The organism is Kitasatospora sp. NPDC058115 (assembly GCF_042884635.1).
Lineage (GTDB): Bacteria > Actinomycetota > Actinomycetes > Streptomycetales > Streptomycetaceae > Kitasatospora.
This window is the reverse complement of the sequence record NZ_JBHVTL010000004.1, coordinates 200,419-255,616: the sequence shown is the minus strand read 5'-3', so window position 1 is coordinate 255,616 and position 55,198 is coordinate 200,419. Positions and strand designations below refer to the sequence as shown.

The following is a 55,198-nucleotide window of genomic DNA, read 5'->3' as shown; positions in this document are numbered from 1 at the left end:
CCGGACGTTGAGCGTGCGGGACTCGCCGTCGCCCAGCCGGACCGGGGAGGCGTCCCGGTCCGGTGCGCGCAGCGCCAGGGTGAGCGCCCCGGGGGCGCTGCGGCCGTCGTCGGGGGCGGCCGCGAGCCACTGGCCGTCCGGGGTCTGGAAGTCCAGCGAGGCCGCCCCGGCGGTCAGACCCGCGCCCCGGAGGGTGAGTTCGGGCCGGAAGGCGACGTCCTTGCCGCTGCGGTTGGTGAGTGTCAGCCGGAACGGCCTGGCCTCGCCGCCGGCGGTGAAGGAGCCGGGCACCGCGTCCAGGCCGAGGTAGGGCACGCCGGGCGCGGGGGCGGTCGTCGGCGCGCCGGTGGGCCCGGCCGCGACGGTGGTGAACTCCTGGTGCGGGGTGTTCGCCTCGGAGATCCGGCTCTCCGGCGGCAGGGTCGGGTCGGAGACCACCGCCCGGAACCCGGCGGTGGCCCGGCCGGCGGGCGCGTCGGCGGTGACGGCGAGCCGCAGCCGGTACGTCGCGGAGGCGCCGGCGGGCAGGCTCAGCCGGGTGGCGAAGGTGTCGAGCTCCCAGGTGGCGCCGACGGTGGCGCCCGGGCTGAGCGCGGCGGGCTTCCACGGGCCGCCGCCGGGGGCCTGGTACTCCAGCTTGAGCTGGGTCTCGCGGACGCCGGAGTCGACGTTGGCAACGGTGAAGCCGGTGGTGACGTCGACGGCGTGGTCGGCGGAGTTGCGCAGGGTGGCGGTGAACTCGGCGGCCGGGCCGCCGGCGGTGAAGGCGGCGGGGAAGCCGGTGAGGGTGGCCGTCACCGGGCCGCGCTGGTTCTGGGGGCCGAGCGCCGGGCCCGGGGTGCCCTGGCCCTGCCGCACCGTCCCGGTGGCGCCGCCGGAACGCGGCAGCGCGGACGCGCCCGGGGCGGCCGCGGTCAGGGCCACGCCCGAGACCAGGGTGGCGGCGGCGGCGAGGGCGAGGGATCTGCGGTGCTGAGTACGCAAGGGGGACCTCACGGAAGAAAGGCGGGCGAACCCGACGAACCCGGCAGCAGGCGGTTCGCCGAGGTGGGGGGCCGCTCCGGGACTCTCACCCGGGTCGCTGCTTCGCCCCCCAACCACCAGCGACGGGCGCATCATATCCGAACGCGCGGACGCTTCCTGAGCGGTTTTCAAGGGGTGGGAGGGAGGTTCGCCGGACGGATTCGGCGATGACACCGTGACGAAATCGTGAGGACGGATGTCAGCGGGCTCCAGTACTGTGCGCACTCGTCCCCGGCGGTCCGCCCCGCGCGTCCGCCCGTCCCACGGAACAACAGGAACACTTCGTGAATCTCGACTTCGACGCCGAACCGCTCTTCTCCTGGTACGTCGTGCTGCTCGCCGTCAGCGGCATCGCGCTGCTGGTCATCGGCGCCGTCAACCTCGGCGGGCTGAAGATCGGCTGGCGCATCCTCAACGTGCTCGCCGGCCTGGGCTTCACCGGCTACGCGTACTACCTGGCCTTCGTCTTCGAGGGCGGCACGTACACGCTGTTCTTCAAGGCGTTCATCCTGCCGGTGGCGCTGATAGCCAACGCGGTGAAGGCGCTGGTCTCGCGCTCCGAGACGCCGGCCGCCCCGCCGGCCCCGGCGGCCTCGCCGTACCAGCCCGACGCCCAGTACCCGCAGCAGGGCGGCCAGTACCCCCCGGCACCCCAGGCCCAGGCCCCGGCCCCGCAGGCTCCCCCGCAGCACGGCTGAGCCCTCCGCGCCACGGCCTGATCACGATGGCCGACGCCCGGCGCCGGCAGCCGGTGGAGCAGGAAGTCGGCGGACCCGACTTGTGGCCGGGCACGGACGGTTGTCCGTGCCCGGCCGCGGCGCGTGGTCAGGCGGTCCGGCGGAGGCTGCGGACGGCGAGGAAGAAGGCGGCGGCGGTGAGGGTGGTGGAGAGGAGGAAGAGGAGCGCGACGCCGAGGTGGAGGAGGGCGTGCGGCTCACGGAGGATGCGGGCGAGCACGAGGTAGCCGGCGGAGGCGGTGAGGACGGCGCCGAGGGCGGGGGCGGCCCAGCGGTGGAAGGCGAGCCGCTTGGGGAGGGCGGAGAGCAGGGAGCCGGTGGGTATGGAGACGAAGGTGCCGAAGAGCAGGCCCACCATGGCCCCGAGGGGTACCGAGGTGTAGCGGAAGGCGACGAGCGCGACCAGGGCGCCCCAGAGCGCCCCGCCGATGACGCCGACCTGGGTGGTGCGAACGATGAGCCGGATACGCCAGGCGTTGGCGTTCATCGGTGGAAATCCTCCGGAACTGGGCTGCTGATCAGGAGAAATGGTCGAACTCGCCGGCCTTGACGGCCAGCAGGAGGGAATCGAGCTTCGCTACCTCGATGACCAGAACGCTCTGCGGGTCATCGGACTCCCGCAGATGACGAAGGCCCGCCGCGCCCGTGGCAAGTTCAACACAGCTACCGCCCGCGTTTGATCCGCTGAACGATGACTTCTGCCAACGCAGTTCTGGCATCAGGCGCCCTTCACGCTTGGAGCAGGTAGAGAAGATGTCGGATGAGCCCCCACGAGTCGCGCGCCGAGAGGGACGACTGGCCGGTGTCGACCGGAGGCAGCGCAAGATCGCTCAGCTTGTTGAACGTTCTGCGGTACGTCTCGATCGAGTGCCGGTCGCCAAGATACTCGGTGTGGCTTGGGTGATCCACAACAATGGTGGAGAGGTCCGCCGACCCCGGGTCCAACAGCAGGAATTGGCCTGTGTGCGGCGGCTTCTTCAGTGCCGTGAACGGTAGAACCTGGATGGTCACGTTGGGCAGCTCGGACACCTCAAGCAGGTGCGCCAGCTGCGCTCTCATCACGGCGTCTCCGGGGAAACGCAGGCGCAGAGCCGTTTCGTGAATCACGAAACGGAACTCCCGGCGCGGAAGGTCGGTCAGGATCCGCTGCCGGTTGATCCGGAAGTCGATCTCGGCTTCCACGTCCAACTTGCGGTCGCGATGAGCGTCTTCGTAGATCGCTTCGGCATATGCGGACACCTGTAGGAGACCGGGCACGTAGAACGTCTCGTAGTTGTCGATCCGAGCCGCGCTGTCCTCGGTCTCGGCCAGATCGAGCGCAAGATCCGGCACCCGGTCGGCGAACTCCGACCACCATCCCTTGCCCGTCCGCCGCCCCATGTCCGCGAGCTTGGCCCGGTAGACCGGGTCCTCACAGCCGTAGGCATCGAGCCAGATCCCCAACCGTTCCTGGTTGAGGCCTGTTCGACCCGCCTCCGTATGGCTGACGGCCGGACTCTTCATCCCCACGAGTGCTCCGGCTTCCGGTGCAGACAAGCCCGCCGCCAGCCGCAGGCGCTGCAACTCCTCGCCGAAGCGGCGTTGCCGCTGGCTGATCTCTCCCCTGAGCCCCACAGCGCTCCTTCCCTCTCCCCGAGTGTTCCGCATCGGCTCGACCCGATGCCACCGGCCAAGCATCACCCACAAGGGTCAACCTTGGCGCACTAGTTGCAACGTTTTAACTCTGCACCCTACTCTCAGTGGTGCACCGATCACGCGACGGATCGTCAATCACTGTTCGGCCCTCCGTCGGTGAGTCACTCCTCCCCACCTCACGGAGGTCCCCATGCGTGCCCCCACCCCGCCCGACTGGTTCGTCGTCCGCCACGAGCTGCGAGCCCTCCTCACCACGGCCGGCTGGCGCGCGGACGCCATCCACGACGCCGAACTCGCCCTTCATGAGCTGTTTGTGAATGCCTGGAAGCACACGGGGACCCAGGCGCCCCACGTCATCGCCGCCCTCTGCCCGCGCACGCTGCGGGTCTCGGTCTGCGACGACAGCCCGGACCTGCCCGAACTGCGCACCTGCACCGACCCCTACGCGGTCTCGGGCCGCGGCCTCCACCTCGTCCAGGCCCTCACCGACCGCTTCGGCGCCGAGCCCGCGAAGCACGGCAAGGTGGTCTGGTTCGAGCTGGAGGCCACCGCGTGAACGCCCCTCTCGAACCCCACGACAAGATCCTGCGCACCTACAGCGAGCCCGAGGTGACCGCCCTGCTCCGCGAACTCCACGAGCGCGGAAAGCCGTTCGGCATCCAGTGGGGCTCCGCGGCCGTCAGCGGCAGCACCATCGACGGGCGACTCCTCGTCGACTTCGGCGACACCTCCGTGGCCACCCTGCTCAACCTGCTCGCCCTCCTCCGCGAGGGGCTCAGGACCTCGTGAACTTCCTCATCGGCGCAGCCTTCGCCGTCCTCCTCGCCCTCGCCCTCGCCACCGTCGTCACCGGCGTCATCACCGCACTCAAGGTCCACGACACCGAGGAGAACGAGCACAACTGCTGAACGAAACGGGAGCAGTGTTGCTACTCCTGTCCGGCCGCCCCCGACCGGGGAACCCCGGGGCCCCGGGGTGCGAGGGGGCGGCTCAGGACCAGATGGGTCGTGGTGCTCCCCAACTGCGCCAGCTCGTCGACGATCTCCTCAAGATGCCCCATCGACGTGGTCGCGATCTTCAGCGCATAGCAGTCGTCCCCCGTGGTCCGCAGACACTCCAGGATCTCCGACCGCTCCTCCAGCAACCGCCGCAGCGGCTCGTGCCGCACCGCCGGCCCCGGGTACTTCAACCGCACGACCGCCGTCACCGGGAACCCCGTGCGCTCCAGGTCCACCTCGGCCCGGTACCCCGTGATCACTCCCGCCGCTTCCAGCCGCCGCACCCGCTCCGTCGTCGCCGACGCGCTCAGGTTCACCCGCCGCGCCAGCTCCGTGAAAGCGATCCGCCCGTCCTCCTGGAGCTCGGCCAGGATCGCCCAGTCCGTCGCGTCAAGAATCTCGGTCATGCGCCCAGGTTGCCGGTGATTCCACGGCGGAACAACCCCCCGACCGGTAGATGTCACACCAGTCAATCCAGCCGACATCCTCGCTTGCCCCTGCCCCAGGGACAAGGCGCAGAGTAGCCCCCGTGCACGAGGACCTGATCACCATCGGCGAGCTCGCCGCCCTCACCCGGCTCAGCCCCAAGGCCCTGCGCCTCTACGGGGAACGCGGCCTACTGCCCCCCGCCGACGTCGACCCGCACACCGGGGTCCGCCGCTACGGCCTCGCCCAGGTCGAACGGGCCCGCCGGATCGCGCTGTTGCGCGCCGTCGGCATGCCACTGGCCCGGATCGCGGCCGTGCTCGACGCGGACGGCGACGAGTCCGCGCTCCTGCTCGACGCCCACTGGCGCGAGCAGGAACGCACGCACAGGGCCCGCCGGTACGCGGTGGGCTACGCCCGCACCGTACTCACCGGAAGGACTTCGACCATGTACCGGATCGCCGAACGCGACGTTCCCGAACAGCAGGTGCTCTGCATCCAGCGGCACGTCACGGGAGCCACCCTCGTCCCCTTCCTGAACGAGGCCGGCGAGCAGCTCGTCGCCCACCTCGGGTCGACCGGCGCACGTCTCTCCGGGCCGATCTTCAGCATCTTCCACGGCCACGTCGGCGAGGACTCGGACGGCCTGGTGGAGGTGTGCGCCCCGACGCTGAACGCCGTCGGGCCGACCGGCGCGATCTCCGTGCGGATCCACCCCGCCCACCGCGAGGCGTACACCGAACTCACCAAGGAACACCGGGACTTCGCCACGGTGGCCGCCGTCCACTACGCCGTCGCCGCCTGGGTCGAGGAGCAGGGCTACGAGCGCCACGGTGGCAACCGGGAGGTGTACTACCCGAACTTCGAGACCGCCGCTCCGCACGAGCACACCTCGGACGTCACCGTCCCCTTCCGCCCCCGCCCGACGACGGCGTAGCACCTACGCCTCCACCTGGCGCAACCTCTCCAGCAGGGCCATCAACTGCCGCTGCTCGTCCGGGTTGAGCGGCGCCAGCAGCTCCGCGTTGGCCGCCTCCGCCAGCTCCGCGCAGCGGGCGAGCACGGCCACGCCCTCCTCGGTGACGGTGACGGCGTTCTTGCGCCGGTCGACCGGGTCCGGCGCGCGCAGCACGTAGCCGGACCGCTGGAGGTGGTTGAGCGCGCCGACCATGTCCTTGGGGTCGACGGCCAGGCGGCGCCCCAACTCCGCCTGCGCCACCGGACCGTACTCGGCGACACCGGCGAGCACGGCGTGCTGGAGGAGCTTCAGCCCCTCCACCGCGATCGCGTCGGCGACCAGGCCCCGGCCACGCGCCGCGACCCGGCCGGTGAGCCAGCTCGGCAGGGTCTGGATGTGCTGGAGGGGCGTGGTCACGGCCCCAGCCTACTCCGATTTCCATTGGACATCCCAACGGTTCTCGCCATACCGTTGGGGCACCCAATGAATTCGCCGGATCGGGGAGGTCCTGTGCTGCGCGTCCGCCATGAGGTCGACGGCTCTTCCGCGCTGCTGCACGCCGAGGAGGCGCCGGTACCCGAGGCCCGCACCGGGGAGCTGCTGGTCCGGGTGCAGGCGATCGGCGTCACCCTGCCCACCGTCCGCAGGCTCCGTGACAGCCGCGAGCCCCTCCCCCTCGGCGGCGAGATCGCCGGCCGCGTCGTCGCCACCGGTCCCGGCGCCGGCGGCTTCGCGGCCGGCGACCGCGTCACCGGGCTCTGCTTCACCGACGCCTACGCCGAGTACGCCGTCCTGCCCGTCGCGATGGCTTCCCGCATCCCGGACGACGCCACCGCCGTCGAGGCCGTCGCCCTGGTCCGCAGCGGCCTCGTCGCACGCGGCGCCCACGAGGCGGCACGCGCCGAACCAGGTGGGTCCGTCCTGGTCACGGCCGCCGCGAGCGGGGTCGGCACGCTCGCCCTCCAGTACGCCGGGGCCGGCGGCGCGGGCCGCGTCGTCGCCGCCGTCGGCAGCGCCGCCAAGGCCGACTTCGTCCGCTCCCTCGGCGCCGACGAGGTCGTGCTCTACCGGGACCTCGACCGGAGCGGCCCGTACGACGCGATCCTCGACGGCGTCGGCGGTGACCTCCTCCCGAGCGCCGTCCGCGCCCTCGCCACCGGCGGCCGGCTGGTCGCCTACAGCTCCGGCGGCGGCACCGTCGAGGCGTACGAGCTCCTCCTGCGCGGCGCCTCGGTGACCGGCTTCCAGATCCGCGCGATCGCCACCGGCCGCCCCGATCTCTACGCCCGCTGGCGCGACGACCTCTGGCACCACCGTGCCGCCGGCACCTTGCGCACCGCCGTGCACGCCGAGCTCCCCCTCACCGACGCGGCCCGCGCCCACACCCTCATCGAGCAGCGCCGCAACCTCGGCAAGGTGGTCCTGGTCCCCTGACCACCCCGGAACAGGAAGTCGGACCGGCCGACTTCCCACGCCACCACCTCGGCAAGGAGACCCCAGCCCCCAAGCCACACGGGGCATACGGACCACCGAACGACCCCGGAACAGGAAGTCGGACCGGCCGACTTCCCACGCCACCACCTCGGCAAGGAGACCCCAGCCCCCAGGCCACACGGGGCGTACGGACCACCGAACGACCGCGGAACAGGAAGTCGGACCGGCCGACTTCCCACGCCACCACCTCGGCAAGGAGACCCCAGCCCCCAGGCCACACGAGGCGTACGGACCACCGAACGACCGCGGAACAGGAAGTCGGACCGGCCGACTTCCCACGCCACCACCCCCGCAATCTCCGGGCCGACCCTGAGCGGAACCCTGAGAGCGGTCATGCCTGCTCAGGAGCAGGGTCGGGGGCGGGATCGGCTTGCGGGCTGAGGCTTTCGGCGCCGCGACGGCGCAGCATGGAAGTACGCCAGCCGGAGGGACCGGCCAACGGCATCACCACAGCAACGGAGTTCGCCATGAGCCGCCTCGCCCGCCCCCGCCACAACCGCGTCATCGCCGGCGTCTGCGCCGGGCTCGCCGAGCGCTTCGGGCTCACGCCGTGGACGATGCGCGTGATCTTCCTCGCCTCCTGCCTGCTGCCCGGCCCGCAGTTCCTCATCTACCTGGCGCTCTGGCTGCTGCTGCCCCAGGAGCCGTGACACCGGAAGGCGACGGAAGGCACCGGGAAGAGCCGGGAAGCGCCGGGAAGCGCCGGGAAGCGCCGGGAAGCGCCGAGGGGCCGCCCCTCCCCCTGCGGGAGCGGGCGGCCCCTCCGGCCGTGCTGCGGACCTGCCGCGGGCGGCGGGCCGGTCAGCCGGTGAGGCCCGGCAGCGGGAGGGTCTGGGTCAGCCCGCCGAGCGGGGTCTTGTCCAGGCCCGGCACGTTCGGCAGGGCGGCCCGGTTGCTGGTGACACCGGCGAGCGGGGCGGCCGGCTGGCCCGCGGTGGGGGCGAGGCTGCCGAGGGTGGAGCTGACCTTGTCGGCGACCGGCAGCTTGCCCGCGGCGTCGGTGAGGGCGCTGGTGGCGGCCGGGTTGGTCAGCAGGCCGGTCGGAAGCCCGAGACCGCCGGCGGCGGCGGCCGGAGCGGCGGACGCGCCTCCGGCGCCGACCGCGGCGATCGCGATGCCGAGCGCGGCGGTGCCGGCGGCCTTGAGAGTGGCCTGCTTCATGTGGTTCCCCTTGGGTCCTCGTCCGGTGGCCGACACGCGCGGCCGACGCGACGGGCCCGCCGCCACGGCCTGTCAGCAGTGACGCGCACACCGTAGTGAGGGGACCGGTCGGGGTTCAACGCGATTCACCCGCCCGAGCGAGAAGTCGGATGAACGCCAACTCCCTTGGCGGCACGTGGCGTTCATCCGACCGGAGCGGACGCGCTCAGCTGCCGGCGCTGAACAGCCACTCGGCCTTGAGCTCGGCGTAGCCCGGCTTGATCACGTCGTTGATCATCGCGAGCCGCTCGTCGAACGGCAGGAAGGCCGACTTCATCGCGTTCACGGTGAACCACTCCAGGTCCCCCAGCGTGTAGCCGAAGGCCTCGACCAGGTGCGCGAACTCGCGGCTCATGCTGGTGCCGCTCATCAGCCGGTTGTCGGTGTTCACGGTGACCCGGAACTTCAGCCGGCTGAGCAGCCCGATCGGGTGCTCGGCGTACGAAGTGGCCGCACCGGTCTGCAGGTTGGAGGTCGGGCACATCTCCAGCGGGATGCGCTTGTCGCGCACGTACGCGGCCAGGCGGCCCAGCTTGACGGTGCCGTCGTCCTCGACCGTGATGTCGTCGACGATCCGCACGCCGTGGCCGAGGCGGTCGGCGCCGCAGCACTGCAGGGCCTCCCAGATCGACGGCAGGCCGAAGGCCTCGCCCGCGTGGATGGTGAAGTGGTTGTTCTCGCCCTTGAGGTAGTCGAAGGCGGCCTGGTGGCGGGTGGGCGGGAAGCCCGCCTCGGCACCGGCGATGTCGAAGCCGACGACGCCGGCGTCCCGGTGACGGTTGGCCAGCTCGGCGATCTCGGAGGAGCGCGCGGCGTGCCGCATCGCGGTGATCAGGGTGCCGATCCGGATCCGGCGGCCGGCGGCGCGGGCGTTGGCCTCGCCGAGCCGGAAGCCCTCCTGGACGGCCTCGACGACCTCGTCCAGGGTCAGGCCGCGCTCCAGGTGCTGCTCGGGGGCGTAGCGGACCTCGGCGTAGACGACGCCGTCGGCGGCGAGGTCCTCGGCGCAGTCGGCGGCGACCTTGATCAGGGCCTCGCGGGTCTGCATGACGGCGCAGGTGTGGGCGAAGGTCTCCAGGTAGCGGACCAGCGAGCCGGAGTCGGCGGCCTCGCGGAACCAGGCGCCGAGCTCCTCGGGGTCGGTGGTGGGGAGGCCCTCGTAGCCGACGGCCGCGGCCAGCTCGACCACGGTCTCGGGGCGCAGGCCGCCGTCGAGGTGGTCGTGCAGGAGCACCTTCGGCGCGCGGGCGATCTGGTCGGGGGTGGGGATCCGGGGGCCGGTGCCCGCGGTGGTGACGGGGATCTGCTTCTCCATTGCGGGAGTGTAGCTCCTACGCGCGTAGACAGGCCACCGTCCACGGGGCGAATCGTCCAATGTCCACCGGGAATTCCACCAAAGGGATGATCCGGGCAACCTCCCCGCCCCACGCCCCGGGCCGGACCGGGCCCGCGCGCCGACGCTCTTCGGCCGCTCCCCCGCCCGCGACCGTCAGTCGTGCGCCAGCAGCCGCCCCCGCCGCGACAGCACGAAGTCCCGGAACGCCGCCGCCGGAGGGGTCAGCGGCCGCCCCGCCGCCCATGCCAGCCCGATCGCCCGCCGGGTGCGCGGCGCCGTCACCTCCAGCTCGACCACCCCCGGCCGCGGCACCAGCGCCGGAGGCAGCAGCGCCACCCCCAGCCCCGCCGCCACCAGCCCGCGCAGCGTCTCCGTCTCCTCCCCCTCGAACGCGATCCGCGGCACGAACCCGGCCTCCGCACAGAAGCCGTCCGTGATCGCCCGCATCCCGTAGCCGGGCTCCAGCCCGACGAACGGCTCCTCCGCCACCTCCGCCAGCCGGATCCGGCGCCGCCCGGCCAGCCGGTGGTCCGCCGGGACCACCAGGTGCAGCCGCTGCTCGTCCAGCCGCCGGGCGGCCAGCGCCGGGTCGTCGTCCGGGACCGGCGCGACCAGGCACAGGTCCAGCTCCCCCGCGCGCAGCCGGTCCAGCATCGCGCCCACGTAGTCCTGCACCAGCTGGAACCGCACCAGCGGGTACGCCGCCCGGAAGTCCCGCAGCAGGGCCGGCACCGCGTCCGTCCCCATGGTGTGCAGGAAGCCGAACGCCACCCGGCCCGCCTCCGGATCGGCCTCCGCGCGCGCCGCCTCGGCGCCGCGCTCGACCTCGGCCAGCGCCCGTTCCACCGAAGCCAGCAGCAGCCGGCCGGCCCGGGTCAGCCGGACCGTCCGGCCCTGACGGGCCAGCAGGTCGACACCCAGCTCCGCCTCCAGCCGGGCCACCGCCCGGGACAGCGTCGGCTGCGGCATCGCCAGCAGCGCCGCCGCCTGCGTCACGTGCTCCAGCCGAGCCACCGCGGCGAACTGCGCCAGCAGCGGCGCGAGTTGCACGGCGGGAAGCTCCGGCCCCAGCTCCGCGAGCCGGACCGGCTCCGCACCCGCGTCCATCCTGCCCTCCTGTCATCGCCACACGCTCGGCTCATACGCCCGTGCATGGATTATGGACGGTTGATGCATTGGACGCATCAGCCCGGCCGTCCTAACGTCGACGTCATGCAGCCCTCCAGTACCAGGGCGTCCGCGCCCACGCCGGACGCCCTCACCCCGCCGATGCCGCACCGCGACGACCGCCACCGCCCCGGGCAGCGCTCCTTCCGCCGCGCCAACCTCGCCCTGTTCGCGGCCGGCATCGCGACCTTCGTCCTCCTCTACTCCACCCAGGGCCTGCTGCCGGTCCTCTCCGACGACCTCGGCCTCACCCCCGGCCAGGCCAGCTGGACGGCCTCCGCCGCCACCCTCGGCCTCGCCCTCGCCCTGCTCCCCGCCAGCGCGCTCTCCGACCGGTACGGCCGCACCGCCGTGATGACGGCCTCCACGCTCGGCGCCTCCGCCCTCGCGCTCGCCCTGCCGTTCGCACCGGACCTCACCACCCTGGTCGTGCTCAGGGTCCTCCAGGGCGCCGTGCTCGCCGGGCTCCCCGCCACCGCGATGGCCTACCTCGCCGAGGAGGTCCACCCCTCCGCGCTCGCCTCCGCGATGGGCCTGTACGTGGCGGGCAACAGCATCGGCGGCATGGGCGGACGGCTGCTCTCCGGCTGGGTCGCGGCCGGCCTCGGCTGGCGCTGGGGGCTCGCCGCCTCCGCCGCCCTCGCCCTGCTCGCCACCCTCGCGTTCCGGCTGCTGATCCCCGCCGCCCGGCACTTCACCCCCGCCCCGGTGGACGCCCGCGCCCTCGCCCGCACCGTCGGCCGGCACCTGCGCAACCCGCTGCTGCTGCGGCTGTACGCGCTGGGGCTGCTGTTCATGGCCGTGTTCGGCGCGGTCTACAACACCGTCGGCTACCGGCTGATCGCCGCGCCCTTCCACCTGCCGGAGTCGGTCGCCGCCTCGATCTTCGTGGTCTACCTGGTCGGCACCGGCACCTCCGCCGCCGCGGGCCGGCTGGCCGGCCGGCTCGGCCGCCGGGGCGCCCTGTACGTCGCGATCGGCACCACCGCCCTCGGGCTGCTGCTCTCCCTCGCCGACTCCCTGGTCCTCGCCCTGCTCGGGCTGGTGCTGATCACCGCCGGCTTCTTCGCCGGCCACGCCACCGCCTCCTCGGCCGTCGGCCGCACCGCCACCGAGGGCCGCGCCCAGGCCTCCGCGCTCTACCTGATCGCCTACTACCTGGGCAACAGCCTCGGCGGCACCATCGGCGCCGACGCCTACCACGCCACCGGCTGGCCCGGCGCGGCCACCATCGGCCTCACCGCCATGGCCCTCGCCGCCGCCGTCACCCTCTACGCCACCCGCCGGGCCCACACCGCCACCCGCCGGGCCGCTCTCCCCACGACCCGCTGACCCGGGGGTCCGCCGACCCGCCAATCCGGGGGTCCGCCAATCCGGGGGTCCGCCGACCCGGGGGTCCGGTGGTCCGGGGCTCCGGCGGATACCTGACGTTCGCTGTCAGGTATCCGCCGTAGCTTCCCCCCGTCCCACCAGTACGGCGAACGGAGGAACGCACCATGGCCACCTTCATCCTCATCCCCGGCGCGCTGCACGGCGGCTGGTGGTACCGGCCGCTCACCGAGGGGCTGCGGGCCGCCGGGCACGAGGCGCACCCGCTGACCCTGACCGGGGTGAGCGAGCGGGGGCACGTCGGGGCGGTGGGCGGGGTCAACCTGGACGTCCACGTCCAGGACGTGCTGGCGCTGCTGGAGGCGGAGCGGGTCACCGACGCCGTGCTGGTCGCGCACAGCTACGGGGGGATGGTCGCCTCCGCGGTGGCCGACCGCGCGCCGGAGCGGATCGCCGGGCTGGTCCACGCGGACGCCTTCGTGCCGCGCGACGGCGAGTCCGCGTACGCGATCGCCAACGACGTGTGGAAGCAGCGCTACCTGGCCGGCGCCGCAGCGGGCGGCGGCCACACCCTGGTCGGCCGGAACCCCGCCCTCGACCCGCCCGCCACCGTCCACCCGCTGGCCAGCCTGCTCCAGCCGGTCACCCTCACCGGCGCCGCCGACGCCCTGGACGTCCCCCGCGTCTACCTGCACGCACAGAACTTCGCGGACTCCCCGTTCCTGGAGACGTACGCCCGCCTGCGCACCGACCCCGCCTGGACCGTCCACGCCCTCCCCACCGGCCACGACCTCGTCCGCGAGGCCCCCGAGGAGTTCCTGAGGCTCACCCTCACCGCAGCCGGCCGAGGAACGCCCGGCCGGCGGCTGCCGTCGCTGGACTCCGGAATATGAGCACCGATCCTGCTGCGTACGACCGGTTGCGCGAGATCGCCGATCAGCTGCCGCAGATCCCCGGGACAGGGAAGATCGAGATCGCCGATGGCGAGATCGTCATGCTGATGCCGCCGGTCAGGAGGCACGAACTCGCCGTGATCCGCATCGCTCGGCAGCTCAACGCCCACACCGTCGCCGTCGGCCCCTGGACGATCGACACCGGCGGGCTGCTCACGTACGCCTGATCCGGCGTACGTGAGCAGGCCCCCGAAGACCGTCAGGCGATGCGGTCCAGGACGATCGGGGCCGGGGTGAACGCCGTGCCGGCCGGGGCGACCTCGATGCCGCCGGCGAGCGCCTCGATCGCGTAGTCGAAGCGCTCGGGGGTGTCGGTGTGCAGGGTCAGCAGGGGCTGGCCGGCGATCACGGTGTCGCCCGGCTTGGCGTGCATCTCGACCCCCGCGCCGGCCTGCACCGGGTCCTCCTTGCGGGCGCGGCCGGCGCCGAGGCGCCAGGCGCAGACGCCCACCGCGTAGGCGTCGAGGGTGGTGAGGACACCGGAGGCGGGGGCCGCAACGACGTGCTGCTCGCGGGCGACCGGCAGCGGGGCGTCGACGTCGCCGCCCTGGGCGGCGATCATGCGGCGCCAGTGGTCCATCGCGGAGCCGTCGCGCAGCGCGTCGGCCGGGTCCTTGCCGTGCACGCCCGCGGCGGCCAGCATCTCGCGGGCCAGCGCGAGGGTGAGCTCGACGACGTCGGCCGGGCCGCCCCCGGCCAGCACCTCGACCGACTCGCGGACCTCCAGCGCGTTGCCGGCGGTGAGGCCGAGCGGGGTGGACATGCCGGTGAGCAGGGCGACGGTGTTGACGCCCGCCGAGGTGCCGAGGCCGACCATGGTGCGGGCCAGTTCGCGGGCGTCCTCGATGTTCTTCATGAAGGCGCCGGAGCCGACCTTCACGTCGAGGACGAGCGCGCCGGTGCCCTCGGCGATCTTCTTGGACATGATCGAGGAGGCGATCAGCGGGATCGCCTCGACGGTGCCGGTGACGTCGCGCAGCGCGTAGAGCTTCTTGTCGGCCGGGGCGAGGCCGTCGCCGGCCGCGCAGATGACCGCACCGGTGTCCCGGAGCACCTGCAGCATCTCCTCGTTGGAGAGCAGGGCGCGCCAGCCGGGGATGGACTCCAGCTTGTCGAGGGTGCCGCCGGTGTGGCCGAGGCCGCGGCCGGACAGCTGCGGGACGGCCGCGCCGCAGGCGGCGACCAGCGGGGCGAGCGGCAGGGTGATCTTGTCGCCGACGCCGCCGGTGGAGTGCTTGTCGCTGGTGGGCTGCGCCAGCGAGGAGAAGTCCATCCGGACGCCGGAGCGGATCATGGCGTCCGTCCAGCGGCTGATCTCGTGCGGGTTCATGCCGTTCAGCAGGATCGCCATGGCCAGGGCGGACATCTGCTCGTCGGCGACCTCGCCGCGGGTGTAGGCGTCGATGACCCAGTCGATCTGAGCGTCGCTCAGCTCTCCGCGGTCGCGCTTGGTCCTGATGACGGAGATGGCGTCCATGGTTGCTCCATTGCTCCCGGATGGGTTTCGGAAAAAGCGAAGAGTGTCGCGAGGCAGGGGCGGAAAGCCCCGCTCGCGACACTCTACGCGCGTAACAAACGCGAGTGCTAGAGCCGCTCGGGCCCGAACGCGTCGGGCAGCACGTCACTCATCGGACGCACACCGGACGGCAGCTCGATCAGCAGATCGGGCCCGCCGTGCTCGTACAGCAGCTGGCGGCAGCGGCCGCACGGCATCAGCAGCGCCCCGGCACCGTCCACGCAGGTGAACGCGGTCAGCCGGCCGCCGCCGCTCGCGTGCAGCGCGGAGACCAGGCCGCACTCGGCGCACAGCCCGAGCCCGTACGAGGCGTTCTCCACATTGCACCCGGTGACCACCCGGCCGTCGTCCACCAGCGCGGCGGCACCGACCGGGAACCTGCTGTACGGCGCGTACGCGTGGCTCATCGCCTCGCGCGCCGCCGTCCGCAGCGCGGCCCAGTCCACCGCCTCGGCGGGGGCCGTCACTTGCCCTGCCCCTTGCGGTAGATCTGGCCGTCGGCCTTCGGCGGCCGCAGCCGCTGCGAGGCCAGCGAGAGCACCACCAGGGTGATCACGTACGGCGTGGCGACGATCAGCGGACGCTGCACCTCGTCGGTGGTGAAGTACCAGACGAACAGGCCGCCGGAGACCACCAGGGAGATCAGCGCCGGCGTCGGCTTGCGGCGGTACGCCTGCCACGCCGCCAGCAGCACCATCGCGATGGCGACCACCAGGATCAGCACGTGGACCGACTCCGGGTCGCGCAGCTGGAGGCTGTCGGTGAAGCCGAACAGGCCCGCGCCGACGGCGAGGCCGCCCGGCATCCAGTTGCCGAAGATCATCGCGGCGAGGCCGATGAAGCCCCGGCCCAGGGTCTGGCCGTCCTTGTAGAAGTGCGCGGCGACCAGCGAGAGGTACGCGCCGCCGAGGCCCGCGAAGGCGCCCGAGGCGATGACCGCCAGGTACTTGTACTTGTAGACGTTGACGCCCAGCGACTCGGCGGCCGTCGGGTTCTCGCCGCAGGAGCGCAGCCGCAGGCCGAAGACGGTCCGCCAGAGCGCGAAGTAGCTGGCGACGATCAGCACGCCGGCCAGGATGACGACGACCGACAGGTTGGTGACCAGACCGCCGAGCACGCCGGCGACGTCGGAGACCAGGAACCAGTGGTGGGACTCGATGTCCTTCAGCCAGGAGGACAGGCCGGGCACGGTCAGGTACGGCAGCGGATCGGCCGGCGGGGACTGGTTCGCACCGGCGCCGAACGCGATGTAGTCCTTGTAGTAGATCCGGTTGACGTACGCGCAGATGCCGGGGATCAGCAGGTTGATGCCGACGCCGGAGACGATGTGGTCGACGCCGAAGGTCACCGTGATGACCGCATGCAGCAGACCGCCGAGCGCACCGCCGAGCATGCCGGCCACCAGGCCGAACCAGGGGTTGACCAGGTAGCCGCCCCAGGCCCCGGCGAAGGTGCCGGCGACCATCATGCCTTCGAGACCGATGTTGACGACGCCGGCCCGCTCGGACCAGAGACCGCCGAGACCGGCCATGCCGATCGGGACCGCCGCGCCCAGCGCCGCGGTGATCTGGCCGGAGGAGGTCAGCGCGTGGTTGTCGGTGATCATGCCGACGGCGGAGAACAGGACGAGGGCGCCCGCGACCAGCAGCAGCACCACCGGCCAGGACATCTTGCGCTTCTTGGCGGGCGCGCCGCCGGGCGTCTTCGCGCGAACAGCGGTGGCCGTACTCACGCCGACACCTCCTTCTTCTGGGCGGCCGCGGCGGCAGCCTGGGCGGCGAGCTCGGCGCCGACCTTCTGCTGCTGGCGCTTCAGGCCGTAGCGGCGGACCAGCTCGTAGGCGACGACGACGCAGATGACGATGGTGCCCTTCATGACGTCGACGATCTCGAACGGGAACTCACCGTTCTGCGGCAGCGGGAGCTGCGAGCCGGTGGCGTCGAGGAAGGCGAAGAGCAGGGCGGCGAAGACCATGCCGATCGGGCTGTTGCGACCGAGCAGGGCGACCGAGATGCCCAGGAAGCCGAGGCCGGCCTGGAAGCTCTGGCCGAAGTTGTAGGAGTTCTGCATCAGCTCCGGCAGGCCGATGAGGCCGGCCAGCGCGCCGGAGACCACCATCGAGGTGACCACCATGCGCTTGACGTTGACGCCGGACGCGGTGGCCGCGCTCTCCGAGCGGCCGGTGGCGCGCAGGTCGAAGCCGAAGCGGGTGCGGTTCAGGGTGAACTGGAAGGCCACGCCGACCAGGACCGCGATGACGACGAAGCCCCAGAGCGGGCCGCCGTCGGTGTCGATCGAGAAGAACCGACTGGACTCCGAGATCGGGTCGGTCTGGATCGAGTTGCTGGTGGTGCCCTTCTCCGGCGCGAAGATGCCGGGGACGAGCAGCAGACCGACCACCGCGGTGGCGATCGAGTTCAGCATGATGGTCGAGATGACCTCGCTGACGCCGCGGTAGACCTTCAGCAGGCCGGCCACGGCCGCCCACATGCCACCGACCAGCATCGCGGTCAGCAGCAGCAGCGGGATCTGGATGACCGCCGGGAGGTCGACCTGGCTGCCGACGAACGCGGCGAACAGCGCGGCGAGCTTGTACTGGCCCTCGACACCGATGTTGAAGAGGTTCATGCGGAAGCCGAAGGCGGCGGCCGCGGCGGCGAGGTAGTACGTGGTGGACCGGTTGATGATGGCCACCTGGCCGTCCGACTTGGTGCCGTACGTGATCATCACGTTCCAGGCGTCGAACGGGTTCTTGCCGGAGGTCGCCAGCAGCAGCGAGCAGATGACGACGGACAGCACGACGGCGAGCACCGGCGCCGCGAGGGCGAGCACGATCTTCTCGCCGCTGAACCGCTGTGCCAGGCCGCCCTTGGCGGCGGCCGCGGGCGCGGCGGGAGCGGGCTTGGGACTGGTCATGTGGCTACTCCCCCGCCTGCTGGTCGTCGGCGGTGTCGGTGGGGGTGTCGGACGGCGCGGCCGCGGTGCCCTCGGCCGCGAGGGCCTGCGCCTGGGCGACCGCCTCCGGCTCGGACTCGATGTGGCCGCTGGCGGCACCGGTCATCGCGGTGCCGAGGTCCTCGGCGGTCACGGTCTCCGGATCGGCGTCGGCGACCAGCCGGCCGCGGTAGATCACCCGGATGGTGTCGGAGAGGCCGATCAGCTCGTCCAGGTCGGCGGAGATCAGCAGCACGGCGAGGCCGGCCCGCTGGGCGTTCTTGATGTGCTCCCAGATCTGCGCCTGGGCGCCGACGTCCACACCGCGGGTGGGGTGGGCGGCGATCAGCAGCTTGGGGTCGTGGCTCATCTCGCGGCCGATGATCAGCTTCTGCTGGTTGCCGCCGGAGAGGGAGGCCGCGGTGACCTCGATGCCGGGGGTGCGGACGTCGTACTCCTCGACGATCCGCTGGGTGTCCCTGCGGGCGGCGGCCGGGTCGAGCAGCACGCCGTTGGAGTTCGGGCGCTCGGTGACGTGGCCGAGGATCCGGTTCTCCCAGAGCGGGGCCTCCAGCAGCAGGCCGTGCCGGTGGCGGTCCTCGGGGATGTAGCCGATGCCGGCCTCGCGGCGGGCCCGGGTGAGGGTGCCGGAGAGGTCCTTGCCGTCCAGCGTGACGCTGCCGGCGTCCAGCGGGAGCATGCCCATGACGGCCTCGACCAGTTCGGCCTGGCCGTTGCCCTCGACACCGGCGATGCCGAGGATCTCGCCCTTGTGGATGCGCAGCGAGATGTCGTCCAGGACGACGCGCTCGATGCCCTCGGCGTCGGTCTTGGCGATCCGCAGGCCGTCCACGCGCAGCATCTCGGTGGTGGTGACGGTCGACTCGCGGCTCTCCGGGGAGGGCAGTTCGCTGCCGACCATCAGCTCGGCGAGCTGGGGGGCGGTGACCTGCTTCGGGTCGGCGTCGCCGACGGTGGTGCCGCGGCGGATGACGCTGATCGCGTCGGCCACCGAGAGCACCTCGTGCAGCTTGTGCGAGATGAAGATGACGGTGACGCCCTCGGACTTCAGCTCCCGCAGGTTGTCGAACAGGGCGTCGACCTCCTGCGGGACGAGCACGGCCGTGGGCTCGTCGAGGATGAGGATCTTGGCGCCGCGGTAGAGCACCTTGAGGATCTCGACGCGCTGGCGGTCGGCCACCCCGAGGTCCTCGACCAGCGCGTCCGGGCGCACGCCCAGGCCGTACTGCTCGGAGAGCTGCGCGATCTTCTCCTTGGCCCTGGCCCCGATGCCGTACAGGTGCTCGCCGCCGAGGACGACGTTCTCCAGGACGGTGAGGTTGTCGGCGAGCATGAAGTGCTGGTGCACCATGCCGATGCCGCGCGCGATGGCGTCGCCCGGAGTGTTGAACTCGCACAGGTCGCCGTTGATCGCGATGGTGCCCTCGTCCGGCTTCTGCATGCCGTAGAGGATCTTCATCAGCGTCGACTTCCCGGCGCCGTTCTCGCCCATGAGGGCGTGCACGGTGCCGGTGCGGACGGTGAGGTTGATGTCGTGGTTGGCCACGACGCCGGGGAAGCGCTTGGTGATGCCGCGCAGTTCGACGGCCGGTGTCGCCGTCCCCGCGCTGGGGTTACCGCCCGTCATCGGGGCGGGGTCGGATGCGGTGATGGCGGTCTCCTGGTGGTCTGGAGGCGCGTCGTTGCGCTGGAGGGCCAAAGCGGGAAGGGGGGAGAGACGGGACGGGGCCCGGGGGGTACGCACTGAGCGCACCCTTCCGGGCCCCTCCCTGAGTTGCGTCCATCATGGCGTTGCCGGGCAGGCGGCAGCGGCAGTGACGTCCGGTCGAGCCCGGGAGCCTTACAGCTTCGACGGGTCGGTCGGGATGGTGGTCTGGCCGCTCTTGATGGCGTTGGCGGCCTCGTCGAGCTTGCCCTTGATGTCGTCGATCTTGCCGCCGGTGGTGGCGAGCGAGACACCGTCGACCTTGAGGTCGAAGTTCTTCACACCGGTGAAGGGCTGGCCGTTCTTGACCGACTCGATGTAGGAGAAGACCGCCTTGTCGACGTTCTTGACCATCGAGGTCATGATGCTGTTCTTGTACTTCGCCAGGGCCGGCTGGGAGGCCTGGTCGGAGTCGACGCCGATGGCCAGCGCGCCCTGCTTGTTGGCGACGGCCTCGATGGCGCCGTTGCCGGAGGAGCCGGCGGCCGTGTAGATGACGTCCGCGCCCTTGTCGAGCTGGCCCTGCGCGGCTTCCTTGCCCTTGTCGGGGGCGGCGAAGCCGGTGAAGTCCGGCGGGGTGGTCAGGTAGGTGACCTCGACCGGCATCTGCGGGTCGACGGACTTGACGCCCGCCCGGTAGCCGGCCTCGAACTTCTTGATCAGCTCGGACTGCACACCACCGATGAAGCCGACGTGCTTGGACTTCGACTTGTTGGCGGCGGCGACACCGGCCAGGTAGGAGCCCTCCTGCTCGGCGAAGAGCAGCGAGGTGACGTTCGAGGGCTGCTCGGCGTCGGTGGAGTCGATGATCGCGAACTTGACGTTCGGGTTCTCCTTGGCGATCTTGTTGACCGCCGGCTGGTAGACGAAGCCGACCGCGATGATCGGGTTGTAACCCGCGGAGACCAGGTTCTTGAGGCGGGTCTCCTTGTCGGCCTCCGCCTCGCCGGTCTTGGCGTCGGCCTCGGTGACCGCGACACCCAGCTTGCTCTTGGCCTCGTCGAGGCCGCGGGCGGCGGAGTCGTTGAAGGACTGGTCGCCACGGCCGCCGATGTCGTAGGCCATGCCGACCTTCAGGCCGCCCTCGGACGAGCCGGAGGAGGCGGTGGTGTCGTTGCTCTTTGCGCCGCAAGCGGCGAGCGAGGCGATGCCCAGGGAACCCGAGAGCACAACCGCGGCGAGCTTAGTGGAACGGCGCAAGGGAGTTTCTCCTTCTCACACGCAACCGATTTAGCGTGGTCGGACGCCACCGTAACGCGCGTAGAACACGGTTGTGTTACAGGCCGCCGGAGCATTCGGGTTGTTATCAAACCGTGGTCTGACGGCCGCCCCGACGCCCCTTTCCCTTGCGCGAAGGGTGCTTTGGGCCGGTCCGCCCCCGTGTACGGAACCTGAATTATCAGGACATCGACGACGAAACCGGACACCTTCGACAGGTGTCCGGTTTCCGGTCGGCGGCGGTGCCGGTGTCAGAGCGTGCCGGGCTCCAGGGCCAGCGCGGTGAAGAGCTCGACGCCGATCGCGATCGCGCGCTCGTCCACGTCGAAGCGGCCCTGGTGCAGGTCGCGGACGGTGGTGTCGCCGGGGGCCCGCACCCCGAGCCGGGCGAGCGCGCCGGGGGCGTGCTCCAGGTACCAGGAGAAGTCCTCCCCGCCGAGCGACTGCTCGGTGTCCTCGACCACCTCCGCGCCGTCCTGGCCGAAGCGCGCGGTCATGCCGGCCTCCAGCAGCCCCACCGAGACCGCCTCGTTGACCACCGGCGGCACGCCCCGGTGATAGTCGAGCGTCCACTTCGCGCGGTAGGTCTCGGCGAGCCGGGCGATCAGCTCATGCAGCAGGTCCGGTGCCTCCCGCCAGCCGGCCAGCTCCAGGCAGCGGACGGTGCCCTCCAGTTCCCCGTGCTGCGGGATGACGTTGGGCGCGGAGCCCGCGGCGATCCGGCCCCAGACCAGCGAGACGCCCCAGCGCGGGTCCATCCGGCGGGCCAGCGCGGCCGGCAGCTCGGCGGCGGTGCGGGCGACCGCGGTGACCAGGTCGGTGGTCAGGTGCGGGCGCGCGGTGTGGCCGCCGGGGCCGTCCAGGTGGAGCACCAGGCGGTCGCAGGCGGAGGTGATCGCCCCGACCCGCAGGCCGATCCGGCCCACCTCCACCTTGGGGTCGCAGTGCACGGCGAAGATCCGGCCGACGCCCTCCATCCCGCCGGCCGCGATCACGTCCAGCGCGCCGCCGGGCATGACCTCCTCGGCGGGCTGGAAGACCATCCGGACCGGGCGCCGCAGCTCGCCGGAGCGGGCCGCCCCGGCGAGCACCAGCGCGGTGCCGAGCGCCACCGAGGTGTGCACGTCGTGACCGCAGGCGTGGGCCCGGCCGGGGACGCTCGAACGGTAGGGGACGTCGGTCTTGGCGTCGTCGATCGGCAGGGCGTCGATGTCGGCGCGGAAGGCGAGGAACTCCGCGCCGCGCGGGGCGGACTCGGGAACGATGTCGACGAGCATTCCGGTGCCGCCCGGAAGGATCCGGGGGGCGAGGCCTACGGCGATCAGGCGGTCGCGCAGCAGGCCGGTGGTTCGGAACTCCTGGCGGCCCAGCTCCGGGTGCCGGTGCAGGTCCCGCCGGAAGGCGATCAGCTCGGGCTCCAGCTCCCGTACCCGGTCGCGGAGACCGGCGGCGGGGCGGGCAGCGGTGAGGGTGACGGCCGACTGGGCGGACTCACGACGGTTCATCTCAACAAGGGTAGGCCTGTTGGGGGGATTTGGCCCGACTTCCCGCAAAGAAGTCCCCGGATGGGCGCATACCGGCCGCGTTGGTGGGTATGACATCTTGTTTCAGCCGCCTTCCCCATGGTGCCTGCTCTGTGCAACGACCATCGACGATCAAGGTCACGGCAGGCTCCACCGGCCGGTTGACGGCCTCCCGGACGGCTCCGCACGGGCCCCGCGCGCCCCGCACATTGGCTCAAAAGCGTTCGACCGGGACGTGCCGGCCCCACACCTCGCGCAGCGCGTCGCAGACCTCGCCGACGGTGGCCCGCGCGGCCAGCGCCTCGCGCATCGGGTACAACACGTTCTCCCGCCCCCCGGCGACCCGGCGCAGCGCGTCCAGCGCCCGGCCCACCGCGGCGCCGTCCCGGGCCGCCCTCAGCCGGGCCAGCCGCCCGGCCTGCCGGGCCTCGATCGCCGGGTCCACCCGCAGCGGCCGGTACGGCTCCTCGGCCGCCAACTCCCCCGGCCCGAGCCGGAACCGGTTGACCCCGACCACGGTGCGGGTGCCCGCCTCGGTCTCCCGCTGGATCCGGTAGGCGCTGCGCTCGATCTCCGCCTTCTGGTAGCCGGCCTCGATCGCCGCCACCGCCCCGCCCAGGTCCTCGACCCGCGCCATCAGCCCGAGCGCCGCGGCCTCCACCTCGTCGGTCAGCGCCTCCACCGCGTAGGAGCCGGCGAACGGGTCGACGGTGGCGGTCACGTCGGTCTCGTGGGCGAGCACCTGCTGGGTGCGCAGGGCGAGCCGGGCGGCCTTCTCGGTGGGCAGCGCCAGCGCCTCGTCGAAGGAGTTGGTGTGCAGCGACTGGGTGCCGCCGAGCACCGCCGCGAGCGCCTGCACCGTGACCCGGACCAGGTTCACCTCGGGCTGCTGGGCGGTCAGTTGGACGCCCGCGGTCTGGGTGTGGAAGCGCAGCCGCTGCGAGCGCGGATCCCGGGCGCCGAACTCCTCGCGCATCACCCGGGCCCAGATCCGGCGGGCGGCGCGGAACTTGGCGACCTCCTCCAGCAGGGTGGCGCGGGCCACGAAGAAGAAGGAGAGGCGGGGCGCGAAGTCGTCCACCGCCAGACCGGCGGCCAGCGCGGCGCGCACGTACGCGATGCCGTCGGCCAGGGTGAAGGCGATCTCCTGCGCGGGCGTGGCCCCGGCCTCGGCCATGTGGTAGCCGGAGATCGAGATGGTGTTCCAGCGCGGGATCTCGGCCCGGCAGTACCGGAAGAGGTCGGCGACCAGCCGCAGCGAGGGCTGCGGCGGGAAGATGTACGTCCCGCGGGCGATGTACTCCTTCAGCACGTCGTTCTGCACCGTGCCGGTGAGCCCGGCCGGCGCGACCCCCTGGGCCTCGCCGACCAGCTGGTAGAGGAGCAGCAGCACGGCGGCCGGGGCGTTGATGGTCATCGAGGTGGAGACCTCGCCGAGCGGGATGCCCGCGAACAGCTCGGCCATGTCCTCCACGCTGTCGACCGCCACGCCGACCCGGCCGACCTCGCCGGCGGCGAGCGGGGCGTCCGAGTCGTAGCCCATCTGGGTGGGCAGGTCGAAGGCGACCGAGAGGCCGGTCGAGCCGCCGGCGATCAGCCGCCGGTAGCGGGCGTTGGACTCGGCGGCGGTGCCGAAGCCCGCGTACTGGCGCATCGTCCACGGCCGGCCGGTGTACATGGTCGGGTGGATCCCCCGGGTGAACGGGTACTCCCCCGGGCGGCCCAGCCGCTCCTGCGGGGTCCGGCCGGCCAGGGCCTCGGGGCCGTACACCGGCGCGAACGGGAAGCCGGACTCGGTGCGGCGCGGGCCGGGGGGCGGCCCGGCGGGCGGGTCGGCGGTCATGGGGTCCTCCGCGGGGTCGGCGGGCGGGTCCACTCCTCTCGCAATGTAGCGCCGAAGGCCTTGAGATGATCGGTCGAACCGACCGGGATATCTCAGGAGTGGCAATGACCGAGCAGAAGGTGGCCGTCGTCACCGGTGCGAGCAGCGGGATCGGCGCGGCGACGGCCCGCCGCCTGGCCGCCGAGGGCTTCGAGGTGGTGCTGACCGCCCGCCGCACCGAGCGGATCGAGGCGCTGGCGAAGGAGACCGGCGGCCGGGCGTACACCCTGGACGTCACCGACCGGGCCGCCGTGGACGCCTTCGCCGCGGCGATCGGCCGGGTGGACGTGCTGGTGAACAACGCCGGCGGGGCGATCGGCGCGGAGAGCGTGGAGACCGGGGACCCGGCGGACTGGCTGGCCATGTACCAGGTCAACGTGCTCGGCGTGCTGCACATGACCCAGGCGCTGCTGCCGGCCCTGCGGGCGAGCGGCGACGGCACCGTCCTGGTGCTCTCCTCGACCGCCGCGCTGGCCGCGTACGAGGGCGGCGGCGGTTACGTGGCGGCCAAGCACGCGGCGCACACCATCGCCGCGACGCTGCGCCTGGAGCTGTGCGGGGAGCCGATCCGGGTGATCGAGATCGCCCCGGGCATGGTGAAGTCCGAGGGCTTCGCGGTGACCCGGTTCCGCGGCGACGAGGAGAAGGCCGCCGCGGTGTACGCGGGCGTCGCCGAGCCGCTCACCTCCGAGGACATCGCCGACACCGTCGCCTGGGCGGTCACCCGGCCGTCGCACGTCAACGTCGACCTGCTGGTGGTCCGCCCGCGCGCCCAGGCCGCCAACCACAAGGTGCACCGCGAGCTCTGACGCGCCGCCAGGCCCGGACCGCGGTCCGGGAGGGCGCGGGCGGTGGGGCGACAGGGGGGTCAGCATCCGAACTGTCACCCGCGAGTGGTACATACGTGCGATGAACACTCACCGGGCCACCCGCCCGCGCCTTCTGCTGGCCGCCTTCGCGGCCGGCAGCCTGCTCCTCGCGACCGCCTGCGGAGGAGACGAGAAGCCGGCTCAGGAGCAGGCCGCCCCCGCACCGTCGAGCGCCGCCGCCGAGACCGCCGCCGCGACCCCGACCGCGACGCCCACGCCCACCCCGACGGTGAAGCCCACCGGCGCCGACGACCCGGCGCTCAAGCCGTTCTACGGCCAGCAGATCGCCTGGGCCGCCTGCCCGCCGGACGCCAAGGCCGCCGAGCAGAAGATCGACCTCTCCCTGATGAAGTGCGGCAAGCTGCACGTCCCGCTCGACTACGCCGACCCGGCGGGCGAGGCGATCGACCTCGCGCTGATCAAGAACCCGGCCGCCAAGCAGGACCAGAAGCTCGGCTCGCTGGTGATCAACCCCGGCGGTCCCGGCGCCTCCGGCGTGGAGACCGTCAAGTACGGCGAGACGCAGTTCGAGGGCACCCTGCACAACCGCTTCGACGTGATCGGCTTCGACCCGCGCGGCACCGGGGAGAGCTCCCCGGTCACCTGCCTGGACGACAAGCAGCGCGACGCGCTCAACGCCGAGGACAGCCCGCTCGACCCGGCTGCGGCCAAGGCCCGGGCGGAGAAGAACGCCGCCGATTTCATCGCCGCCTGCCAGGCCAGGTCCGGCAAGCTGCTGCCCTTCGTCGGCACCCGCAGCACCGCCCGCGACCTGGACGTGCTGCGCGCCGCCGTCGGCGACCAGAAGCTCAACTACCTCGGCATCTCCTACGGCACCTACCTCGGCGCGCTCTACGCCGAGGAGTTCCCGAAGAACGTCGGCCGGCTGATCCTCGACGGCGCCGTCGACCCCGCCGAGCAGGGGCTGGACAAGAGCGTCAACCAGATCATCGGCTTCGAGAAGTCCTTCGAGCGCTTCGCCGTGGACTGCGTCGAGAACCACGCCGACGAGTGCCCGCTCGGCAAGAGCAAGGACAAGGCCGCCAAGAAGGCCGCCGACTTCCTCGACGGGCTGCGCGACAAGCCCCTGCCCACCAAGGACGGCCGCAAGGTCGGCAGCGGAACGGGCTGGACCGGCGTCACCGCCCTGCTCTACGGCGACGAGAAGACCATGTGGCAGTACCTGCGGATGTCGCTGGCGCTGGCGATGAAGGCCGGCCAGGGCGACGGCCTGCTCGGCTTCGCCGACATGTACAACGGCCGGGACGAGAAGGGCCACTACTCCCCCGAGTCGGAGGCCCTGGTCGCGATCCGCTGCGCCGACGGCGCCTCCCCCGCGCCGTCCGCCGAGGCGGCGCAGCAGGCGGTGCAGAAGCTCCAGCAGGAGGCGCCGCTGCTCGCCAAGGACGTCACCGTCGAGGACTTCAGCGAGGGCTCCTGCGTCAACTGGCCGTTCAAGACCCCCGAGAAGCCGCACACCGTCCGGGCCGAGGGCGCCGCCCCGATCCTGGTGGTCGGCACCACCGGTGACCCGGCCACCCCGTACGCGGCCGCCGAGTCGCTGGCCAAGGGCTTCGCCAACGCCACCTTGCTCACCCGGGTCGGCGAGGGCCACGGCGCCTTCGGCTCGGGCAACGGCTGCATCGACGCCGCCTACGCCGCGTACCTCACCGAGGGCACGCTGCCGGCCGCCGGGACGAAGTGCGAGTGACGCGTCGCGCGGCGTAGCCGGTGACGACGGGGAGGGCGCTGACACCGGGGTGTCAACGTCACAACTTGATAGCTCGTTCGGATGAAATCCGCGCGCGCCCTCCCCAACTGATGAGCGCTCAACTACCTTTGAGCCACAGCCGGACGGGCATTGGATGCCGTTCCGCAGCCTCGTACTTCACCGGGCTTCACCGCCGCGTCATCCACCACTCCCACCGCCCCCATCACCGGCACCTTCCCGCCCTCACGAGGAGGACCCGCTGGCCAGCGACATCCCGTCACCGAGGCTCGATCCCCGGGACGAGCCGACCCTCCTCGGGCTGCACCGGTTCAACGAGGCCGACGCCGGAGCCGCCGAGGAAGCCCTCCTGGCCTGCTGCGGCAGCCACCGCTGGGCCCTGCGGCTCACCGCGCACCGGCCCTACCCCGACATAGAGTCCCTGCTCGCCGCCGCCAGCGAGGCCTCGTACGACCTGCGTCCGGCCGACCTGGCCGAGGCGCTGGCGGACGAGAGCTGGATGCCGCAGCCGCTCCTCGGCATGCGCGCACCCGGCAGCCAGGCGGCGCACACCGCCCTGCGGGCGGCGCACGCCGCGTACGAGGCCCGGTACGGCCACGTCTTCGTGGTCTGCCTGGAGGGCATCGACCCCGAGGAGATGCTCGACGCCGTCCTCGGTTCGATCCGCACCCGTCTCGCCAACGATCCCGACGAGGAGCGCCTGGTCGCCGCCGACGAGCTGCGCCGGATCGCCCTCACCCGCCTGGAGCACCTGGTCGCCACCCATTCGCGGGCCGCGGCCCGCTGAACCGGGAGCGCTCAGCCCCGCTGGGCCGCACGCAGCTTGGCCACCTGCCGCCGGACGACCCGCTCGTCCGGCGCGGGGGCCGGCTCGGCGCCGACGCCCACCGTGCTGAACACCACCAGGGCCGGGCCGACCCTCGCCAGGACGGCGCGCTGCGCGAGCACCACCGAGCCCGATTCATTCGTCAGGGTGAAACCCGTCGCCGCGTCGGCTCCCTCGGGCGTGGGCGTGTCGTTGCGGTTCAGCCGGTGCGCGGTGCGGGTCACGCCCCGGCCCTTCTCCGCCGGGGGCGGCGGGGCCGTGGAGAGGAACTCCGCGCACGGGCCGAAAAGCCCCTCCAGCTCCTCCTGCAGCCGGGCCGCCCGGTCGCCCCGGTAGCCGAGCAGCCCCCCGTAGAGGCTGCCCGCCGGGTCGGCGGCCAGTGCCACGCTCAGATCGGTCTCCGCGTAGGGCACCGCCGGCACCGGCGCGGCGGAGGCCGACGCGCCCGCCCGGGCGGCGGCGGCCGCCGGGGCCACCGCGTCCAGCAGCGGCTGGCAGACCGGCTTGTCGGCGGCCTCCCGGCCGCCGTCCGGGCCGGTCTCGCCGTGGCCGGGGGTGATCACCGTCACGGTGAAGCCGGTCCCGAGCTCGGCGTCGGTCACCGCGGCGGCCCGCAGCTCGGCGGCGGAGAGCTCGCGGGGCGCGGCGGCGGGGGACGCCAGGTCGGCCGAGCCGCCCGCGGGGGCGGCGCAGCCGGCGGCGAGGAGCAGGACGGCGGACAGCAGCAGGGGGCGGGGCGGGCGCGGAGCGGGATGCGGCACGGGGGCCTCGGCGGGGGTGTCGGCGCGGACGGGGGTCGCCCACCGTAGCGCGACTTTCCGCCACCTATTCGTCACTCCGTGTCGCAAATCGCACGGCGGTTCCCGGTCAGCTAGGCCAGAAGTGCCTGTTTGATCACACCTCGGGCCCCCGGAGGCGGTTCCCGACAGCGCGTCGATAGGATGCTCGCGGCCGGTGGACCGTACCCGGCCGGGCTGACCGACACCGAAGCCGGCCGAGCCCCCAATCGCTTCCGGAGGGTTTTTCCGTGCCGGCTGGAACGCTGTACCGCGGCCGGGAAGGCATGTGGAGCTGGGTGGCTCATCGAGTCACCGGCGTCCTCATCTTCTTCTTCCTGTTCGCCCATGTCCTGGACACCGCCCTGGTGCGGGTGTCGCCCGAGGCGTACGACACCGTCATCCAGACGTACAAGACGCCGCTCGTGAACCTGATGGAGTACGGCCTGGTGGCCGCCATCCTGTTCCACGCCCTCAACGGCCTGCGCGTCGTCGCCGTCGACTTCTGGTCGAAGGGCCCGAAGTACCAGAAGCAGATGCTCTGGTCCGTGGTCGGAGTCTGGGTCGTCCTGATGGCCGGCGCCTTCTACCCGATCCTGCAGCACACGCTGACCTCCTGGTTCGGGAAGTGATCTGAGACATGTCCACGGAAATCTCCGACGCTGTGGTGGTCCCCTCCGCGCAGGCGCACACCGGCAAGGGCCTCGGCACCGGGAACCCGGCCGACGCCTTCGTGATCGAGCCGGCCCGCCAGCGGACCAAGAAGACCCCGCGCCGCACCCGCACCAACTTCGAGATGCTGGCGTGGCTGTTCATGCGCCTGTCCGGCATCGTCCTGGTGGTGCTGATCCTCGGCCACCTGCTGATCATGCTGGTGCTCGACGGCGGCGTCTCCAAGATCGGCTTCGCCTTCGTGGCCGGCCGCTGGGCCTCGCCGTTCTGGCAGGTCTGGGACCTCACCATGCTCTGGCTGGCCATGCTGCACGGCGCCAACGGCATGCGCCAGGTCATCAACGACTACGCCGAGAAGGACTCCACCCGGCTCTGGCTGAAGGGCCTCATGGGTACCGCCACGGTCTTCACCGTGCTGCTCGGAACCCTGGTGATCTTCACCTTCGACCCGAACATCTAATCGGACATCGACAGAGGCCAGAGGCGAGTTAGAACCCCCATGCAGATTCACCAGTACGACACCGTCATCGTCGGCGCCGGCGGCGCCGGCATGCGCGCCGCCATCGAGTCGACGCAGCGCAGCCGCACCGCCGTCCTGACCAAGCTCTACCCCACCCGGTCCCACACCGGCGCGGCCCAGGGCGGCATGTGCGCCGCCCTCGCCAACGTCGAGGAGGACAACTGGGAGTGGCACACCTTCGACACGGTCAAGGGTGGTGACTACCTGGTCGACCAGGACGCCGCCGAGATCATGTGCAAGGAGGCCATCGACGCCGTCCTCGACCTGGAGAAGATGGGCCTGCCCTTCTCCCGGACCGAGCAGGGCCGGATCGACCAGCGCCGCTTCGGCGGCCACTCCCGCAACCACGGCGAGGCCCCGGTCCGCCGTTCCTGCTACGCGGCCGACCGCACCGGCCACATGATCCTGCAGACGCTGTTCCAGAACTGCGTCAAGCACGGCGTCGAGTTCTTCAACGAGTTCTACGTCCTCGACCTGCTCATCAACGAGGGCCGCACGGCCGGCGTCGTCGCCTACGAGCTGGCCACCGGCGAGATCCACGTCTTCCAGGCCAAGGCCGTCGTGTTCGCCTCCGGCGGCACCGGCAAGATGTTCAAGGTCTCCTCGAACGCCCACACCCTCACCGGTGACGGCCAGGCGGTGGCCTACCGCCGCGGCCTGCCGCTGGAGGACATGGAGTTCTTCCAGTTCCACCCGACGGGCATCTGGCGGATGGGCATCCTGCTCACCGAGGGCGCCCGCGGCGAGGGCGGCATCCTGCGCAACAAGGACGGCGAGCGCTTCATGGAGCGCTACGCCCCCGTCATGAAGGACCTCGCGTCCCGTGACGTCTGCTCCCGCGCGATCTACACCGAGATCCGCGAAGGCCGCGGCTGCGGTCCGGACGGCGACCACGTCTACCTGGACCTCACCCACCTGCCGCCGGAGCAGCTGGACGCCAAGCTCCCGGACATCACCGAGTTCGCCCGCACCTACCTCGGCATCGAGCCCTACACGGACCCGATCCCGATCCAGCCCACCGCGCACTACGCCATGGGCGGCATCCCGACCAACGTCGAGGGTGAGGTGCTGCGCAACAACACCGACGTCGTCCCGGGCCTGTACGCGGCCGGCGAGGTCGCCTGCGTGTCCGTGCACGGTGCCAACCGCCTGGGCACCAACTCGCTGCTGGACATCAACGTGTTCGGCCGCCGCGCCGGCATCGCCGCCGCCGGGTTCGCCGAGGCGAACGAGTTCGTGCCGCTGCCGGAGAACGCCGAGCAGCTGGTCCAGAACATGGTCGACGGCCTGCGCGAGGCCACCGGCACCGAGTCCGTGGCGCAGATCCGCAAGGAGCTGCAGGAGACCATGGACACCAACGCGATGGTGTACCGCACCGGCGCCACCCTGAAGCAGGCCGTCGAGGACGTCGCCGCGCTGAAGGAGCGCTACAAGAACGTCTCGATCCAGGACAAGGGCTTCCGTTACAACACGGACCTGCTGGAGGCCATCGAGCTCGGCAACCTGCTCGACCTGGCCGAGGTCCTGGCGGTCTCCGCGCTCGCCCGCGAGGAGTCGCGCGGCGGTCACTACCGCGAGGACTTCCCGACCCGTGACGACGTGAAGTTCATGCAGCACACCATGGCGTACCAGGAGGTCGCCGAGGACGGCAGCACCTCCATCCGCCTTGACTACAAGCCGGTCGTGCAGACCCGCTACCAGCCGATGGAGCGTAAGTACTGATGAGCACTCCGACCGTGGAGAAGCACTCGGCCGCTCTGGACGCGGTCGAGGCCGGTGGCACCAAGCTGATCACCGTCACCTTCCGGATCCGCCGGTTCAACCCGGAGGAGCACCCGGAGCCGGTGTGGGTCGACTACCAGCTGGAGATGGACCCGAAGGAGCGCGTCCTGGACGCGCTCAACACGATCAAGTGGGAGCAGGACGGCACCCTCACCTACCGCCGTTCCTGCGCCCACGGCATCTGCGGCTCCGACGCGATGCGGATCAACGGCCGCAACCGGCTGGCGTGCAAGACCCTGATCAAGGACGTCAACCCGGAGAAGCCGATCACGATCGAGGCCATCAAGGGCCTGACGGTCCTCAAGGACCTGGTCGTGGACATGGACCCGTTCTTCCAGGCGTACAAGGACGTCATGCCGTTCCTCATCACCAAGGGGAACGACCCGACCCGCGAGCGCCTGCAGTCCGCCGAGGACCGCGAGCGGTTCGACGACACCACCAAGTGCATCCTGTGCGCCGCGTGCACGTCGTCCTGCCCGGTGTTCTGGAACGACGGCCAGTACTTCGGCCCGGCCGCGATCGTCAACGCCCACCGCTTCATCTTCGACTCGCGCGACGAGGGTGCGGAGCAGCGTCTGGAGATCCTGAACGACCGTGAGGGCGTCTGGCGCTGCCGGACCACCTTCAACTGCTCGGAGGCCTGCCCGCGTGGCATCGAGGTCACCAAGGCGATCCAGGAAGTGAAGCGGGCCCTGGTGACCCGCCGCTTCTGATCCCGGAGCAGCCCCGTACGACGAAGGCCCCCGTCCGCTGCGGACGGGGGCCTTCGGGCTGTCCGGCGCGGGCCGCCGGGGCGGGCGCGTCAGCCGGCGGCGGTCTCCCGCCGGGTCGCGCGCAGGCCGCGGACGCCGATGCCGCCGATCGCGACGCCGAGGACGAAGGAGGTCACGGCGAGCAGGAGGTGGACCCAGAAGAAGGCGGTCGGCTGGGAGTGGTCGCCGCCGGTGAAGGCCTGGCCGCCGGAGTCCTTCCAGAGGTTCTTGACGAAGGTGGTCCAGATGATCATGGACCAGACGCCGAAGGCGGTCAGGAACCAGGAGGTGCGGCGGCTGAGCTTCATGGGGGGTCCTCGGTGCGGCGGGGAGGTGAAGACGGTGTGCCCTCCCAGTATGCGGGGCGTCCGTTCGGCGTACGGTGGGGCCCTCCTTGCGGTCCGGCGGGGCAACCGGGCGGACGGCGGGGGCCCGGACTGGGTACCGTCTGCTGGTGCCCACTTGCTCGAAGCTCGCACGTCTGCTCGCCGCGCCCGCCGCGGCGCTCCCGCTCCTGATCGCCGCCCCGGCGGCCGTCGCGGCCCCGTTCGAGCCGCCGCCCCCGCCGGCCGTGATCGGCGGGGAGCGGCTGGGACTGCCCGGGGTCCAGGTCAATCCGCTGGCGGGCGCCCCGGCGCTGCCGGGCGACCTCACCGGACAGTCCTGGATCGTGGCCGACGCGACGTCGGGAGAGGTGCTGGCGGCCGGCAATCCGCACCTGCGGCTCGCCCCCGCGTCCACCCTGAAGATCCTCTTCGCGGACACCGTGCTGCCCAAGTTCGACCGCAACACCGTGCACCGGGTGGCGCCCGAGGAGATCCAGGGAATCGGTGCGGGCAGCAGCCTGGTCGGCATCAAGGAGGACCTCGACTACAAGGTCGAGGACCTCTGGCGCGGGGTCTTCCTGAGCTCGGGGAACGACGCGGTGCACGTCCTCGCGCACATGAACGGCGGGGTGCAGCAGACCGTCACCGAGATGCAGGCGCGGGCCGAGGCGCTCCAGGCCCGGGACACCAAGGTGGTCTCGCCGGACGGTTACGACTCCGACGGCCAGGTCTCCTCGGCCTACGACCTCACGCTGTTCGCCCGGGCGGGGCTGCGCAACCCGGACTTCCGGGCGTACTGCGCGACCCGCGACGCGATGTTCCCCGGCGCGGTGGACAAGAACACCGGGCAGCGCGGCAGCTTCGGGATCGCCAACACCGACCGCCTGCTCGGCAAGTACCCCGGCCTGATCGGCGTGAAGAACGGTTTCACCACCAACGCCGGCTCCACCTTCGTCGGCGCCGCCGAACGCGGCGGGCGCACCCTGCTGGTGACGGTCATGCACCCGTCCAGCTACCAGAAGGTGTACGACGAGACGGCCGCGCTGCTGGACTGGGGCTTCGCGGCAGCCGGCAAGGTCACCCCGGTCGGCAAGCTGGTCGAGGAGGGCGAGAGCGTCACCTCGGCGCCGACCGGCCAGGCCGGCGGCACCGCCGGGGCGCCCGCCCCGCCGCCGCACCCCACGCCCACGGCCACCACCGACGCCGCCCCGGCCACCACCGACACCGCGGACGGGGACGACGGCGGGCCCGGGCCGGCCGGCTGGGTCGCCGTCGGGCTGGCCCTGGCGGCGGGCGGCGCGGGCGCCCTGCTGCTGCTCGGCCGCCGACGCGCCGCCCGCTGACCCCGGGGGCCCGGTCTCAGTCCTCCTGGGGCCGGGCCCGCGTCGTGTCCCGGGCCCCGGGCGCGTCGTCCGCCTCGCCGGCCTCCCGGTCGGCGGCCTCGACCATGGCCCGGGCGCGCTCCCGGGCCCGCTCCCGGGCGGTCTCCGGGTCCGCGGTCGCGGTCCAGGCCACGCAGAACATCAGCAGCCGGCAGACGAAGTTGATCCAGAGCAGCAGCGCCACCGGCACGCCGAAGGCGCCGTAGAGGCTGCGCCCGGCGACCGAGCCGAGGTACGAGGAGAGCAGGATCTTCAGCAGCTCGAAGCCGACCGCGCCGATCAGCGCCGCCTGGAGGACGTCCCGCCGGTGCTGGTGGCCGATCCGCGGGAACGGTGCCAGCAGGTAGGCGAAGAGCAGCATGTCCGAGGCCACCGCGATCAGCAGGCCGGCCGCGGTGAGCAGGTGACCGGCGGAGCCCAGGCCCGCCCAGTCGGCGATCCGGCCCGCCAGCGTCGTCCCGGCCGCCGAGGCGCCGAGCGAGACCAGCGAGACCGCGCCCAGGCCGCCGAGCACCACGAAGTCCCAGGCCTTGCGCAGCAGCGGGTTGCCCTCCTCGTCGGGCAACTGCCACAGGTCCCGGATCGAGGTCCGCATGGTGTCCACCCAGCCGAGCCCGGACAGCACCAGCAGCACCCCGCTGACCAGCCCGACCGCACCCGCGTTGGCCACCAGCGAGGGCAGGTTGAGGGCGTCCGAGATGCCGGGCAGCTGATCGGAGATGCGGTGCTGGATGTCCTCGACCCGGCTGTCGCTGAGGGTCGCGACGGCGATCGCCAGCGCGACCGTCAGCAGCGGGAAGAGCGCGAGGAAGCCGAAGAAGGTGACCGCGCCGGCCAGCCGGTTGCCGCGCAGCGCGGTGAAGTGCTCGTAGGCGCGGTACGGGCGGCTGCGCAGCACCCGCGCGACGAGCGGGCCGATCACCGGAAGACGGGTCAGGAAGTCCACCGTCCGGTTATACCCGGGCATCCCCCGAACAGCCGTCAGGCTCGGCCGGGCCGGCCCGACGGGCCCTCCCCCTCAGGGGCGGCGGACCATCCGCCGGGCCCGGGCCAGCGCCCGGACCGCCTGGTAGGCGGTGTACCGGCCGTGGCCGAGCAGTTCGGTGCGCAGCCCCGCCACCCCGCCGGACGGCCGGTAGCCGGCCGGGCGCAGCCGGGCGCAGTGCTCGGCGGCGCGGCGGAAGAACTCCCGGCGGTCGCCGGGCGGGACCCGGCCCGGCCGGGAGACCACGGTGTTGAGGTGGTGCAGCATCCGGCCGTAGACCACCGGGCGCCAGCGCTCCAGGTCGGGGCGGCCGTCGAGGAACGCGAAGACCAGGTCGTACTGGCCGAAGACGTCGAAGTGCTTGCGGCTGGCCGTGGCCAGGATGTTGCCGCCCTCCTGGCGCTGGCGGTAGTGGACGCCGACCCGGTCGAGCAGGGTGATGCTCCGGGCCGCGAGCAGCGCCGGGTACGTCCAGGGGGTGTCCTCGTAGTAACCGGCCGGGAAGGTCAGGCCCTGGGCGGTGACGAAGTCGCGGCGGTAGGCCTTGTTCCAGACCACCTGGAGCAGTTCGAGCAGGTCGGGGCGGTCGGTGAGGCCGAAGACGTCCCGGGACGGGGCGCCGAAGACCTTCGCGGAGGCGGCCCGCACGACCCGGCCGTCGGCGTAGGTGCGGGCGTAGTCGTAGACCAGGACGTCCGGGTCGCCGCCGGCCGCGAGCCGGTCGTCCACCGCCGCGAGCAGACCGGGCGTCAGGGTGTCGTCGCTGTCCAGGAAGAGCACGTAGTCGCCGGTGGCGACCTCCAGGCCGGCGTTGCGGGCCCGGCCGAGGCCGACGTTCTCCGGCAGGTGCAGCACCCGCACCCGGGCGTCGCGGGCGGCGGCCCCGTCGAGCAGGGCGCCGCAGCCGTCCGGGGAGCGGTCGTCCACCGCGATCAGCTCGAAGTCCGGGCCGTCCTGGCCGAGCACCGAGGCGAGGCACTCGGGGAGGTACTCCTCGACGCCGTATACCGGGACGATCACGCTGAAGCGGGGCATGGGCCCCAGGGTAGTGGGGCGGGACGACCGGGGGCCCCGGGGGTCCGCGGGCCGGACGGTAGGATCGACGGGCACGTACGCACCGATCAAAGTGCGGTCAGACCCCGAACGGGCTGCCACGCTCCTTCCCGAGAAAGGCCTGCGTAGCCGATGGCTCCCCGCCTCTCCATCGTCGTCCCGATCTACAACGTCGAGCGCTACCTCGTGGAGTGCCTCGACTCGATCGCCGCCCAGACGTTCACGGACTTCGAGTGCGTCATGGTCGACGACGGTTCGAAGGACAACAGCGCCGCCCTCGCCGAGGCGTACGCCGCCAAGGACTCCCGCTTCCGGCTGGTGCGCCAGGTCAACAAGGGCCTCGGCGCGGCCCGCAACACCGGCATCCGGCACATCGACCCGGACGCCGAGTTCCTCTGCTTCGTCGACAGCGACGACTCGATGCCGCCCAGCGCGTACGAGCTGATGATCAACACGCTGGACGAGACCGGCTCGGACTTCGCCACCGGCAACGTGCTGCGGTTCCGCGCGATCGGCTACTACCAGTCCGGCGGCCACAGCCGCCCGTTCGCCAAGACCGTGCTCAAGACGCACATCACCGAGATCCCGTCGCTGGTCACCGACCGCACGGCGTGGAACAAGGTGTACCGCCGCTCGTTCTTCGACGCGGCCGGCATCCTCTACCCCGAGGGCATCCTGTACGAGGACGCCCCGGTCAGCGTGCCGCACCACTACCTCGCCAAGAGCGTGGACGTGCTCTCCGAGCCGATCTACCACTGGCGCGAGCGCGAGGTCGGCGAGATGTCGATCACCCAGATGCGCACCAACCCCAAGGGCCTGATCGACCGCGTCACCTCGGTCGAGCTGGTCCGCGGCTGGCTGAAGAAGCAGACCGAGCCGCGCTTCGCGGAGTACCTGAAGACCTACGACGAGAACACCCTCGTCGAAGAGATCCCGATGTTCTTCTGGTCCGTCGTCGACGGCGACAAGGAGTACCGGGAGGCCTACATCCGCTGCGTCAGCCGGCTGCTGCGCTCGATCGGCCCGGAGCAGGTCAAGAAGCTGCGCGCGCCGCTGCGCCTGAAGTACCACCTGACCCTGCAGGGCCGGATCGACGAGTTCGTCGAGCAGATCAAGTACGAGGGCGAGAGCAACGGCGGCGTCATCGCCAAGGGCCTGCTGCGCCCGTACGCCGACTACCCGTTCCTGCGCGGCGGCCGCAAGAGCGTGCCGCCGGGCCTGCTCAGCCTGCGCAACTCCACCGTCATCCGCAGCCGGCTCTACGAGTCGCGCTGGGAGGGCGGCCGGCTGCGGCTGACCGGCCACGCGTACCCGGAGCAGCTGGGCGCGGCCAACAAGCACGACATGGTCCGCACGCTGGTGCTGCGCGAGGCCAAGGGCCGCCGGGTCATCGCGGTGCCGATGAAGACCCAGTACAGCCCCGAGGCCACCGCCACCAACCACCACGACCTCTACAACTGCGACTGGGCCGGCTTCACCGTCGCCGTCGACCCGGAGAAGCTCAAGCACCGCGGCCAGTGGAAGGACGGCAACTGGCGCGTCCTGGTCGCCGGCGCCGGCAAGGGCGGCGTCTACAAGGGCCGGATCTGGGCCGGCTGGGCGGACACCGCGCTCTACCTGCCCTCGCACTGGGTCGAGCCGGACGTGCGGATCGTGCCGTTCGTCCGCGACGGCAGCGTCTACCTGCGGGTGGAGAACGTGCGGATCCGGGTGACCGGGCTCACCGCGCAGGACGGCACCGTCGAGGTGGCCGGCGCGGCCCGCTCCGGCGTCCGGCTGGCCGGGGCCAAGCTGCGGCTCACCCACGTGGAGTCCGAGCGCGAGCTGTTCTTCCCGGTGTCCGCGGGCACCCCGGTCGGCAGCCTGCAGCAGTTCCGCGCCTCCTTCCCGGTCGCCGAGCTGACCGAGGTCCGCGAGAGCTGGGCCGAGCTGGACCCGCTGGCCGAGGAGCGCGCCCGCGACCGCTGGGACACCACCCTGGTGCTGGCCGACGGCACCACCACGCCGCTCGCCTGGGACGACCGCAACGCCCCGGAGCAGCTCAACCTGGTGCTCAACGCGGACGCCGCGCCCGAGCAGCGGCGCGCCCTGTACACCAAGCCCTCCCCGGGCGGCTACCTGCAGTTCCTGGACCAGCTGCTGCAGCCGATAGTGCACGAGGTCACCGCGCGCGGCGCGGACGGCTTCCTGCTCAGCGGCACCTTCCCGCTGCCCGGCACCCACCGCTGGGAGCTGGTGGCCCGCCACCACTGGGGCGAGGAGCAGCACGTCTACCCGGTGGAGATCTCCGACGGCCGGTTCCGCACCGCGCTGCCCGCCGTGCCGACCGCGTCCTTCGCGGGCAACGTGCCGCTGGCCCAGGGCGGCTGGAACATCTCGTTCCGCCCGGTCGGCGCCACCTTCCACCCGGACATGGCCTCCTACGCGCTGATCGCGCCCACCTGCTGGGACGCGCTGCCGCTGGAGGTGGAGGCCCGCGGCAAGCGGATCGTGCTGGAGCGCCGCCACCACGACGGCCTGCAGCTGGAGTCGGAGAACATACTGCTTCCGGAGGAGCGCAGCGGCTGGCGCCAGCGCCAGCTGCGGACGGCCGACTACCCGGCCGCCCGCCGGCTGCCGCTGCGCGACACGGTGCTCTACAACGTCGCGCTCGGCGGTCTCTACGCGGACTCGCCGCGGGCGATCCACGAGGAGCTGGTGCGCCGCGGCCTGCCGCTGGAGCACCTGTGGGGCACCGACGACCTCCAGGCGGACCTGCCGCAGTCGGCGGGCGCCGTCCGGCTCTGGAGCCCGGAGTGGTTCGAGGCGCTGGCCACCGCGAAGTACGTCGTCACCAGCGCGCACCTGCCGGACTTCTTCGTCCGCCGGCCCGGCCAGATCGTCCTGCAGACCTGGCACGGCTCGCCGCTGAAGCAGGTCGGCCACGACTTCGAGAAGGTCTGGTTCACCGACGCGCACTACCTGAAGGGCCTCGCCAAGGAGGTTCCGAACTGGAGCATCCTGCTGGCCGGCAGCACCTGGGCGGCCCCGGTGCTGCGCCGGGCCTTCGACTTCAAGGGCGAGATCCTGGAGAGCGGCCTGCCGCGCAACGACCTGTTCTTCTCCGCCGACAAGGAGAAGACCGCGGAGCGGGTGCGCGAGCGGCTCGGCCTGCCCGAGGGCAAGAAGGTCGTGCTGTACGCGCCGACCTGGCGCGAGGACCGGCGCCGTCACTACGGCGGCTACCAGCTGAACCTCCAGCTGGACCTGGAGGCGGCGCGGGCCGCGCTCGCCGACGACCAGGTGCTGCTGGTCCGCCGGCACGCCAACGTCCGCGAGCAGATCGCCGAGGCCGGCAACGGCTACGTCTGGGACGTCAGCAGCTACCCCGACATGGCCGAGCTGCTGCTGGTCGCCGACGTCCTGGTGACCGACTACGCGGCGTCGACCTTCGACTTCGCCGCGACCGGCAAGCCGGTGCTGTTCTTCACCTACGACCTGGCGCACTACCGCGACAACCTGCGCGGCTTCTCGCTGGACTTCGAGGCGGAGGCGCCCGGCCCGCTGCTGGCCACCTCCGAGGAGCTGGTCACGGCGCTCGGCCAGGTGGACCGGATCACCGCCGAGTACGCCGGGAAGTACGCGGCGTTCCGCGCGAAGTACTGCGACCTCGACGACGGCCACGCCGCCGCCCGGGCCGTGGACGCGATGCTGAGCCGCGAGGCCTGACCGGCCTTCCACCGGTGCCGGAGGCGCCCGACGCGAACACCGCGCCGGGCGCCTCCGGCGTTTTCCGGCACGACCTCGCACGATATTCCGGAATTTCGAACTCGCGTTTCCCCGAGGAACTTTTCAGCTAATTACAACGCCATTCTCAAATTGACCTCGGATGCTTTTCCGGGTGAGATGGAAATTCTCGCCGAGAAAGGTTCGTGGAAATGGCTGTCCTCACCCGCTTCGTCCTCCCGCACGCCGCGCCGCGCTTCGGCGACGCCCGCTTCGGCGCCCCGCTGCCGAGCGAGGAGGAGAACGCCTCCCTCGGGCTGCTGCGCGCCCGCTGGAGTGGCCGCGGCCTCGAACTCACCGGCTTCGCCCGCCCCGACGACCGGTCCACCGCCCACCCCGGCTCCGCCTGGACCTGGCTCACCCTGCGCCGCCACCACCAGGACGAGCCGGTCCACGTCCCCACCCGGCCCCGCCGCTTCCCCGAGATCACCGACGACAGCGCCCAGCCCGAGCACAACCACGACTGGGCCGGCTTCACCGCCCTGGTCGAACCCCGCCGGCTGCGCGGCGCCGACGGCTGGCTGCTCGGCGACTGGAGCGTCGAGGCCACCCTGTTCACCCTCGGCCGCCCCACCCGGCTGCGCCGCCAGTACGGCGGCCTCGCCCCCTACTGGTGCGGCTCCGGCGAGTACCCGCCCGCACGCTGGGTGGACCACGACATCCGCCTCCAGCCGCACTTCGCCGACGGCCGGCTCGTCCTGCGGCTCGAACGCCCCGCCGTCCGCCTCGACGGGGCCGAGCCCGGCCCCGACGGGATCGGCCTGCACCTCACCACCGCCGACCCCGGCCAGGCCCGCACCGTGCTGCGGCTGCGCCACCGCGAGAGCGCCACCGTGCTCACCGAGCCGGCCCACCGCACCGGACGGACCGTCACCGTGCGCCTGCCGTACGCGCTGTTCACCGCGGAGGGCCGCGGCACCGGCGAGCTGGAGCACTGGGACGCCGACCTGGTCGACCCCGACGGTGCGGTCGAGCAGCTCGTCCTGGACGAGCGCGGCGGTCCGATCGCCGGTCAGCACCCGCTGCCCGGCGCGGAGGACCGGGTGCTGCACCTCAAGCACCTCGCCGACGGCCGGCTCCAGCTGTGCGTGCGGCCCGCCGCCGGCTGGGTCGAGCGGCTCGCCGCCCGGCCCGGCGGCTTCGAGCTCTCCGGCCACTGCCCCGCCCCCGGCCCGCTGGAACTCGTGCTGCGGCACGGCGGCAGCGGCACCGAGGTCCGCCACCCGGTCGAGCTCGGCCCCGACGCGCGGTTCACGGTCCGGCTGCCGGTCACCCGCACCGGCTCCGACGGCACCGCGCTGCCGCTGCGCAAGGGCCTGTGGGAGGCCGCCCTGCACCCCGTCGGCGGGACCGGCCCGGCCCGTCCGCTGACCGCCGCGCCCGCCGTCCTGGCCGCGCTGCCCGCCGCCACCCAGGCCGGCGGCAAGCGGATCGTGCTGGAGCGCCGCTGGCACGACACCCTGCTGCTGGACTCCACGCCCGTCCTCAGCGCCACCGAGCGCAGCGCCTGGACGCAGGCCCGCCAGCGCACCGCCGGCTACCCCGCCGCCCGCCGCGAGCCGCTGCGCGAGGCCGTGCTGTACGACGTCTTCGGCGGCCGCGGCTACGCCGACTCGCCGCGCGCCGTGCACGCCGAACTCGCCCGCCGCGGCACGCCGCTGGAGCACCTGTGGGTGGTCGACGACGCCCAGGCCGAGCTGCCGCCCGGGGTCCGCGCGGTACGGGTCTGGAGCCCCGAGTGGTACCGGGCGCTGGGCACCAGCCGCTACCTCGTCGGCAACACCCACTTCCCGGACTTCCTGCGCCGCCGCCCCGGCCAGGTCGTCGTCCAGACCTGGCACGGCGCGCTGCTCAAGCGGATCGCCCACGACGTCGAGAACACCTGGCTCGCCGACCACGGCTACCTCGCCGCCCTCGACCGGGAGACCCCGCACTGGAGTCTGCTGCTCTCCCCCAGCCCCTTCGCCACCCCGATCCTGCGCCGGGCCTTCCGCTACCGCGGCGAGATCCTGGAGTCCGGCTACCCGCGCAACGACGTGCTGGCCCGCCCCGACCGGCGGCGGGCGGCCGCCGTCCGCGCGCGGCTCGGCATCCCCGAGGGCCGGCGGGTGGTGCTCTACGCGCCGACCTGGCGGGAGGACCGGCCGCGTCCGGACGGCGACGGCTTCCGGCTCGACCTGCGGCTGGACCTCGACCGGGCCCGGCGGGCGCTCGGCGACGACCACGTCCTGCTGCTGCGGCCGCACACCCACGTCCGCGAGCCGCTGACCGGCACCGGGGACGGCTTCGCCGTGGACTGCGCCGACTACCCGGACGTGCAGGAGCTGCTGCTGATCGCCGACGTCCTGGTGACCGACTACTCGTCGATCCTCTTCGACTTCGCCATCACCGGCCGCCCGGTGCTGTTCTTCACCTACGACCTGGCGCACTACCGGGACACCCTGCGGGGCTTCGCCTTCGACTTCGAGGCGCAGGCCCCCGGCCCGCTGCTGGAGGACTCGGCCGCGCTGGTCGCGGCGCTGCGCGAACTCGCCGACACCGGGGGCGCCGTGCCCGCCGGGTACGCCGAGCGCTACCGGCGCTTCCAGGAGGTGCACTGCGCGCTGGACGACGGCGCCGCCGCCCGCCGGGTGGTCGACCGGATGCTGGAGCTCGGCGGTCCCGCCGGGCGCGCCGGTCAGCCGAAGCCGTAGGCCCGCCAGGGACGCCAGACCTCGTCGGCGTCGAACCGGGACAGGCCGAACCCGGGCACCGGGAAGGCCGCGTGGAAGGACCGGGCCTGTTCGTGGGCCTGGTCCAGCACGTCGTCCGTGAGACCGTGCGCCACCGTCACGTGCGGGTGGTACGGGAAGGCCAGCTCCCGGGCCAGCGGGCCGGAGCGGATGTCCGCCTCCAGCAGCCGGCACTCCTGCTCGCCCTCCTCGACCCGGACGAACACCACCGGGGAGACCGGGCGGAAGCTGCCGCTGCCGCGCAGCACCATCCGGAACGGCCGGTGCGCGGCGGCCACCGCGGCCAGGTGCTCCTCGATCTTCGGCAGCGCCTCGGCCGGGACGTCGGTGGGCGGCAGCAGCGTGACGTGCGTGGGTATCGACCGGGCCAGCGGATCGCCGTGCCCGGCCCGCGCGTCCTGGATCGCGGTGCCGTACGGATCCGGGACGCCGACGGACACGCCGATGGTGAGGGTCTCCGGGAGACCCTCACCACCGGGCAGGCGCGTCAGCGGAGTCACCGCTTGGCGGCCGGGAGGAAGCCGATCCGGTCGTACACCTGGGCCAGCGTCTCGGACGCCACCGCGCGGGCCTTCTCGGCGCCGAGCGCGAGGACGCGGTCCAGCTCGGCCGGGTCGTCCAGGAAGGTCCGGGTGCGCTCCTGGAACGGCGTCACCCACGCGGAGAACAGGTCGGCCAGTTCGGTCTTCAGGGCCCCGTACATCTTGCCCTCGAAGTGCGCCACCAGCTGCTCGATCGACTGCCCGCTGAGGGCGGAGTGGATCCGCAGCAGGTTGGAGACGCCGGCCTTCTCCTGCTCGTCGTAGGAGACCACGGTGCCGGTGTCGGTGACGGCGCTCCTGAACTTCTTGGCGCTGGCCTTCGGCTCGTCGAGCAGGCTCACCAGGCCCTTGGCGGAGGACGCCGACTTGCTCATCTTGATCGCCGGGTCCTGGAGGTCCTGGATCTTGGCCGTCTCCTTGAGGATGTACGGCTTCGGGACCGTGAAGGTCGGGCTGTAGCGGGTGTTGAAGCGCTCCGCGAGGTCGCGGGTGAGCTCCACGTGCTGGCGCTGGTCCTCGCCCACCGGGACGGCGTCCGCCTGGTAGAGCAGGATGTCGGCCACCTGGAGGATCGGGTAGGTGAACAGGCCCACCGACGTCCCGGCGGCGCCCTGCTTGGCCGACTTGTCCTTGAACTGGGTCATCCGGGAGGCCTCGCCGAAGCCGGTGAGGCAGTTCATCACCCAGCCCAGCTGCGCGTGCTCGGGCACGTGCGACTGGACGAACAGGGTGCAGTGCTCCGGCTCCAGGCCCGCGCCGAGCAGCTGGGCGGCGGAGATCCGGGTGTTCTGGCGCAGCGTCGCCGGATCCTGCTCGATGGTGATCGCGTGCAGGTCGACGACCATGTAGAAGGCGTCGTTCTCCTTCTGCAGGTCGACCCACTGGCGCACCGCGCCCAGGTAGTTGCCGAGGTGGAACGAGCCGGAGGTGGGCTGGATGCCGGAGAGCACCCGGGGACGGTCCTTGACCGGACCAGTGACCGCTGCGTTGACCATGCGGGCCATTGTTCCAGCTCCACCGACCGGTCAGGAAACCTCCGGCCCCGGCGGCCCGGCCAGTGTGACCGCACTCACCCCGACCCGGGCGATCCGCCTGCCCTCCAGCTTGGCCACCGTCAGCAGCACCTCCACGCCGGGGCCGGCCGGGATCCGCACCCGGTCGCCGTCGGCGGGCAGCCGGCCGAGCGCGGCGACCAGGCAGCCGGCCACCGTCTCGTACGGCCCCTCGGGGAGGGTGACGCCGGTCTCCCCGGCGAAGTCGGCCAGGTTGAGCAGGCCGTCGAGCTCCATGCCGCCGCCGGCCAGCCGCCGGGTGGGGGCGGGCTCGGGCGTGTCGTACTCGTCGCGGATCTCACCGATCACCTCCTCCACGAGGTCCTCCAGGGTGACGATGCCGGCGGTGCCGCCGTACTCGTCGACCACGATCGCCAGGTGATGGCCCTCACGGCGCATCTCGCCCATCGCCTCCAGCACCCGTTTGGTGCCGGGCAGCAGCTTGACCGGGCGGGCGAGGTCGCGGACCTTGACCGCGCGTTCGCCGCGCGCGCCGTAGAGGTCGCGGACGTGCACGAAGCCGGTCACCGCGTCGTAGCTGCCCTCGACCACCGGGTAGCGGGAGTGCGGCGAGGAGTCCGCCTGGGCGCGGACCTCGGCGAGCGGGCGCTCGGCGTCCAGGAAGGTCACCTCGGTGCGCGGGACCATCACCTCGCGCAGCTGGCGCTCCCCGGCGGCGAACACATCAGCGATCAACGTCCGCTGGTCGCTGCCGAGTTCGGTGTTGGCGGCGACCAGGCCGCGGAGTTCCTCGGAGCTCATCGAGCCGCGCCCGGCGGCCGGGTCGCCGCCGAACAGCCGGACCATCAGGTCGGTGGAGCGGCCGAGCAGCCAGATCGCCGGGCGCAGCACCACCGACATGACGTCGACCACCGGCGCGGCCAGCACGGCGATGGAGTCGGCCCGCTGGAGGCCGATCCGCTTGGGGGTGAGCTCGCCGAGCACCAGCGAGACGTAGCTGATCACCAGGGTGAGGCCGACCAGCGCGGTGGCGTCGGCGACGCCCTCGGAGAGCCCGGCCCGCACGAACAGCGGGGCGACCTTGCCGGCCAGCGTGTCGGCGCCGAAGGCCGCGGAGAGGAACCCCATGCAGGTGACGCCGACCTGGACGGCCGCCAGGAAGCGGTTGGGGTCGGCCGCGAGGTGCGCGGCCCGGGCCGCCCGCCGGGTGCCGCGGGCCTCCAGCGTCCGGATCTGGCCCTCGCGCAGCGAGATCAGCGAGATCTCGGCGACGTTGAACAGGCCGCCCAGGACGATGAAGACGAGGACGAGCGCGGCGTCCTCGAAGGTTTCGGTCACAGCGGGAGTGTAGGGCGACGGCCCGCCGTCCCCGGGGAGGGGACGACGGGCCGTCGCGGGGCGCCGGGGGCGCGGTGGCTCAGATGAGGCCGAGCTCCTGGACCGCGTCGCGCTCCTCGGTCAGCTCCTTGACCGAGGCGTCGATGCGGGCGCGGGAGAAGTCGGAGATCTCCAGGCCCTGGACGATCTCGAACCTGCCGTCCTTGGTGGTGACCGGGAAGGAGGAGATCAGGCCGGCCGGGACGCCGTAGGAGCCGTCGGAGACGACGCCCATGGAGGTCCAGTCGCCCTCGGCGGTGCCGTTGACCCAGGTGTGCACGTGGTCGATGGCGGCGTTGGCGGCCGAGGCGGCCGAGGAGGCGCCGCGGGCCTCGATGATGGCGGCGCCGCGCTTGGCGACGGTCGGGATGAAGTCGTTCTCCAGCCAGGCCTGGTCGCTGCCGACGGCCTCGAAGGCCGGCTTGCCGGCGACCTCGGCCTGGAAGATGTCCGGGTACTGGGTGGCGGAGTGGTTGCCCCAGATGGTGACGCGCTTGATGTCGGAGACCAGGGCGCCGGTCTTGGCGGAGAGCTGGCCGACGGCGCGGTTGTGGTCCAGGCGGGTCATCGCGGTGAAGCGCTCGGCCGGGACGTCCGGGGCGTTGCGCTGGGCGATCAGGGCGTTGGTGTTGGCCGGGTTGCCGACGACCAGGACCTTGATGTCGTCCGCGGCGTGGGCGTTGATGGCCTTGCCCTGCGGGCCGAAGATGCCGCCGTTGGCCGACAGCAGGTCGCCGCGCTCCATGCCGGCGGTGCGCGGACGGGCGCCGACCAGCAGGGCGACGTTGGCGCCGTCGAAGGCCACGTTCGGCTGGTCGGTGATGGTGATGTCGCGCAGCAGCGGGAAGGCGCAGTCGACGAGCTCCATGGCGGTGCCCTCGGCGGCCTTGAGGCCCTGCGGGATCTCCAGGAGGCGCAGGTTCACCGGGACGTCGGCGCCGAGCAGGTGGCCCGAGGCGATGCGGAAGAGCAGCGCGTAGCCGATCTGGCCGGCGGCTCCGGTGATGGTGACGTTGACGGGGGTGCGGGTCATTTCTACCTTCTCCAGCAAATCGCCAGGTGCCCCAGGCACGTTCGGCGCGCCGGAGCCGCGGACGGTCTCTCGACATCGAGAGAACCGGCGTCAGGGTATCGCAAAGGGAAGCGTACGCCTCGGGCGAGGTCGTGACTGGTTGGTCACAGACGATGACGGCCCCCGCCCGGGCTCCGGGCGGGGGCCGTGCACGACCGGCCGGGCGGCGGCGCGCCGGCGGCGGTGGTGCGCTAACGGCGCGGACGGCCGATCAGCTGGCCGATGTTGTCCAGCAGCGGGAACTCCAGCCACGGGTTGGGCTGGGCCATCAGGGTCAGCAGCACGATCGACACGCCGAGGAAGGTCAGCACGATCACGTCGGTGAACCGGCTGCGGACCGCCAGCATGCCGACCTCCGGCAGCACCAGCCGCAACAGCGCGCCGAGCAGCACCCCGCCGCCGACGACCAGCAACCCGTACTTGAAGCCGTCCTGGAAGTCGGCGAACCAGGTGATCGCGAGACCGGCGCCGACCACCAGCAGGACCACCGTTATCGGCCACTGCCGCACCGGCAGCGCGTGGTCGCGCCCGAGCGCGGCCGACGAGCCCTCGGGGGGCAGGGTGCCGGTGGTCCTCACCGGCCTGCGCCGGGTCCGCCGCGGTTCGGTCATGGCTTCCCGTCCTTCGGGATCGTCGTTCGCGGGATCGTCGTTCGTCGGGCGGGCGGGATCAGACGCCGGCCTGGCGCTCGGCCGCCACCACGATGTTGTTCAGCAGCATGGCGCGGGTCATCGGGCCGACGCCGCCGGGGTTCGGGGAGATCCAGCCGGCCACCTCGGCCACGCCCGGGTGGACGTCGCCGACGATCTTGCCCTCGCTGCGGCTGACGCCGACGTCCAGCACGGCCGCGCCGGGCTTGACGTCCTCCGGCTTGACCAGGTGCGGCACGCCGGCGGCGGCCACGATGATGTCGGCCTGGCGCAGGTGGTGGGCGAGGTCGCGGGTGCCGGTGTGGCAGAGGGTGACGGTGGCGTTCTCGCTGCGGCGGGTGAGCAGCAGGCCGATCGAGCGGCCGACGGTGACGCCGCGGCCGACCACGACCACCTCGGCGCCGTCGATCGGCACGTCGTGGCGGCGCAGCAGCTCGACGATGCCGAGCGGGGTGCAGGGCAGCGGGCCCTCGATGCCCAGCGCGAGGCGGCCGAGCGAGGTCGGGTGCAGGCCGTCCGCGTCCTTGTCCGGGTCCATCAGCTCCAGGACCGGGTTCTGGTCGAGGCCCTTGGGCAGCGGCAGCTGGACGATGTAGCCGGTGCAGGCGGGGTCGGCGTTGAGCTCCCGGACGACGTTCTCGACGTCCTCCTGGGTGGCGGTGGCGGGCAGCTCGCGCTGGATCGAGGCGATGCCGATCTCGGCGCAGTCCCGGTGCTTGCCGTTGACGTACCAGCGGCTGCCCGGGTCGTCGCCGACCAGGACGGTGCCGAGGCCGGGCACGACGCCCTTCGCCTGGAGGGCCGCCACGCGGGCGGCGAGTTCGGACTTGATCGCGGCCGCGGTGGCCTTGCCATCGAGAATCTGGGCAGTCATGACCCCATTCTCCCGGATCCGGACCGGCTCGTGCGCCACCGGTCCCCGGGCCGGAGGAGGCCGGCCCGGGAGCGGGGCCGGGCGGAACGGGGGGTGGACGAACGGGTACGGAACGTCCGGGTCGTATTGCGGTTGCGCCACAGTCCGGCCCGACGCGCGGAGGCGGCTGGACAGGGCCGGGCCGGGCGGTCGACGATATGCGGGCATTCCCCGCCGCATCCGGCCCGGTGACGGGCCGACGGACAGACCCGGCGGGGGCGTACCCGGGGGAAAGAACGAAGTGAGCCGACCAGACCGCACCGCGCCGACGACCGACCGCCGCCGCGGCACGCCCCTCACCGGCAGAGCGTCCCGGCTCCCGTCCGCCCGCTTCCCACGGTCCTGAGCGGGGGCGCGCACCCGGCTGCTCACGCCCCCGGTGTCAGTGCGCCCCGCTAACGTCCCGTCCGACCGGCCACCCGACCCGCCGGTCCGTTCCGGGTCCGCTGTCCCGTCCCCACCCGTCCCCATCTGCCCGGAGGCATCGATGAGCTACCCGCCCGACCCGAACAACCCGCAGCAGCCCCAGCAGCCGCCGCAGCAGGCCTACGGCTACCCCCAGCAGGCCCCGCCGGCCGCCGGGTACGGCTACCCCCAGCAGCCGCCGGCCGCCCCCGGCTACGGCTACCCGCAGCAGCAGCCGCCGGCCTACGGCGTGCCGCCGCAGCAGGCGTACGGGTACCAGCCGATGCCGGGCACCATCCAGGCGAACAACGGCTACATCAACATCGCCCACCTCGGCACCGTGAAGATCGCCTCGATGGGCCAGCGCTTCCTGGCGCGGCTGATCGACGGTCTGGCGGTCGGCGCGGTCATCGCCCTGGTCATGGCGCTGGGCCTGGCCGGCACGCTCGGCATCGTCAAGGACACCGACGACTGTTCCCAGTACTCCTACGGGAGCCTCAGCTACAGCGACTGCATCCAGCAGCAGAACGACGCCGCGGCCGGCGTGTTCGCCACCATGATGATCATGATGGGCGTGCTGTCGCTGTTCAACCTGCTCTACGAGTGGCTGATGGTCTCCTTCGCCGGCGCCACCCTGGGCAAGATGGCCATGGGCCTGCGCGTGGTCAAGGAGAGCAACGGCCAGACCCCGGGCCTGGGCGGCGGCTTCATCCGCTTCATCATCCCGATCGTCGGCGTCTTCCTCTGCTACATCGGCGCGCTGCTGGTCTACCTGTCGCCGTTCTTCGACAACTCCGGGAAGCTGCAGGGCTGGCACGACCGTGCCGCCGGCACTCTGGTGATCAAGAAGTAACGCGGGCGGTCCGCGACGACGGAGCGGCCCGGCCCCCTCGGTGGAGGGAGCCGGGCCGCTCCGTCGTTCCGTCGCCCCGTCAGCCGGTCGTTCGACCGGCCCGGCGGCCGGTCAGTGGAAGAAGTGCCGGGTGCCGGTGAAGTACATGGTCACCCCGGCCTCGGCGGCGGCCGCGATCACCTCTTCGTCGCGGATCGAGCCGCCCGGCTGGACGATCGCCCGGACACCGGCGGCGATCAGGATCGCCGGGCCGTCCGCGAACGGGAAGAAGGCGTCGGAGGCCGCGTACGCGCCCTTGGCCCGCTCGCCGGCCCGCTCGACCGCGAGCTTGCAGGAGTCCACCCGGTTGACCTGGCCCATGCCGACGCCCACCGAGGCGCCGTCCTTGGCCAGCAGGATCGCGTTGGACTTGACGGCCCGGCAGGCCCGCCAGGCGAAGGCCAGCTCGGCCAGCTCGGCCTCGGACAGCGCCTCGCCGGTGGCGAGCGTCCAGGTCGCCGGGTCGTCGCCCTCGGCGTGCACCCGGTCGGCGTCCTGGAGCAGCACGCCGCCGGAGATCGGGCGCACCTCCTGGCGGTTGGCCGGGGCGTCGGCGGCGAGCAGCACCCGCAGGTTCTTCTTGCGGGCCAGCACCTCGACGGCGCCGTCCTCGTAACCGGGGGCCACCACGACCTCGGTGAAGATCGGGGCGATCTGCTCGGCCAGCTCCACGGTGACCGGGCGGTTGACGGCGATCACGCCGCCGTACGCGGAGACCGGGTCGCACTCGTGGGCCTTGCGGTGCGCCTCGGCGACGTCGGCGCCGGTCGCGATGCCGCACGGGTTGGCGTGCTTGATGATCGCGACGGCCGGGCCGGCGTGGTCGTAGGCGGCGCGGCGGGCGGCGTCGGTGTCGACGTAGTTGTTGTACGACATCTCCTTGCCGTGCAGCTGCTGCGCACCGGCCAGGCCACCGCTGCCGTCGGTGTACAGCGCGGCGCCCTGGTGCGGGTTCTCGCCGTAGCGCAGCACGTTCTGGCGCTCGAAGGCCGAGCCCAGGAACGCCGGGAAGGCGTCCTCGGTCCCGGTGTAGCCGGACTCGTCGAACCAGTTGGCCACCGCGACGTCGTAGGCGGCGGTGTGCGCGAAGGCCTGGGCGGCCAGCCGCTTGCGGGTCAGCAGGTCGAAGCCGCCCTGCCGGACGGCGGCGAGCACGTCCTGGTAGCGGGCCGGGTCGACCACCACGGCCACCGAGGGGTGGTTCTTGGCGGCGGCGCGGACCATGCTCGGGCCGCCGATGTCGATCTGCTCGACGCACTCGTCCGGGGTGGCGCCGGAGGCGACGGTCGCCTTGAACGGGTAGAGGTTCACCACGACCAGGTCGAAGGGCTCGACACCCAGCTCGGCCAGCTGCGCGCGGTGCGACTCCAGGCGCAGGTCGGCCAGCACGCCGGCGTGCACGCGGGGGTGCAGCGTCTTGACGCGCCCGTCCAGGCACTCGGGGAAGCCGGTGAGCTCGGAGACCTCGGTCACCGGGACGCCCGCGGCGGCGATCCGGCCGGCGGTGGAGCCGGTGGAGACGATGGCGACCCCGGCGGCGTGCAGGCCCTGGGCCAGCTCCTCCAGGCCGGTCTTGTCGTACACGCTGATCAGGGCGCGGCGCACCGGCCGGACGTTCTCGGAGACGGGAGGGGTGGTGGTGGGGGCGGCGCTCATGCCGGAATCCATACCTTTCGGTCCTCGATGCGGTGACCCTCGCGGGCCAGCCGGCCCACGACGTCGACGAGCAGCTTGCGCTCGACTGTCTTGATGCGCTTATGCAGCGCCTCGCCGCCATCGGCGTGATCGGCGTCGAGGACCTCCACGACGCCCTGCGCGATGATCGGCCCGGTGTCGACGCCGGCGTCGACCAGGTGGACGGTGCAGCCGGTGACCCGCACCCCGTACGCCAGCGCGTCGGTGACGCCGTGGGCGCCGGGGAAGGAGGGCAGCAGCGCGGGATGGGTGTTGACGATCCGTCCGGCGAAGGCCGCGATGAACTCGGGGCCGAGGATCTTCATGAAGCCGGCCGTGACGACCAGGTCCGGCTGGTACCCGGCCACGGAGGCGGTCAGCGCGCGGTCCCAGTCCGCGCGGTCCGGGTGGTCCTTCACCCGGTGCACGAACACCGGCAGGCCGGCGCGCTCGGCGCGCTCCAGGCCGGCGATGGCCTCGCGGTCCGCGCCGACGGCGAGGATCTGCGCGCCGTAGGCGGGGTCGGCGGCGGCCTCGATCAGCGCCTGGAGGTTGGTGCCGGAGCCGGAGACCAGCACCACCAGACGGGCCGGTCCGGGCGTACGGGGCGGGAAGAGCTGGGCGGGGGCGGCGGCCACTGCGCGATTCTCCGTAGGTCGGGCGCCGTGCGCTGGTACGTCCACCGGCGGTGGGGCCACTACGAACGGCAGGTCGAGCGAGGGGGAACTCCTGGAGAACCCGCCGCGACGCGGGCGCCCGGGGAACCCGTGGGAGCTGCTGACCGTCACCACCATAACGGCTGGTCGGACGGCCTCCGAAACACCGTCGCGGGCTACGCGCGTAGCTGAGACGGGGATCTCGCCGGGCCGTCCGCCCGCCGCCGCCGGTCCCCGACCGGGCCGCGGCGGCGGCCGCCGCCGGCAACCCCGGACGCGCCCGGAGCCCCCACAGGGGCCTGCGGGATCATAGGGTGGCGCGGGCACCCGCCCCACCGACCGAGAAGGAATGGCTGAACCATGAGCAGCGGTGACGACACCGGCGAGCGCAACCCCTTCGCGCCGCCGCCGGCGGATGCCCCCGACCAGCCGTGGCGACCGCGCGCTCCCCACCCCTCCGACGGCTCCGACCGCCCCGAGGGCCAGGACGGCGACCCGGACGAGCGCCCGCTCGTCCCGCCGCCGCACCCCTGGAGCCCCGGCTACCGGGGCAGCGGCTGGCAGCCCCGGCCGCCCGCGCCGCAGCCGCCCCGGCTCGACCCGGCCGACCCCGCCCAGCGCAAGGCCCGCAACGCCGCGCTGGCCGGCATGGGCGCACTGGTCTGCGCCTTCGCCTCGCTGCACTACGTCGCCCTGTTCGTCGGCGCGCTCGCCATCGCCTGGGGCGTCTCGGCCATGCGCGCCCCCAAGCCGGCCGCCGACGCCGCCACCGGCACCGGCACCGGCACCCCGGCGGCCGCCGCGCCGCCCGCGCCGAACCCGCTCACCCCGGCCGCCCTGGCCGGCATCCTCACCGGCGCCATGACGGTGGTCTTCGTGTCCGCCGTCCTCGGCCTGGCGGTGTACTACAACGACTACGTCACCTGCGTGCAGGACTCGCTCACCGCCAGCGGCGCCGACGGCTGCGAGCGGCTCGCGCCGCAGTGGTACGTGGACATCACCAAGCAGAGCGAGTAGGCGCGGTCAGCCGGTCGTGCCGCCGGTGGTGGCGCCGGTGCCGCTACCGGTGGTGCCGTCGGTGCTGCCCGGGGCGCCCGAGAGCAGGGTGACCGCTCGATGCGCGCGGGCGCGCAGCAGGAGTACGCCCCGGCGCGCGGTCACGGCGAGCGCCCCGGGCACCGGCGGCACCCGCCCCCGCCCTCCGGCCGCACGCAGGAACCGGAAGCGGGCCAGCACCGCGGTCGGGGTGGCCACCGCCGCCACCCAGGCCGCCGCGGCCAGGCCCGTCCACCACGGCACCGGCCCCAGCCAGGCCATCCGCCCCGCCGCCAGCGCCCCGCCGGAGAGGCCGCCGAGCACCGCCGCCGCGAGCCCGACCAGCAGCGCGGCCACCAGACCCGCCGCCGCGGTCGCCGTCACCGGCCAGGGGCCGCGCGGACCCGGCCGCCCCGCCGCCCGCCCGCCGCCGACGGCCGCCGCCCGGCCCAGCAACAGCCCCGGCACCACGCCCGCCAGGGCCGGCAGCACACACACCACCAACCGCCAGCCGCCCTCCCCCGGCTCCGGGAACAGCGCGAACAGGGGGAACTCCGGCACCGGCCCCAGCACCGTCCGCACCGGCGACACCACCGCCCCCTCCCCCGCCGCGAACCCCGGTCCGAGCGCGTACGCCGCTCCCCACAGCACCGCGTTCGGCAACAGCACCAGGCTCACCAGCAGCACCCCCGCCACCGCCGCCGGTCCGCCCGCGAACACCTGCGACGCCCCGCTCGTGGACACCGCGGCCAGCACCGCCGCCCCCGCCACCACCAGCCCGCCGGCCGCCAGCAGCCCGGCCCCGGCCGCCAGCCCCGCCGCCCGGACCACCACCGCGCCCCCCGCCGGCCGCAACGCCCCCGGCAGCCGCGCCAACGCCCGTTCCAGCAGACCCGTCACCACCGGGACCGCCCCGCGCCCCCGGGCCCCGGCCGCCACCGCCGCACCGGCCACCAGGGCGACCACGACGAGGTCCGGCAGCACCCGGGCCCGGAACTCCCCCGCCCCCGCGCACTGCGCCACCACCCCGCACGCCACCGCGCAGTACCCCGCCCACACCGCCGCCGCACCGCCCTGCCCCGGCCGGCCGAGGCCTCGTCCCGCCCCGCGCGCCGTCACCCGGGCGGCGGCCCGCGACAGCTGGCCCACCGCCAGCAGACCGAGCAGCAGCGGCGTGACCGACAACGGCGCCTCCGCCGCCCCGCGCAGCACCGGCGCGCCGTGCCCGAGCAGCCACAGCGCCGCCACCAGCCGCAGCGCCCCGGCGGCGCCCCCGTCCGCGTACGGCGTCACCACCCAGAGCCCGAGCACCGGAACGGTGATGACGCAGAGTCCGAGCAGCGCCGCCCGGGCCCCGGCGAGCAGGGCGGACAGGACGGGCCTGGCCCCCGGTTCGCCCGGCGCTCCCAGAATCGGACGACCCGTCAGCTGCGTCATGGCCCACATCGTGCCAAGGCGACTCGCCATGCTCCATGAAGCGGCAAACCGCCGGGGTGTCCCAGATTATTGGCTTATGCGCATTTTCGGACCATGTCCTCTCGCCGCCGCGACCGACCCGGCCAGGAGCGTCTGATGACCAGGCCCCGGACCGCCGAACACCCCGGCGACCAGCCCGCGCCCGCGACGCAGCGCCGCAACGGGAAGGGACGCCCCGCCAAGGCCGGGACCGGCCGCGGCCGGGCCGCTCCCGAGGCTTCCGTCGCCGGGAAGGACGAGGCCGCCGAACTGCTGCGCCGCCTGACGGCACGTGAGGCGCAGGCCTTCGCCCACCTCGCGGCCGGCCGGGACCTCGCCGAGACCGCCGCAGCCCTCGGCGTCACCACCGCCACCGCCCGCGGCTACCAGCACCGGGCCCTGCGCAAACTCGGCACCCGCACCCAGGACGAGATCACCGCCCTCGCCGCCCTGCTGCCCGCCACGACCGCCGGAGCCCCGCAGCAGGCGAGCACGGCCGCGAGCGAACAGGCCCCGAGCGACCCGTGCGCCGATCACACGAACACCGCGGCCCCGCCGTCCCGGCAGGCGGCCGTCCGCCGCCCGGTGGCGAACGCCGCCGGCGCGAACCGTCCGCAGGGCGTGCGCCCCGGGCGGGACGCGGACGCGGATGCGGGAGCAGGGACGCCGCCGCAGTCAGAGCGGGCCGAGCCGTCGTCGCCACGGCAGCCGCCGGCCGGAGCTCCGTCCCCCGACCGGGCGGCAGCCGACACGATGACAACGGCACACCGCGACCGGCCCACGGCGAAGCGGCCCGCCCACAGCGTCGCCGTGCGGACCGCCGCCGGGCGAGAGCCGGCCGAACCCGGCGACCGACCAGCGGCGAAGCAGCCCGCCGAAAGCGTCGGCGCACGCGCGGGCCATGCGGCCGGAAGCAACGCCGAGCAAAGGCCCGTCGCGCGAACGGCAGCCGCTCACGCCGTCGGGCGGGGGCCGTCCGGCCACGGCGACCGACCGGCGGCAGCGCGCCGTGACCGGGCGGCGGCGAAGCAACCTGCCGCACGGAAGGCAGCCGATCAGGCCCCCGGGCGGGAGCCGGCCGAACGCGACGACCGACGGGCCGCCACCGAGACGACGGCCCACCTCGGCCGGTCGACGGCGGGGCCATCAGCCGGGACCGCCGCTCAAGCCGCCGGACGCGACGACCAACGAGCCGGTGACCGGTCGGAAGCCGAGCAGCCCGCTGAGAACCGCACCGCACGGGCTGGCCATGCCGCCCGAAGCAACACCGAACAGGGGCCAACCGAACGC

At 72.9% G+C, this 55,198-nt stretch carries 52 protein-coding genes and 1 pseudogene (1 of these 53 cut by a window edge); 23 read left to right on the top strand and 30 right to left on the bottom strand.

Translation table 11 applies throughout. From position 1 onward, the window contains the following. Nucleotides 1-984, bottom strand: the 5' portion of a protein-coding gene (locus ACFVVL_RS06255) for a hypothetical protein (RefSeq protein WP_387671662.1). 702 nt of this gene lie to the left of the window's left edge; 984 of the gene's 1,686 nt are visible here — the first part of the coding sequence; its start codon is at nt 982-984; its stop codon lies beyond the left edge, outside the window. A 323-nt stretch (nt 985-1,307) separates the two neighbouring features. Between ACFVVL_RS06255 and ACFVVL_RS06250 the strand changes: the two genes are divergently transcribed. Beyond that, complete coding sequence (locus tag ACFVVL_RS06250; protein ID WP_387671660.1) at nt 1,308-1,721, top strand: hypothetical protein; 414 nt, start codon at nt 1,308-1,310, stop codon at nt 1,719-1,721. Nucleotides 1,722-1,848: 127 nt separating this feature from the next. On the opposite strand, the gene ACFVVL_RS06245 is transcribed toward ACFVVL_RS06250, so the two are convergent. From ACFVVL_RS06245 to ACFVVL_RS06235, 3 genes are read right to left on the bottom strand one after another with little or no spacing between them, the layout of a single operon-like run. After that, nucleotides 1,849-2,247 carry a hypothetical protein gene (locus tag ACFVVL_RS06245; RefSeq protein ID WP_387671658.1) on the bottom strand — a complete coding sequence of 133 codons (399 nt, stop codon included), beginning with the start codon at nt 2,245-2,247 and terminating at the stop codon, nt 1,849-1,851. Between the two features lie 31 nt (nt 2,248-2,278). Continuing rightward, the gene (locus tag ACFVVL_RS06240; protein WP_380291513.1) at nt 2,279-2,479 is read right to left on the bottom strand and encodes a DUF397 domain-containing protein; all 201 of its coding nucleotides are present in this window, start codon (nt 2,477-2,479) and stop codon (nt 2,279-2,281) included. Between the two features lie 10 nt (nt 2,480-2,489). Further along, nucleotides 2,490-3,374 (bottom strand): helix-turn-helix domain-containing protein, encoded by an 885-nt coding sequence (locus ACFVVL_RS06235; RefSeq protein ID WP_380291511.1) that lies wholly within the window; start codon nt 3,372-3,374, stop codon nt 2,490-2,492. A gap of 211 nt (nt 3,375-3,585) precedes the next feature. On the opposite strand from ACFVVL_RS06235, the gene ACFVVL_RS06230 reads away from it, so the two are divergent. From ACFVVL_RS06230 to ACFVVL_RS06220, 3 genes are read left to right on the top strand one after another with little or no spacing between them, the layout of a single operon-like run. Continuing rightward, a complete protein-coding gene (locus ACFVVL_RS06230) occupies nt 3,586-3,951 on the top strand; it encodes an ATP-binding protein (protein ID WP_387671656.1) in 366 nt (121 codons plus the stop codon). Next, on the top strand, nt 3,948-4,184 hold the full coding sequence (locus ACFVVL_RS06225; RefSeq protein ID WP_387671654.1) for a hypothetical protein: 237 nt from the start codon (nt 3,948-3,950) through the stop codon (nt 4,182-4,184). Before ACFVVL_RS06230 ends, ACFVVL_RS06225 begins: the two co-directional genes overlap by 4 nt. Beyond that, a complete protein-coding gene (locus tag ACFVVL_RS06220) occupies nt 4,181-4,303 on the top strand; it encodes a hypothetical protein (RefSeq protein WP_387671652.1) in 123 nt (40 codons plus the stop codon). The genes ACFVVL_RS06225 and ACFVVL_RS06220 overlap by 4 nt, the downstream gene beginning before the upstream one ends. A gap of 20 nt (nt 4,304-4,323) precedes the next feature. Here the strand turns inward: ACFVVL_RS06220 and ACFVVL_RS06215 are convergent, their stop codons facing one another. Next, on the bottom strand, nt 4,324-4,800 hold the full coding sequence (locus ACFVVL_RS06215; protein ID WP_380291505.1) for an Lrp/AsnC family transcriptional regulator: 477 nt from the start codon (nt 4,798-4,800) through the stop codon (nt 4,324-4,326). 122 nt (nt 4,801-4,922) lie between these two features. Here ACFVVL_RS06215 and ACFVVL_RS06210 point away from each other — a divergent pair, with 122 nt between their 5' ends. Beyond that, nucleotides 4,923-5,756 (top strand): MerR family transcriptional regulator, encoded by an 834-nt coding sequence (locus ACFVVL_RS06210; RefSeq protein ID WP_387671650.1) that lies wholly within the window; start codon nt 4,923-4,925, stop codon nt 5,754-5,756. Nucleotides 5,757-5,759: 3 nt separating this feature from the next. Here ACFVVL_RS06210 and ACFVVL_RS06205 read toward each other — a convergent pair whose 3' ends face one another. Next, nucleotides 5,760-6,194 (bottom strand): MarR family winged helix-turn-helix transcriptional regulator, encoded by a 435-nt coding sequence (locus ACFVVL_RS06205; RefSeq protein ID WP_380291501.1) that lies wholly within the window; start codon nt 6,192-6,194, stop codon nt 5,760-5,762. Between the two features lie 93 nt (nt 6,195-6,287). On the opposite strand from ACFVVL_RS06205, the gene ACFVVL_RS06200 reads away from it, so the two are divergent. Both ACFVVL_RS06200 and ACFVVL_RS06195 read left to right on the top strand, forming a co-directional pair. Further along, nucleotides 6,288-7,211, top strand: a complete 924-nt coding sequence (locus ACFVVL_RS06200) for a zinc-binding alcohol dehydrogenase family protein (RefSeq protein WP_387671648.1) — start codon at nt 6,288-6,290, stop codon at nt 7,209-7,211. Between the two features lie 527 nt (nt 7,212-7,738). Continuing rightward, a complete protein-coding gene (locus tag ACFVVL_RS06195) occupies nt 7,739-7,921 on the top strand; it encodes a PspC domain-containing protein (RefSeq protein ID WP_350554659.1) in 183 nt (60 codons plus the stop codon). Nucleotides 7,922-8,072: 151 nt separating this feature from the next. Here ACFVVL_RS06195 and ACFVVL_RS06190 read toward each other — a convergent pair whose 3' ends face one another. The 3 genes from ACFVVL_RS06190 to ACFVVL_RS06180 all read right to left on the bottom strand — a co-directional run bounded on the left by ACFVVL_RS06190 (nt 8,073) and on the right by ACFVVL_RS06180 (nt 10,914). Beyond that, on the bottom strand, nt 8,073-8,432 hold the full coding sequence (locus ACFVVL_RS06190; protein ID WP_387671645.1) for a hypothetical protein: 360 nt from the start codon (nt 8,430-8,432) through the stop codon (nt 8,073-8,075). A gap of 205 nt (nt 8,433-8,637) precedes the next feature. Beyond that, a complete protein-coding gene (locus ACFVVL_RS06185; RefSeq protein ID WP_380291495.1) occupies nt 8,638-9,786 on the bottom strand; it encodes an adenosine deaminase in 1,149 nt (382 codons plus the stop codon). Between the two features lie 174 nt (nt 9,787-9,960). Continuing rightward, on the bottom strand, nt 9,961-10,914 hold the full coding sequence (locus ACFVVL_RS06180) for a LysR family transcriptional regulator (RefSeq protein ID WP_387671643.1): 954 nt from the start codon (nt 10,912-10,914) through the stop codon (nt 9,961-9,963). Nucleotides 10,915-11,019: 105 nt separating this feature from the next. Here ACFVVL_RS06180 and ACFVVL_RS06175 point away from each other — a divergent pair, with 105 nt between their 5' ends. The 3 genes from ACFVVL_RS06175 (at nt 11,020) to ACFVVL_RS06165 (ending at nt 13,423) form a co-directional block, all read left to right on the top strand. After that, nucleotides 11,020-12,306, top strand: a complete 1,287-nt coding sequence (locus tag ACFVVL_RS06175; protein WP_387671641.1) for an MFS transporter — start codon at nt 11,020-11,022, stop codon at nt 12,304-12,306. 164 nt (nt 12,307-12,470) lie between these two features. Then, the gene (locus ACFVVL_RS06170) at nt 12,471-13,196 is read left to right on the top strand and encodes an alpha/beta fold hydrolase (RefSeq protein WP_387671639.1); all 726 of its coding nucleotides are present in this window, start codon (nt 12,471-12,473) and stop codon (nt 13,194-13,196) included. Beyond that, nucleotides 13,193-13,423 (top strand): hypothetical protein, encoded by a 231-nt coding sequence (locus ACFVVL_RS06165; RefSeq protein WP_387671637.1) that lies wholly within the window; start codon nt 13,193-13,195, stop codon nt 13,421-13,423. The genes ACFVVL_RS06170 and ACFVVL_RS06165 overlap by 4 nt, the downstream gene beginning before the upstream one ends. 32 nt (nt 13,424-13,455) lie before the next feature. Here the strand turns inward: ACFVVL_RS06165 and ACFVVL_RS06160 are convergent, their stop codons facing one another. The 8 genes from ACFVVL_RS06160 to ACFVVL_RS06125 form a co-directional block, all read right to left on the bottom strand. Next, nucleotides 13,456-14,733 (bottom strand): thymidine phosphorylase, encoded by a 1,278-nt coding sequence (locus ACFVVL_RS06160; RefSeq protein ID WP_387671635.1) that lies wholly within the window; start codon nt 14,731-14,733, stop codon nt 13,456-13,458. Between the two features lie 107 nt (nt 14,734-14,840). Next, complete coding sequence (locus tag ACFVVL_RS06155) at nt 14,841-15,239, bottom strand: cytidine deaminase (protein ID WP_387671633.1); 399 nt, start codon at nt 15,237-15,239, stop codon at nt 14,841-14,843. Further along, nucleotides 15,236-16,504 carry an ABC transporter permease gene (locus ACFVVL_RS06150; RefSeq protein ID WP_387671631.1) on the bottom strand — a complete coding sequence of 423 codons (1,269 nt, stop codon included), beginning with the start codon at nt 16,502-16,504 and terminating at the stop codon, nt 15,236-15,238. Before ACFVVL_RS06150 ends, ACFVVL_RS06155 begins: the two co-directional genes overlap by 4 nt. Next, entirely contained in the window at nt 16,501-17,688 is a 1,188-nt protein-coding gene (locus ACFVVL_RS06145) for an ABC transporter permease (RefSeq protein WP_380291480.1), read from the bottom strand. Before ACFVVL_RS06145 ends, ACFVVL_RS06150 begins: the two co-directional genes overlap by 4 nt. Nucleotides 17,689-17,692: 4 nt before the next feature. Continuing rightward, entirely contained in the window at nt 17,693-19,354 is a 1,662-nt protein-coding gene (locus ACFVVL_RS06140; protein WP_387671629.1) for an ABC transporter ATP-binding protein, read from the bottom strand. 213 nt (nt 19,355-19,567) lie between these two features. Next, nucleotides 19,568-20,632, bottom strand: a complete 1,065-nt coding sequence (locus ACFVVL_RS06135; protein ID WP_380291476.1) for a BMP family protein — start codon at nt 20,630-20,632, stop codon at nt 19,568-19,570. A gap of 269 nt (nt 20,633-20,901) precedes the next feature. Continuing rightward, on the bottom strand, nt 20,902-22,155 hold the full coding sequence (locus tag ACFVVL_RS06130) for an amidohydrolase (protein ID WP_387671627.1): 1,254 nt from the start codon (nt 22,153-22,155) through the stop codon (nt 20,902-20,904). A gap of 232 nt (nt 22,156-22,387) precedes the next feature. Further along, nucleotides 22,388-24,016 carry a methylmalonyl-CoA mutase gene (locus ACFVVL_RS06125; RefSeq protein ID WP_387671625.1) on the bottom strand — a complete coding sequence of 543 codons (1,629 nt, stop codon included), beginning with the start codon at nt 24,014-24,016 and terminating at the stop codon, nt 22,388-22,390. A gap of 104 nt (nt 24,017-24,120) precedes the next feature. Here ACFVVL_RS06125 and ACFVVL_RS06120 point away from each other — a divergent pair, with 104 nt between their 5' ends. The 3 genes from ACFVVL_RS06120 (at nt 24,121) to ACFVVL_RS06110 (ending at nt 27,440) form a co-directional block, all read left to right on the top strand. After that, complete coding sequence (locus ACFVVL_RS06120; protein WP_380291470.1) at nt 24,121-24,864, top strand: SDR family oxidoreductase; 744 nt, start codon at nt 24,121-24,123, stop codon at nt 24,862-24,864. Between the two features lie 100 nt (nt 24,865-24,964). Next, a complete protein-coding gene (locus ACFVVL_RS06115) occupies nt 24,965-26,635 on the top strand; it encodes an alpha/beta hydrolase (RefSeq protein ID WP_387671623.1) in 1,671 nt (556 codons plus the stop codon). A gap of 154 nt (nt 26,636-26,789) precedes the next feature. Then, nucleotides 26,790-27,440: a 2-oxo-4-hydroxy-4-carboxy-5-ureidoimidazoline decarboxylase gene (locus ACFVVL_RS06110; protein WP_387671621.1), complete on the top strand. Its 651-nt coding sequence runs from the start codon at nt 26,790-26,792 to the stop codon at nt 27,438-27,440. An 11-nt stretch (nt 27,441-27,451) separates the two neighbouring features. Here the strand turns inward: ACFVVL_RS06110 and ACFVVL_RS06105 are convergent, their stop codons facing one another. Next, nucleotides 27,452-28,240, bottom strand: coding sequence for a hypothetical protein (locus ACFVVL_RS06105; protein ID WP_380291465.1), 789 nt, complete (start codon nt 28,238-28,240; stop codon nt 27,452-27,454). A 266-nt stretch (nt 28,241-28,506) separates the two neighbouring features. Between ACFVVL_RS06105 and sdhC the strand changes: the two genes are divergently transcribed. The 4 genes from sdhC to ACFVVL_RS06085 are packed head-to-tail and all read left to right on the top strand — an operon-like array spanning nt 28,507 to nt 31,942. Beyond that, nucleotides 28,507-28,887: a succinate dehydrogenase, cytochrome b556 subunit gene (sdhC, locus tag ACFVVL_RS06100; protein ID WP_093861779.1), complete on the top strand. Its 381-nt coding sequence runs from the start codon at nt 28,507-28,509 to the stop codon at nt 28,885-28,887. A gap of 8 nt (nt 28,888-28,895) precedes the next feature. Then, the gene (locus ACFVVL_RS06095) at nt 28,896-29,387 is read left to right on the top strand and encodes a succinate dehydrogenase hydrophobic membrane anchor subunit (protein ID WP_030300556.1); all 492 of its coding nucleotides are present in this window, start codon (nt 28,896-28,898) and stop codon (nt 29,385-29,387) included. A gap of 39 nt (nt 29,388-29,426) precedes the next feature. Beyond that, nucleotides 29,427-31,169, top strand: coding sequence for a succinate dehydrogenase flavoprotein subunit (sdhA, locus tag ACFVVL_RS06090; protein WP_387671618.1), 1,743 nt, complete (start codon nt 29,427-29,429; stop codon nt 31,167-31,169). After that, nucleotides 31,169-31,942: a succinate dehydrogenase iron-sulfur subunit gene (locus ACFVVL_RS06085; RefSeq protein WP_344343381.1), complete on the top strand. Its 774-nt coding sequence runs from the start codon at nt 31,169-31,171 to the stop codon at nt 31,940-31,942. The genes sdhA and ACFVVL_RS06085 overlap by 1 nt, the downstream gene beginning before the upstream one ends. 89 nt (nt 31,943-32,031) lie before the next feature. On the opposite strand, the gene ACFVVL_RS06080 is transcribed toward ACFVVL_RS06085, so the two are convergent. Next, complete coding sequence (locus tag ACFVVL_RS06080; RefSeq protein ID WP_380291463.1) at nt 32,032-32,289, bottom strand: SCO4848 family membrane protein; 258 nt, start codon at nt 32,287-32,289, stop codon at nt 32,032-32,034. Nucleotides 32,290-32,435: 146 nt separating this feature from the next. On the opposite strand from ACFVVL_RS06080, the gene ACFVVL_RS06075 reads away from it, so the two are divergent. Beyond that, nucleotides 32,436-33,650 (top strand): D-alanyl-D-alanine carboxypeptidase family protein, encoded by a 1,215-nt coding sequence (locus tag ACFVVL_RS06075; protein ID WP_380291462.1) that lies wholly within the window; start codon nt 32,436-32,438, stop codon nt 33,648-33,650. Between the two features lie 16 nt (nt 33,651-33,666). Here ACFVVL_RS06075 and ACFVVL_RS06070 read toward each other — a convergent pair whose 3' ends face one another. Both ACFVVL_RS06070 and ACFVVL_RS06065 read right to left on the bottom strand, forming a co-directional pair. Beyond that, the gene (locus tag ACFVVL_RS06070) at nt 33,667-34,635 is read right to left on the bottom strand and encodes a YihY/virulence factor BrkB family protein (protein ID WP_387671616.1); all 969 of its coding nucleotides are present in this window, start codon (nt 34,633-34,635) and stop codon (nt 33,667-33,669) included. Between the two features lie 72 nt (nt 34,636-34,707). Further along, entirely contained in the window at nt 34,708-35,709 is a 1,002-nt protein-coding gene (locus ACFVVL_RS06065) for a glycosyltransferase family 2 protein (protein WP_380291458.1), read from the bottom strand. A gap of 150 nt (nt 35,710-35,859) precedes the next feature. Here ACFVVL_RS06065 and ACFVVL_RS06060 point away from each other — a divergent pair, with 150 nt between their 5' ends. Together ACFVVL_RS06060 and ACFVVL_RS06055 are read left to right on the top strand one after the other, a co-directional pair. Beyond that, nucleotides 35,860-39,435: a CDP-glycerol glycerophosphotransferase family protein gene (locus ACFVVL_RS06060; protein ID WP_380291457.1), complete on the top strand. Its 3,576-nt coding sequence runs from the start codon at nt 35,860-35,862 to the stop codon at nt 39,433-39,435. A 209-nt stretch (nt 39,436-39,644) separates the two neighbouring features. Next, complete coding sequence (locus ACFVVL_RS06055) at nt 39,645-42,185, top strand: CDP-glycerol glycerophosphotransferase family protein (protein ID WP_387671613.1); 2,541 nt, start codon at nt 39,645-39,647, stop codon at nt 42,183-42,185. Here the strand turns inward: ACFVVL_RS06055 and ACFVVL_RS06050 are convergent. The 6 genes from ACFVVL_RS06050 to ACFVVL_RS06025 all read right to left on the bottom strand — a co-directional run bounded on the left by ACFVVL_RS06050 (nt 42,170) and on the right by ACFVVL_RS06025 (nt 47,752). Continuing rightward, nucleotides 42,170-42,724: a 2'-5' RNA ligase family protein gene (locus ACFVVL_RS06050; protein WP_380291453.1), complete on the bottom strand. Its 555-nt coding sequence runs from the start codon at nt 42,722-42,724 to the stop codon at nt 42,170-42,172. The genes ACFVVL_RS06055 and ACFVVL_RS06050 overlap by 16 nt on opposite strands. Beyond that, complete coding sequence (trpS, locus tag ACFVVL_RS06045) at nt 42,721-43,761, bottom strand: tryptophan--tRNA ligase (protein WP_387671611.1); 1,041 nt, start codon at nt 43,759-43,761, stop codon at nt 42,721-42,723. The genes ACFVVL_RS06050 and trpS overlap by 4 nt, the downstream gene beginning before the upstream one ends. Nucleotides 43,762-43,791: 30 nt before the next feature. Beyond that, nucleotides 43,792-45,117, bottom strand: a complete 1,326-nt coding sequence (locus ACFVVL_RS06040; protein ID WP_387671609.1) for a hemolysin family protein — start codon at nt 45,115-45,117, stop codon at nt 43,792-43,794. Nucleotides 45,118-45,196: 79 nt separating this feature from the next. Then, nucleotides 45,197-46,189 carry a malate dehydrogenase gene (locus ACFVVL_RS06035; RefSeq protein ID WP_380298460.1) on the bottom strand — a complete coding sequence of 331 codons (993 nt, stop codon included), beginning with the start codon at nt 46,187-46,189 and terminating at the stop codon, nt 45,197-45,199. A 230-nt stretch (nt 46,190-46,419) separates the two neighbouring features. After that, the gene (locus ACFVVL_RS06030) at nt 46,420-46,839 is read right to left on the bottom strand and encodes a DUF3017 domain-containing protein (RefSeq protein WP_380298462.1); all 420 of its coding nucleotides are present in this window, start codon (nt 46,837-46,839) and stop codon (nt 46,420-46,422) included. Nucleotides 46,840-46,897: 58 nt separating this feature from the next. Next, complete coding sequence (locus ACFVVL_RS06025; RefSeq protein ID WP_380298464.1) at nt 46,898-47,752, bottom strand: bifunctional methylenetetrahydrofolate dehydrogenase/methenyltetrahydrofolate cyclohydrolase; 855 nt, start codon at nt 47,750-47,752, stop codon at nt 46,898-46,900. A 526-nt stretch (nt 47,753-48,278) separates the two neighbouring features. Between ACFVVL_RS06025 and ACFVVL_RS06020 the strand changes: the two genes are divergently transcribed. Continuing rightward, the gene (locus ACFVVL_RS06020) at nt 48,279-49,049 is read left to right on the top strand and encodes an RDD family protein (RefSeq protein ID WP_380422252.1); all 771 of its coding nucleotides are present in this window, start codon (nt 48,279-48,281) and stop codon (nt 49,047-49,049) included. A gap of 111 nt (nt 49,050-49,160) precedes the next feature. On the opposite strand, the gene purH is transcribed toward ACFVVL_RS06020, so the two are convergent. Beyond that, nucleotides 49,161-50,744: a bifunctional phosphoribosylaminoimidazolecarboxamide formyltransferase/IMP cyclohydrolase gene (gene purH / locus ACFVVL_RS06015; protein ID WP_387671606.1), complete on the bottom strand. Its 1,584-nt coding sequence runs from the start codon at nt 50,742-50,744 to the stop codon at nt 49,161-49,163. Beyond that, nucleotides 50,741-51,400 (bottom strand): phosphoribosylglycinamide formyltransferase, encoded by a 660-nt coding sequence (gene purN, locus ACFVVL_RS06010; protein WP_387671604.1) that lies wholly within the window; start codon nt 51,398-51,400, stop codon nt 50,741-50,743. The genes purH and purN overlap by 4 nt, the downstream gene beginning before the upstream one ends. 378 nt (nt 51,401-51,778) lie before the next feature. On the opposite strand from purN, the gene ACFVVL_RS06005 reads away from it, so the two are divergent. Beyond that, nucleotides 51,779-52,435, top strand: coding sequence for a hypothetical protein (locus ACFVVL_RS06005; RefSeq protein ID WP_387671602.1), 657 nt, complete (start codon nt 51,779-51,781; stop codon nt 52,433-52,435). 6 nt (nt 52,436-52,441) lie between these two features. Here the strand turns inward: ACFVVL_RS06005 and ACFVVL_RS06000 are convergent, their stop codons facing one another. Next, the gene (locus tag ACFVVL_RS06000; protein WP_387671601.1) at nt 52,442-53,890 is read right to left on the bottom strand and encodes a DUF6350 family protein; all 1,449 of its coding nucleotides are present in this window, start codon (nt 53,888-53,890) and stop codon (nt 52,442-52,444) included. Between the two features lie 69 nt (nt 53,891-53,959). Here ACFVVL_RS06000 and ACFVVL_RS05995 point away from each other — a divergent pair. Next, nucleotides 53,960-55,198: pseudogene (locus ACFVVL_RS05995) on the top strand (hypothetical protein); the annotation flags it as partial.

Bases quoted from the DNA above. Each gene is read 5' to 3' on its own strand.
- ACFVVL_RS06125 (WP_387671625.1), bottom strand. From the start codon at position 24,016: ATGACCGCCGACCCGCCCGCCGGGCCGCCCCCCGGCCCGCGCCGCACC.
- ACFVVL_RS06240 (WP_380291513.1), bottom strand. From the start codon at position 2,479: ATGCCAGAACTGCGTTGGCAGAAGTCATCGTTCAGCGGATCAAACGCG.
- ACFVVL_RS06165 (WP_387671637.1), top strand. From the start codon at position 13,193: ATGAGCACCGATCCTGCTGCGTACGACCGGTTGCGCGAGATCGCCGAT.
- ACFVVL_RS06115 (WP_387671623.1), top strand. From the start codon at position 24,965: ATGAACACTCACCGGGCCACCCGCCCGCGCCTTCTGCTGGCCGCCTTC.
- ACFVVL_RS06035 (WP_380298460.1), bottom strand. From the start codon at position 46,189: ATGACCCGCACCCCCGTCAACGTCACCATCACCGGAGCCGCCGGCCAG.
- ACFVVL_RS06160 (WP_387671635.1), bottom strand. From the start codon at position 14,733: ATGGACGCCATCTCCGTCATCAGGACCAAGCGCGACCGCGGAGAGCTG.
- ACFVVL_RS06080 (WP_380291463.1), bottom strand. From the start codon at position 32,289: ATGAAGCTCAGCCGCCGCACCTCCTGGTTCCTGACCGCCTTCGGCGTC.
- ACFVVL_RS06145 (WP_380291480.1), bottom strand. From the start codon at position 17,688: ATGACCAGTCCCAAGCCCGCTCCCGCCGCGCCCGCGGCCGCCGCCAAG.
- ACFVVL_RS06120 (WP_380291470.1), top strand. From the start codon at position 24,121: ATGACCGAGCAGAAGGTGGCCGTCGTCACCGGTGCGAGCAGCGGGATC.
- ACFVVL_RS06245 (WP_387671658.1), bottom strand. From the start codon at position 2,247: ATGAACGCCAACGCCTGGCGTATCCGGCTCATCGTTCGCACCACCCAG.
- trpS (WP_387671611.1), bottom strand. From the start codon at position 43,761: ATGGTCAACGCAGCGGTCACTGGTCCGGTCAAGGACCGTCCCCGGGTG.
- ACFVVL_RS06085 (WP_344343381.1), top strand. From the start codon at position 31,169: ATGAGCACTCCGACCGTGGAGAAGCACTCGGCCGCTCTGGACGCGGTC.
- sdhA (WP_387671618.1), top strand. From the start codon at position 29,427: ATGCAGATTCACCAGTACGACACCGTCATCGTCGGCGCCGGCGGCGCC.
- ACFVVL_RS06230 (WP_387671656.1), top strand. From the start codon at position 3,586: ATGCGTGCCCCCACCCCGCCCGACTGGTTCGTCGTCCGCCACGAGCTG.
- ACFVVL_RS06170 (WP_387671639.1), top strand. From the start codon at position 12,471: ATGGCCACCTTCATCCTCATCCCCGGCGCGCTGCACGGCGGCTGGTGG.
- ACFVVL_RS06005 (WP_387671602.1), top strand. From the start codon at position 51,779: ATGAGCAGCGGTGACGACACCGGCGAGCGCAACCCCTTCGCGCCGCCG.
- ACFVVL_RS06060 (WP_380291457.1), top strand. From the start codon at position 35,860: ATGGCTCCCCGCCTCTCCATCGTCGTCCCGATCTACAACGTCGAGCGC.
- ACFVVL_RS06055 (WP_387671613.1), top strand. From the start codon at position 39,645: ATGGCTGTCCTCACCCGCTTCGTCCTCCCGCACGCCGCGCCGCGCTTC.
- ACFVVL_RS06195 (WP_350554659.1), top strand. From the start codon at position 7,739: ATGAGCCGCCTCGCCCGCCCCCGCCACAACCGCGTCATCGCCGGCGTC.
- ACFVVL_RS06215 (WP_380291505.1), bottom strand. From the start codon at position 4,800: ATGACCGAGATTCTTGACGCGACGGACTGGGCGATCCTGGCCGAGCTC.
- ACFVVL_RS06000 (WP_387671601.1), bottom strand. From the start codon at position 53,890: ATGACGCAGCTGACGGGTCGTCCGATTCTGGGAGCGCCGGGCGAACCG.
- ACFVVL_RS06065 (WP_380291458.1), bottom strand. From the start codon at position 35,709: ATGCCCCGCTTCAGCGTGATCGTCCCGGTATACGGCGTCGAGGAGTAC.
- ACFVVL_RS06025 (WP_380298464.1), bottom strand. From the start codon at position 47,752: ATGACTGCCCAGATTCTCGATGGCAAGGCCACCGCGGCCGCGATCAAG.
- ACFVVL_RS06030 (WP_380298462.1), bottom strand. From the start codon at position 46,839: ATGACCGAACCGCGGCGGACCCGGCGCAGGCCGGTGAGGACCACCGGC.
- ACFVVL_RS06020 (WP_380422252.1), top strand. From the start codon at position 48,279: ATGAGCTACCCGCCCGACCCGAACAACCCGCAGCAGCCCCAGCAGCCG.
- ACFVVL_RS06095 (WP_030300556.1), top strand. From the start codon at position 28,896: ATGTCCACGGAAATCTCCGACGCTGTGGTGGTCCCCTCCGCGCAGGCG.
- ACFVVL_RS06175 (WP_387671641.1), top strand. From the start codon at position 11,020: ATGCAGCCCTCCAGTACCAGGGCGTCCGCGCCCACGCCGGACGCCCTC.
- ACFVVL_RS06140 (WP_387671629.1), bottom strand. From the start codon at position 19,354: ATGACGGGCGGTAACCCCAGCGCGGGGACGGCGACACCGGCCGTCGAA.
- purH (WP_387671606.1), bottom strand. From the start codon at position 50,744: ATGAGCGCCGCCCCCACCACCACCCCTCCCGTCTCCGAGAACGTCCGG.
- ACFVVL_RS06190 (WP_387671645.1), bottom strand. From the start codon at position 8,432: ATGAAGCAGGCCACTCTCAAGGCCGCCGGCACCGCCGCGCTCGGCATC.
- ACFVVL_RS06110 (WP_387671621.1), top strand. From the start codon at position 26,790: ATGCCGTTCCGCAGCCTCGTACTTCACCGGGCTTCACCGCCGCGTCAT.
- ACFVVL_RS06185 (WP_380291495.1), bottom strand. From the start codon at position 9,786: ATGGAGAAGCAGATCCCCGTCACCACCGCGGGCACCGGCCCCCGGATC.
- ACFVVL_RS06180 (WP_387671643.1), bottom strand. From the start codon at position 10,914: ATGGACGCGGGTGCGGAGCCGGTCCGGCTCGCGGAGCTGGGGCCGGAG.
- ACFVVL_RS06130 (WP_387671627.1), bottom strand. From the start codon at position 22,155: ATGAACCGTCGTGAGTCCGCCCAGTCGGCCGTCACCCTCACCGCTGCC.